Here is a 54,326-nt window from a genome sequence, read left to right on the forward strand (position 1 = left end):
AGTATCGCCTTAAGGCGATGCGAGTTTGGGTCCCGGCCGCTCTTTTCGCCGAAGCCCGAGGGGGTAGTCGCCCCATCCGGCGCGCCTTCTTTGCCTACTTTCTTGGCAAGACAAGAAAGTAGGTCGCCGCCCCGCAGGGGTGGTGAAACTGCCGTTGCTTTTGACGTTAAGTAGCCACAAGCAAAACCCACTCCCCTCAAACCGTCATATTCATCATTTCCTGATAAGCCGCCGTCAACCGGTTCCGAACCTGTACCCCGGTCTGAAACGAAACATTAGCCTTCTGCATATCGATCATCACATCGTTGAGCGACACACCCGGCTTGCCAAGCTCAAACGCCTCAGCCTGCCCATAAGCCTTCTCCTGCACGTTGCTGATGCGCGCCAGCGAACGCTGGAGCTCGCCGGCAAAACCGCCGGAGGAAACGGCGGAAGCCTGGCTTTCCTGCCCGGTGGCGCTCTGGGCCAGCCCGCGCAGTTGCTGCAACATGCCGTCGATAGAAGAGATGGTAGTCATGGCGATCCGCTTGGAACCCGCCCCGCCCTCGCCAGCCGAAGCCCGCCCCGGGGGAAACCGGTTCAAAAATGAGTCAATAAGGTTGCGCCGGGCAATCGCCCGCGCCGCTGCCGGCAAACCTGGCGCAATGCGCCGCCTATGCCACAAATACCGCATCCGCGCGCGCCGCCTGTGCCAGCCCCCGAAGCGTACTCGCGGCGTCACCTGGGCCATTGCGGGAATTCGGGTGGAAAACGAGGCCTATTCGCCGGATTGTCGGCACCCGCCTTGGATGATCATCGATACCGTGCCGAATCTGGGATGCCGCTTACCTTTGCGCGCCCGGTCCGGACCCGAATCTCATCAACTATCGCGGGGAGTACGCGTGTTTTGTCAGCAGCGTGATCTTAGCCATGCCGAAGCCAGGGTTAGCCAGGCCAGCCGGGGTGGACAGGGCAGCCAGAGCGTCGCCCGCCATCCGGCCCAGCCGATCCTGACCCATGCCGGCCCGGCCGTGACGGGGGCGCGCGCATGAACGCCGTGGCAGCCCTGTCGAACAAGTCCGAGCTGTTCGAGCGACTCAAGACCAATCCGCGCCTGCCCCTGATGCTGGGCGGCGCGGCCCTCGCCGCGGCTATCGCGGTGGGTGTGCTTTGGTCGCGTGCGCCGGACTACAAGGTGCTCTACAGCAATCTGTCCGAGCGCGACGGCGGTGCCGTCATCGCCTCCCTGCAGCAGATGAACGTGCCGTACAAGTTCGCCGAAGGCGGCGGTGCGGTGATGGTGCCCTCCGAGAAAGTCCACGAAACGCGGCTGCGCCTGGCTTCGCAGGGCTTGCCCAAGAGCGGCACCACGGGCATGGAACTGATGGACACGCAGAAATTCGGCATCAGCCAGTTTGCCGAACAGGTCAACTACCAGCGTGGCCTGGAAGGCGAGCTGGCCCGCTCGATCGAATCGATTGGGGCGGTGCAGTCGGCGCGCGTGCACCTGGCCATTCCCAAGCCGACGCTGTTCGTGCGCGAACGCCAGAAGCCGACCGCCTCGATCGTGCTGCAACTCTACCCGGGCCGCGCCATCGATGACGGCCAGGTCGCCGCGATCGGCCACCTGGTTTCGTCCAGCGTGCCGGAGCTCACGCCCAAGGCCATCTCCATCGTCGACCAGCATGGCAACCTGCTGTCCGGCAGCGGCACCAATGAGCGCATGCTCGACGCCGGCCAGATCAAGTACGTGCAGACGCTGGAGCGCAACTACGCGCAGCGCGTGGAGGCCATCCTGGCGCCGATCCTCGGCCAGGACAACGTGAAGGCGCAGGTGACCGCTGACGTGGACTTCTCCATCGTCGAGCACACGGACGAGTCCTACAAGCCGAACCAGGACCCAACCCGCGCCGCCATTCGCAGCCAGCAATCGAGCGAATCGAGCCAGCAAGGCGCAGCGCCGGTCGGCGGCGTGCCTGGCGCGCTGTCCAACCAGCCACCGGCACCGGCCACGGCCCCGATCGCCACGGCCCAGCCGCCGCGCCCGGGCCAGCCGAACCAGCCGGGGCAGCAGCCCGGCCAGCAAGGCCAGGCCGCGGGCCAGGCCCAGGGCGGCGCCACCGCCACGGCCCAGACCGGCCCGAGCAGCAACCGCCACGACTCCACCACCAACTACGAGCTCGACCGTACCGTGCGCCATGTGCAGCAGGCACCGGGCGGCGTAAAGCGCCTGTCGGTGGCCGTGGTGGTCAACTACCGTCAAAAGGCGGGCGCCAACGGCAAGATGGTGTCTGAAGCCCTGCCCGCCGCGCAGCTCGCCCAGATAGAGAACCTGACCAAGGAAGCCATGGGCTTCTCGGCCGACCGGGGCGACTCGCTCAATGTGGTCAACAGCCCGTTCACCTTGGACAACGACATCAAGCCGGAACTGCCGCTGTGGAAGCAGCCGGAAATGATCGCCCTGGCCAAGACCGCCGCCGGCTACCTGCTGCTGGCACTGCTGGCGCTGTTCGTGTGGTTCAAGGTAGCGCGTCCGGTGCTGCGCAAGTACACCGCGCCGCCCCTGCCGCCGCCACAGGAAAAGTCGGCCGACAACGAAGCCATTTTGTTGCCGCCTGAAGAGCCGGCAAATCCGGAAGTCCTCCGGCTTGCCGCTAAATATGAAAGCGATCTCGCCCTGGTGCGTGACGCCGCGCAGCGCGACCCGCGCCTGGTTGCTAGTGTGATCAAAAACTGGATGGCTAGCGATGACCGATGAAGGATTGCAGAAGAGCGCCATCCTGATGATGTCGCTCGGTGAAGACGCCGCAGCAGAAGTATTCAAGCACCTTGGCCCCCGCGAAGTGCAGAGCCTGGGCTCGGCCATGGCCACGCTCAACTCGGTGACGCGCGAGCAGATGTCCGCCGTGCTGGCCGAGTTCCGCCAGGAGACCGAGCAGTATCTCGCGCTGAATGTGGACTCGAGCGCCTTCATCCGCAGCGTGCTGAACAAGGCGCTGGGCGAGGAGCGCGCGGTATCGGTGATCGAGGACATCCTCGAGTCCCGCGACCCGGGCGCCGGCATCGACTCGCTGAACTGGATGGATTCCACTTCGGTGGCAGAACTGATCCGCGACGAACACCCGCAGATCATTGCCACCATCCTGATCCACCTGGACCGGCAGAAGTCGTCCGAGATCATCGCCATGTTCACCGATCGCCTGCGCCAGGACGTGATCCTGCGGATCGCCACCTTCGGCGGCGTGCAGCCTGGCGCCCTGCAGGAACTGACCGATGTGCTGACCAAGCTGCTGGCGGGCCAGAGCCTCAAGCGCAGCCGCATGGGCGGTGTGCGTACGGCGGCCGAGATCATCAACCTGATGAGCACGGCCCACGAAGAAGCGGTGATCGAAGGCGTGCGCCTGCACGACGGCGACCTCGCGCAGAAGATCATCGACGAGATGTTCCTGTTCGAGAACCTGATGGAAGTCGACGATCGCGGCATCCAGCGCGTGCTCAAGGAAGTGGCCACCGAATCGCTCATCGTCGCGCTCAAGGGCGCGCCGGTGGAGTTGCGCGACAAGTTCATCCGCAACATGTCGACCCGCGCCGGCGAAATGCTGCGCGAAGACCTCGAAGCGCTGGGCCCGGTACGGGTCTCGCAAGTCGAGGCCGAGCAGAAGAACATCCTCCAGGTGGTACGACGCCTGGCCGAAGCCGGCGAAGTTGTAATCGGTGGTGGCGACGATGCCTACGTCTGAACGTGCCCTGCGCCAGTTCCGGGGCCTTGCCTCGGACAGCGATTTTGTCGATGGTCGCAGCGAGCTTCGCGGCGATCATGCCAGCGATGCCGGCGATGGCCGCGCAGCGGGCAACCGCGGCGCGCCACGCCAGGCTGGCTTCGAAAGCTTTGCCGCGCCAGCGGGCCGCGCCCCGCAGAAAAACGGCTGGCAGCGCTGGCAGATGGTCTCGCTGGATCCGCGCAAGGCCGCGCCCGCTCCGGCGGAGTTCATGCCGCTGGAGCCCGCACCGCCCCCCATCGACTTTGCCGCGCTCGACGCCATGCGTGAAGGCGCGCGCAAGGAAGGCTACGCCCAGGGCTATACCCAGGGCCAGACCCAGGGCTACGGCGACGGCCACCGCGAAGGCTATGCGCGCGGCCTGGAAGGCGCACGCACCGAAGCCGCCCACCTGCAGCAACTGGCCGCCACCTTCAGCCACGCGCTTGGCCGCGTTGACGAAGAAGTGGCCCAGACCTTGATTTCACTGGCGCTGGATGTGGCGCGCCAGCTCGTGCAGCAGGCCGTGCAGGCCGATCCCGCCGTGCTGCTTCCAGCGGTGCGCGAACTGCTCGCTGCCGAGCCGGCGCTGTCCGGCTCGCCCTGCCTGCTGCTCAATCCCGAAGATGTCACGCTGGTGGAAACCCACCTGACGGGCGAGCTCCAGGCCGCCGGCTGGAGCGTGCGCGCCGACCCGGCCATCGCGCGCGGCGGCTGCGTGGCGAGTGCCGCCAGCGGCGAGCTCGATGCCACGCTGTCCACGCGCTGGAGTCGCGTGGTCAAGGCGCTCGGCCGTGACGACCCGTGGGAGCCGCCGCATGCCTGATACCTCGGCCAATACTTCGGCCAATACCTCGGTGAATACGGATTTCACCGCCGGCCTGCATGGCCAGCGCTGGCGCGATGCGCTCACCGCGGCCTCGGCCGGCATTGCCGAGATCGACAGCAAGCGCAGCTGCGGCCGCCTGACCCGCGCCGCCGGCCTGGTGCTGGAAGCCGTGGGCCTGCGCCTGCCGGTCGGCAGCGATTGCCTGATCGAGCTGCCGGGTGGCCAGTTGCACGGCAAGAACACCGGCCCGCGCCTGGCCGAGGCAGAAGTCGTTGGCTTCGGCGCCGACCGGCTCTACCTGATGCCGCAATCCGACGTGGTGGGCCTGGTGCCCGGCGCGCGCGTCTATCCGCTCGAGCCCACGCCGCTGCCCAGCGGCGACACCACCCCGCGTGAGCCGGGCTCGAAGCGCCTGCCGGTGGGCGAAGGCCTGCTCGGGCGCGTGCTCGATGCCGCCGGGCGTCCGCTGGACGGCCTGGGCCCCATCACCGCTGCCACGGAAGTCACGCTCGGCGGCACGCAGATCAACCCGCTGTCGCGCGCGCCCATCGAGACTGTGCTCGACGTGGGCGTGCGCGCCATCAACGGCATGCTCACCGTGGGCCGCGGCCAGCGCATGGGACTGTTCGCCGGCTCCGGCGTGGGCAAGAGCGTGTTGCTGGGCATGATGGCACGCTACACCAGCGCGGAAGTGATCGTGGTCGGCCTGATCGGCGAGCGCGGCCGCGAAGTGAAGGACTTCATCGAGAACATCCTGGGCCCGGAAGGGCGCGCGCGCTCCGTGGTGGTGGCGGCACCTGCCGACACCTCGCCGCTGCTGCGCATGCAGGGCGCCTCCTATGCCACGCGCCTGGCCGAGTACTTCCGCGACCAGGGCCGCCACGTGCTGCTGATCATGGACTCGCTCACGCGTTACGCCATGGCCCAGCGCGAGATCGCCCTGGCCATCGGCGAGCCGCCCGCCACCAAGGGCTATCCGCCCTCGGTGTTCGCCAAGCTCCCCACGCTGGTGGAGCGTACCGGCAACGGCGCCGAAGGCGGCGGCTCGATCACGGCCTTCTACACCGTGCTGACCGAAGGCGACGACCAGCAAGACCCGATCGCAGATTCCGCGCGCGCCATCCTGGACGGCCACATCGTGCTCTCGCGCAGCCTGGCGGAATCCGGCCACTACCCCGCCATCGACGTGGAAGCTTCGATCAGCCGGGCCATGACGGCGCTGATCGAGCCGCCGCAGTTCGCCTCGGTACGGCGCTTCAAGCAATTGATGTCGCGCTACCAGCGCAACCGTGACCTGATCAGCGTGGGCGCGTACGTGCCGGGCAACGATCCGGAGCTGGATCTGGCCATCCACCTGCATCCGCAGATGGAGGCCTTCCTGCAGCAAGACATCCATGAGCGCGCCGGCTACGACGCCTCGATCGGCCAGTTGCATAGTCTCTTCCAACGGAGTGAACATGGCTAAGCCATCTGCATTGAATACCTTGGCCGACCTGGCCCAGAACGATACGGATGCAGCCGCGCGCGAGCTGGGCCGGCTGCAAGGCCTGCGCAACCAGGCGGAGCAGCAACTGGCCGCGCTCACGCAGTACCGGCAGGAATACCGCGAGCGCATGCAAGCCATCGCGCAGGACGGCATGACTTCCACCCGCTGGCAGGACTTTGCGCAATTCCTGGCCTCGCTCGATACCGCCATCCGCCAGCAGACCGAAGCGCTGGCCCGGGCCGAAGCCCAGTTGCTCGCTGGCCGCGCCAACTGGCAGCAGCAAAAACGCCGCCAGAGTTCCTTCGACACGCTCATTACCCGCGCGGATACGCGCGAGCAGATTGCCAGCACGCGCCGCGAGCAACGCGACACCGACGAATACGCAGCCCGCGCCGCCCGCCTGCAAGTTGCAGGCCGCCACCGCTAAGCCGCCCAGACAGACCGAGCCCGAACATGATCGATATCAGCCAGATTGTCAGCAATGCCGCCACGGCCGCCACAGCCGCCTCTTCGCGCAGCAGCAGCAACACCAGCAGTGCCGACGCGCAGCAGCAAGGGTTCGGCGATGCGCTGGCGCGCGCCCGCAACGACGACCGCACCAGCAGCAATGGCAGCAATAACAGCAACGCCGGCAACAACAACACCAACAACGCGTCCACACGCAACGACGCCGGCGGCCAGAACGCCAACGCCGCCAAGCCAGGCACGCAGTCCGGCACGGTAGCCACCAAGCCGTCACGCCGCCAGGATAAGGACAACGAGACGCCCGAGGACCAGGCCGCGGATCCCGCCGCACAGTCCGCCGCCGCCGCGTTGGCCGCCCTGCTCGCGCCGCAACCGGCCCAGCCAGCGCAGCCTGCCGCGCTGGCAGCCAACGGCGCGCTGCCAGGCTCGGCCGGACTGCCCGGCACTGCCGCCCTGGGCGCGCAAGCCGGCTTGAAGGACATGAAGAACCCGGCGCTCGCCACCGCCGCGGCCGCTACACCCGACGCGGCCGCACCGGCAACCTCGGCCGCCGCCGATACGCTGGCCACCATCGCGTCCCAGCGCGCCGCGCTGCAGGCCGTGCCGCAAAGCGCGGCCAGCACTCAGGCGGCAACCACGGACAAGCCCGCCGCAACGCCCGGCGCCGACGCCACCAAGGCCGCCCCGGACCTGGCCGCCAGCCTCAAGGCCGCCATGGCCGGCCAGCAAGGCGGCAATGGCCAGGCCTCCTCCGGGCAGCAGGACGCCTCGCTCGGCCAGCCGTACAAGACCCCCCTGCAGCTTGGCGATGCCGGCAAGAATAACGCGCCCGCGGCAGCCACGGCAGCCACCGCCGCCGCGCCGGCCAACCCGATGCAACTGGCGGCAGCCATGCGCGCCGCCGAGCCGGCCAGCACCGAAGCCACGCCCGCCGCCGTCACGCCGCTGATGGCAGCCGGCAGCCTGGCCGCGAGCCAGGCGCCGACCTCCGGCGGCCTGTCGCCGACCACCTCGCTGCCGATCGCGCCGCCCGTGGGTGACGGCCAGTGGCCGCAAGCGCTGGGCCAGCAGATGGTGCGCCTGTCGACCCAAGGCAACCACACCGCCGAGCTGCAGCTCAATCCGCCCGACCTCGGCCCGCTCAAGGTCGTGCTCAACGTCGTCAACGACCAGGCCCAGGCCCAGTTCGTCTCGCCGCACGCCGCCGTGCGCGCCGCGGTCGAAGCCGCGCTGCCGCAATTGCGCACCGCGCTGGCCGACAACGGGATCCAGCTGGGCCAGACCTCGGTGGGCGCCGATGGCTTTGCCGGCCAGGCCGGCAACGGCCAACAGCAGCAACGCCAGCCGGGCAACGCGCAGAACGGCTTTGGCACGTTGGCCGGTATCCCGGCAGCCCCGGTCAATGCCGGCCCCGTGGCCCCGGTGGCACGCACCCTCGCACGCGGCGAGGTCGACACCTTCGCCTGACCGCCCGGGCGGGATGGAGGCTCGGGCGCACACGCCCGGGCATGTCACGCAGCCCAGCGCATTCGCGCTTACCATGTCGTTTTAGAGCAGGGCCGCAGCCACCAAGGCTGGCGCGCCCCGCCCGCCAGGACGCCATGACCTTCGACCTGTTCGATTCCCTCCCCCAGGACGCCCCCCGCGCCGAGCCCATCGTGCCCGGCGCAGTAGTGCTGCGCGGCTTCGCACGCGAGCATGAACTCACCCTGCTGGATAACGTGCGCGCCATTGCCACGCAAGCGCCGTGGCGGCACCTCATCACGCCGGGCGGCCTGCGCATGTCGGTGGCCATGACCAACTGCGGCCAGTTTGGCTGGGTTTCGGATGTCACCGGCTACCGCTACGAAGCGGCCGATCCCCTCAGCGGCCAGCCCTGGCCTGGCATGCCGGATGCCTTCCTGGCGCTGGCGCGCGATGCGGCCGCCACGGCCGGCTTTGCCGACTTCCGGCCGGACGCGTGCCTGCTCAACCGCTATGCGCCAGGCACCCGGCTCTCCCTGCACCAGGACCGCGATGAGCTCGACCTGCGCGCGCCCATCGTCTCGGTGTCGCTCGGCCTGCCGGCCGTGTTCCTGTTCGGCGGCCTTGCCCGCGCCGAGCGCCCGCTGCGCGTGCGGCTGGCGCATGGCGATGTGGTGGTATGGGGTGGCCCGGCCAGGCTGGCGTTCCACGGCATTGCGCCGCTGGCCGACGGCGATCACGCGCTGGTGGGCCGCGAGCGGATCAACCTGACTTTCCGCAAGACGCGCTAACGGCGTGCCGGGTGCATTGGCGGGCGAGCGTCAGCCGATCTCATCGAGCAACGCCAGCCGGCTATCGTCGGGAAACGCCTTGACGCGATACCTGGCGGGATATTGCGCCTCCAGCTCCATCAGGTCACCCAGCATGGCCAGCGCCTGCTGCCAGCCCACCACGCGCGTCTGCCCCATGCCATCGGCCGCGTCGGGCCGTACCAGGGCGATGCGATCCGCGTGTGGCAGCGAAGTCTCCACGCCGCACGTCCAGGTGGTAATCGAAAACGAGGTAAGCGGATCGTCCTGCCGCCCATAAAGCAGGTAATTGGCCAGGAAGACATCGGCGCCGKCGCGCTCGTTCAGGCGATCSAKGGCRGCCTTYTGCGTGTCGTATTCTTCCTTGCGGTACAGCCGCACCAGATGGGCGAGGTGCCGTGCGGCCTCCTCGCCGGCCGGAACGAAATGCGACACCTCGGTCCCCGTGGGCACAGCGTGCGCTACGCCTCCGGGCTGGTAGCGGAACATGGCCGGCGAGATCGTGCGGCCCTGGCGGGACGCCTGCAGGCTGAGCTCCACCATGCGCAACTGCCCGGCATCATCCTGGTCGCCCGTGACCAGCAGCACCTCGCGGGTTGGCATCATGAACACCGGGCGGCCGCGTACCGGTACCCGCTCCAGCACATCCGGAAGCAGCGCGCGGCTGGCCTCGTAGCCGTCGCTCCAGGCGCCCTGGTAGACGCCCTGCGCGACCGGGACGAAGGCTTCGCCCGTGTGGTCGCRCAGGTTGTCGCCCGCGATCTGCAGCGCCTGGCCAAGCGTCACCTGCCAGGAGGCGCAGGGGCCACTGAGCAGCGTCGACGTGGTTTCCGGATAGTCCACCGCCAGCAGGATCACGCAATCCTCGCCGAAGGGCAGGTAGGCGACATCAAAGGTCGATGGATCGCCTTGCGTGCGCAAGTGGTGCAGCCGGATCTCGTCGATCAGCGAGCGGCTGCGGATCAGCGGGCGCAGCATGGGCCGGGCCTCGGACAGCAAGGCCGGCGTGGCCTGCCCGCTGGAGCACAAGGTGGCCACGAAGCCATGCAGCGCCTTGTCGCGCTGCGCGCCAGGCGCCTCGCAGTACGCCCGGTAGGCGTTATGGAGGTTGAAAAAAGCGTTGCGCCCGTGCTCCAGCCGGAACTCGTCCGCGTTGAAATCGAGGCGCCCCTCAAAGCCCTGGCGCCGGGCGGCGGCAATGAACAGCGCCGCGAAACGATCCGGCGGCGGCTTGCGCAGGAAAAGCGAATCGAAAAAACCCATGGCGATGGCGTGGCCCGGATGCTGGCGGGGAGGTTGGCCCGGATACTGACCCGGATGTTGGCCTGGATGGCAGTGCTTACACCTTACCCCATGTGGTTGACTTGTACATGTCCCGGCGTTTCGGCATCCTCGCCGTGCTTCGCCATGCGCCCTGCCGCGCGGTGTTGCGCTGCCATGTTTTCCGCTATTCTTGGGCTCGCCGCGGCGTCGGGCCGACCATCCCGTCCGTGGCCCCACCCCACCCCCAGGATCACAGGAAACCCGAATTGACGCGCATCTGCCTGAACATGATCGTGAAGAACGAGGCCCCGGTGATCGCCCGGTGCCTCGCGTCCGTCAAGCCATGGATCGACCGCTGGACGATCGTCGACACCGGGTCCACCGACGGCACCCAGGCGCTGGTGCGCAAGATCATGGGGGGCCTGCCCGGCGCGCTCCATGAGCGGCCCTGGATCGATTTCGCGCACAACCGCAACGAAGCCCTGGCGCTGGCGCGCGCCGGCATGGAGGGCGCGGCCGGTGCCGAAGACTACGTGCTGTTCATCGATGCCGATGAAACCCTGCGCATGCCCGAAGGATTCCGCTGGCCCCGGCTGGCCGACGACGGCTACCGCTTCCAGTGCGAGCTGGGCGGCTGGCAATACCAGCGCAACGCCCTGGTCAAGGCGGCCCAGCCCTGGCGCTGGGAAGGCGTGCTGCACGAATACCTGACGCAGGACCCGGCGCACGCTTGGCAGCACCTGCCCGGCCCCGCCATCGTGGTCTCGCGCGATGGCGCCCGCGCCCGCGATCCGCAGACCTACCTGCGCGACATCGAAGTGCTGGAGCGCGCCCTGCGCAAGGATCCGGCCAACGCGCGCTACTGCTTCTACCTGGCGCAGAGCTACCGCGACGCCGGCAAGCTGGAAGCCAGCCTGAGGCAATACCAGGCGCGCGTGGCCATGGGCGGCTGGGAGGAGGAGCGCTGGTTCGCGCTGTTCCAGATCGCCGTGCTGACAGAGCGCCTTGCCGCCGACGCCGCGCATGCGGCAAACCCGGCCTACGCCCCCGGCACCGTGCGCGACGCCTACCTCGCCGCCTACCAGGCGCGCCCCGCGCGTGCCGAGCCGCTGTGCGAACTGGCCCGCTACCACCGGCTGCGCGGCGAGTTCGCGCAGGCGCATCTCTACGCCCAGCAGGCCGCAGCCATGCCCTGCCCGGCCGATACCCTGTTTGTCGATGCGTCGGTCTATGCCTGGCGCGCGCTCGACGAACTCACGGTCAGCGCGTACTACGTCGGCGCGCTGGCGCAAGGCAAGGCCGCCTTGCAAAAGCTGCTGATCGAGGAGCGTTTCCCGCCCACCGAAAGCACGCGCATCCAGTCGAACCGGCCTTATTTCGGACTGTAGCTTTTCAGCCCTGGCCTGCCTTGGCCACCCCACGGTCCACCCAGTTGACCTTGGGGAACTTGCGCGCGAACGCCTCCGGCATCGGCACGACCTGCTTGCGCTCGTAGCTGAAAAAGACAAAGCCGGACTTGGCCATGGCCACCAGCGCCTGGTCTGCCGGGCGCGTGATGCGGAAGGTGATATCGCCGCCATAGCGGTTGAAATCCATCACCCCCACCTCGAACAGCAACTGATCGCGGGCATGGGCCTCGGTGCGGTAGGTGGTGGCCAGGTCGGTCACGATGATGCCCACCTGGTCGGTCTGCGCATCCGGCTCGTCTGCCGTGCGCAGGTCGAACAGAAAGCGCGCCCGCGCCTCGGAAATCATCGAGATCATCGAGTCGTTGCCGAGGTGGTTGGCGGAGTTGATATCGGTCACGCGCACCGTCAGGTGGGTGGAGTAGCAGAATTGGTCTTCGGGGAATTCTAGATTTAGGCGGGCCATGATGCGAAGGGGAAAACTATGTGAGTGATTGTCGCTGTTTCTTTTTGCGGCGTTGGTTTTTGGACCTGCGGGCCGTACGACATCGGTCTTTGAGGTTGGTCGCTGTTTCTTTTAGCGGCGCTGGTTTTTGCACCCAACAGCCATACGACATCCCCCTGCGGGGGCTGCCGGTCACTCTTCTTTGCGTCGGCAAAGAAGACTAACGAGAAGAAAGCCGACCCTGCCGGGCGCAGAGCAATAAGGCTCTCGAATATCGATGATTTCGTCGTACGGCCCGGAGTGCCGGCGGGCTTCTGCCGGTACCGACTTGACTGACCACGACCCTGCCAGCTTCCGAGATGCGTGGTGAAGCCCCCGGTAGCAGACATCGCTTGCTTCAAGCCGTCTGTCGCTCGCGCAGTGGCTGGCCACGAAGTTGCAGGCGCACCGGTTCCGTCGTGGGCGCGGTGGCACTGGCTTGATATGCCCAAGGCCCTGACCACCGCGCCCGCCCCACCACGAGACCATTGGCTGGCGATGTGTCGTGGTGCTTCGCGTCGGTAACGGCAGATTGGCGAACGGGCAAGGATTCCTGTGGGGTAGCGCTTAGATTGGCATAACAGAGAAACAACAAAAAAACGCCGCAAAGCCAATAAACTCAAGGCTTCCAGCCGGTTTCCCCGTTCTGCGCCATTTGGCACAAAACAGTCAAAAAACGAGCACCTTCTGAACAGGTTTTGCACGAGCATTGGCACAGAACGGGCTCCCATGATCACTTCCTGCGCATCACGGCCAGGTACATCTTCTCCAGCTGGTCATCCGGGAGGTCAATAAGCGATTCCTTCCCCCAGGCCTTGCGCATGTAGTTAATCCGCCATTGATCGCACCCAAGCTCCTTGCAGCGAGCATGAATGGCCCTGACGCGCCTATCGCGCCAGCCTTGCGACCGATTTGCACCTGGCATACCGTCCAGTCGCCCACGCCAACGCACCAGGTAGCTCTCAGCCCTGTCGAACTTGTCGCCCGGAATCTCGGCATAGGAATTGACGTTCATGTGGGCGTTAAGCTTCCGCATGACGGTTGCGGGAGAGACCGATTGCCCCTCGATGGCCCTTGATACGCCTGCGATCTGGTCGCGCAGCTCGAGCAAGCGTGCCTTCTGGCTCGCGTCCAGCACGCCGACGCCGGTTTGAACAACCGTGACGCGTGGCCGGACATTAAAGACATTCCGGTTGACAACACTGTCCCCGAAAACGACGTTTCCCCCAGAGATATTGATGGAAGGTGCAGAAGGCTGGGCTTCTGCGCGCCCCTCGCCTGCTGTACCGACAATGTCCGCCCAGGCCTCGGCGAACCGCCTCTTCATTTCTTCAACTGCCACCTGCAAATCTCCACCGCAGCCGATACGCAGGATTGCCCCCCCCATCGGCCGCAATCTGGAAGGGCCAGCCTACGTTTTAACGTGTGGAGTGGCATGCCCCTGAACCCCCATCTTGTAGGGATTGCAAGTCACTTCGCACCATCAAGGTGCCAATGCCATATTGCGCTAGCCCTTGCAGGACAAGGGCTGGAAGGGATTCGGCCTCGTGGATGGACGCTTAGGCGACGAGACGAAGAATGCGATCGATGCTGGGGCCTTCCCTCTTTCCCGTCTCGATAATGTAGTCGTACAGCAACACGGCCAGCTCTGCCTTCTTCTTGGCGCTCACACGGACGCCCTCAGCCGCAATCTTGCCCTCTAGGCGCTCCAGGACTACTGCCAATAGCTCGGAATCTAGGGGGCTGGATGGCGCGCCGGCCTCAAGGTCCGCCAAGAGCATCGGGCCATGCCCAGTCAGAAGCCAATTCACGTTGAGGCCCAGTTCGGCTAAGCGCGCCAACATCTTCGCCTGGGGCGCGCTGCGTCCGCCTTCATTTTCCTGCACCCCGCGCTTCGTACCCCCCACCATTTCTCCGAGCTGGCCCTGTGACACATCTAGGTGTGTCCTGAAGGCCCTCAATCTTTCGCCAATCTCGTCCTGATAGCGGTTCGCACTTTCGGTCATTGCCAGTCCTCAAAGTGCGCCCATGGGTTCGCACTTTCGTATGTTTGTTCGCACTTCAAGGAAATCCTTTTCAAATCAAATAGATACAAGTTCTTGAGCGCAATGCCACAAGTTCGCGAAGTGCGAACACACAAAAGCAGCTTGTTAAGGCACAAATACTTGTGCTATGTTTATGGCCATGGACAAGTTAAACACTTCAAAAAAACCAGTCGATGAGGGCGTCAAGGACTGGCATCGGGTCGACATCAAAGCGGCCCTGGAGAAAGCCGGCTTCTCTCTGCGCCAGCTCAGCCTCCAGCACGGGTACGCGCCCGGTTCGCTCAAAGTCGCGCTCGACACACCTTGGCCGAGCGCGGAGCGAATCATCGCTACCGCCATCGGCGTCCGCCCGCTGGAAATCTGGCCGAGCCGCTACGACACGGACGGCAACCCCAAGAGTGGGCGGAACCAACGCGGCATTGGCCGTTGGACTACCCGTAAGTCTATCAGCGCACTTAACACCCGCAATGTTGAAAACGCGGTAGCAGCTTAACCCCGCCCCCTTCCAAGGATTTGACATATGAAACGGCGAGCAAATCAGGCGAAGGCGGCCAACCAGCTTGAGCTGTCCTTCTACGAAGTGCCCCCTCAGCCCAAGAACGAGGCGGGCAGCTTGGATATCGCGATGAACGTGCGCGAGGCATTGGTCGACACCCTGGCCGGTGCTGGCAGCGCGGGCATGGACCGTCACGACGTGGCGGCAAAGGTTTCCCGCCTCTCGAACCACGACCTGACCAAGAACATGCTGGACCGATACTGCGCGCCCAGCGCCGATGGCTGGCGATTCCCAGCCGAGGCGATCCCGGCGCTCGTTGTCGCCACCGGTGACTATCGACTGTTGGAAATCATCGCGGCGGCATGTGGCTGCAAGGTCTTCCGCGGCGAAGAGGCAATGCTGGCCGAGATTGGCATGTTGACGATGCAGCAGCGCCTAGCCAACGAACGGCTGGCCGCACTGCGGCGGGCCATGCCTAAGGAGGCAGTCGACCGGATTACCGAGTCAGAAGCCCGTCGCCATGGGGGTCGCCTGTGAAGGTAGGCCTCGACCAGATCGCCCAGGCCTTGTCCGTGACCAAGCGGGCAGTGGAGAAGCAGGCCCAGCGCAATGGCTGGCGCTATGAGCTCGCACCTGTCCGCGGTGGCCACAGGAAGATCTTTGCCTTGACCGACCTCCCGATAGAGATCGGTCGCAAGATCGAACGCCACAAAGAAATCTCGATACGCGCGGGCGACGCTGCCGCCGTCGACGCCGCCATCGCCCGCGTCCGCCRGACGGCCGCAGAGCGCGCCGCCGCACGTGCCCAGCAGGGTGAGGCCAACCTCAAAAGGCTTCTCGACGCGATGTCCGAGGGCGTTAAGGCGCGACTGGACGGTCGATTCGCCATCGTCCGCGGCTGGGAGCAATGGTTTGCCGCCAAGCAGCCCATGGCGAGGTCGGTCAGCTGGGAGGTCTATGCCTCGGCCTACAACGCCAACGAGCTGCAGATGGCATACGAGGTCACTGTCGTATTTCCGAAGGTGTCTGCGCGCTCTGTTCAGCGCTGGGTGCTCGACTTCGAGCGCGCCGGCATGGCAGGCCTCATTGATGAGAACGACGGGCATCTCCGCAAGGACATCAACGTGTTCACCACCCAGCCCATGCTGGAGAAGGTGACGATCGCGCTGCTAATCGAGCGGCCGCATCTGGGCGTGCAGAACCTGCTGGACCTGATCGAAGCCGCTGCGGCGGATGAGAAGACCGGCGCCACGCTGTTTAACGTCCCGACGTACCACCAGGCGTATCGCTTCCTGCGGAACTGGAAGGCCAAGAACGCTGAACTGCTTAGCGCGTCGACCAATCCGGACCAGTGGAAGAACAGCTACATGACGGCCTTCGGTGACGCCTCGGCCGGCGTGATCCGTCTTAACCAGCGCTGGGAAATGGATGCCACGCCGGCGGACTGGATGCTGACCGACGATGACGGCAAGCAGCGCCGCTACAGCGCATCTGTGGTGATCGACGTGTTCAGCCGCCGCATGATCGTGGTGCTGTCCCCGACGCCAAAGACCGAGACGCACAAGTTCGCCTTGCGCCTTGCCCTGCTGGCCTGGGGCGTGCCCGAGGAAATCGTCACCGACAACGGCAAGGACTACCAGAGCGGCGACTTCCAGGAGACGCTGCGCCAGCTCGACATCAAGCATCACACCACCGGCCCATTCTCCCCGTGGGAAAAGCCCCACGTCGAGCGCGGCATCCAGAGCATTCTGCATTCGAACCTCGAAGCGCTGTCTGCCTTTGTGGGTCACAACGTCGCGGACCGGTCCGCCATCGAGGCACGCCGCAGCTTTGCCGACCGCCTCTTCAAGAAGGACCAGGTCGTCGAACTCGCAATGCCGGCGGGCGAGCTGCAGAGCCGTATCAATGACTGGCTCAAGGGTACGTATGAGCAGCGCGAACATGGCGGTCTGGATGAAGAAACGCCGTTCGCTATGGCGGCGTCCTATCGGGGCGAGATCCGCCGCATCCAGGACGAGCGCGCACTTGACTTGCTGCTGGCGCAGCCGGCCGGCAAGGGCACCTATGTGGTGACGAAGAAGGGCTTGAACATCGCCAGCGGTAACTACATTGCGCCCGAGCTGGGCCTGTACGTCGGCCGTGACGTCAGCGTGCGTCAGACGGCGGACATGGGCGAGCTCGTGGTCTACCACGAGGGCGAGTTCGTGTGTGTCGCTGTCTGCCCGGAGCGCACCGGCGTGTCCCGCAAGGAAATCGCAGCCCATGCACGCGAAGCCCAGCGCGCCCACATCCAAGAACAACGTCGGAACGCAAAGGCCACCAAGACCAATCCCGACCAGCTAATCGAATCGCTCTTGCGCAAACGCGCGGAGGCCGCCGGCAAGCTGGCCACGCTGCCCCAGCCTACGGTCGCTCACGACACGCCGGCCCTTGCCGCTGCAGGTGCCGCCCATCGCGCGCTGACCGGCCGCCAGGCCGCTGCATCTGTGCCGGCTGACCTGCAGCGCATTCTCGACGCACGCAAGCAGGAAGAGAGCAATCCGACCCCGGCTGAGGCTACGCCCCCAGCCACCAACGTCCACCGCCTTCCTGAGACTGCGCAGCTGCGCTTCCGGAAGTGGCTGGAGATTGATCAAACCGTAACCAATGGAGGTTCCATCGACGATCCGTTCTTCGCGCGTTGGTATGGCAGCTACGCGCAGGGATCCGAGTTCAGAGCAATGAAAAAACGCCACCTGGAGGGCCAACTCCAGGCGGCGTCTAGTGGCGGTAGCAGCACGGTTGCACCCGTGCGGCATGCCTTCCGGTAATCACAACCAGATCCCATTATGACCAAAAACACAACCACGAGCAAACTGGCTACCCCCCGTCCGGCTGGCGGCGTCGCCCAGATCGGCACCCTTGACCTGGTGTCGGCCACTCTCGAGCGTCTCGACAGCCGCCGCTCCGGCCTGCCCGGTATCGCTGTGCTGTATGGCCCGGCTGGCTGGGGAAAGACCTTCGCGACGAACGTCCTGGCCGTCGAGAACCGCGCGTACTACGTCCAAATGCGCAGCGCTTGGCGCTCGAAGACGCTGCTGGAGAAGGTGTTGTTCGAGATGGGCGTTAAACACACTAGGTCGACTGTGCCCGTGCTGCTCGACCTGGTTTGTGAACAGCTGAGCGCGTCCCGCCGCACGCTGATCCTCGACGAGTTCGACTACGCGACCAAGTCCGACAGCCTGATCGAGCTGGCGCGCGATATCTACGAGGGCTCGCAAGGATCCCTGCTGCTGGTTGGCGAGGAACTGCTGCCCAAGAAGCTGGAGCGCTGGGAGCGGTTCCACTCCCGCGTGCTTACCTGGGCGCCGGCACAGCGCGTGACCGCAGACGACGCCGGCAAACTGGCCGAGATCTATGCCCCCGGCCTGCCGATCGAGCGGGACGTGCTCCAGCGCCTGGTTGAGCTGTCCAACGGCTCGGTGCGTCGTGTCTCGGTCAACCTGACCCAGCTCCACGAGCACAGCATGACCTATGGCCTCGACAGCATCGGCCTGGCCGAGCTCGACGGCGTCGAAATCTATACCGGCCGCTCGCCGGAACGGAGGCTGTGATGAATGCCGGCACGCTGACTTTCTCCAGCTTCGATAACTGCCACTACCAGATCGGCCGCACTGATGCGCCCGAGATCAAGGCCAGGGGCGTGATCCAGACCACGCTGTCCGCCGATCAATGCGGTGCACAACTCGACATCGCCCTGACCGGTGCGCGCCGCCATCAGCGCGTCATGGCGTCGATCCCGCTCAATCCGTCCGACCTGGACGGCCTGATTCATCAACTGCAGGCGATGCGAGACATGCTCCGCTCGCAAAAGGGGCATCGCGATGGCGCGTAAGCCGATTCATCTGGAAATGAAGGGCGGAAAGGCGCCCCGCCAACGGATCTGGGAGGCCGTACGAGCGAACCGTAAGCGGTTCACACAGGCGGAGATCGCGGAAGTCGTCGGCGGGCTGGAAGAAAACATCCAGAAGTACTTCCGCGGCCTGGTTGCGGCCCAATTCATCGAAGTTATCGCAGAAGAGAGGGTTGGGCGGTTCAGCGTGCGCAAGACCTACCGTCTCGTCCGCGATAACGGCGTTGAAGCCCCGCGCGTGACGCGCGCAGGGGCGCAGGTCGTCCACGGTGCCGTTACAGAAGCCATGTGGGGAACGATGCACCGCATGTTCGAGCGCACGGACTTCAACTGTCGAGAACTCGCTGCCTTTGCAAGTACGGCGAACCGTGCCGTCACTGTAAGCATGGCTGAGAGGTACGTCGCCGCTCTTCACGCTGCCGGGTATCTCAACCGCACACGAGAGGCAATTTTCGGAATGCGGGGGCAGCCCGCACGGTTCGTGTTGAAGGCCTCGAAGTTCACCGGACCGCGCGCACCAATCCTGCAGCAGGCACGCACGATCTACGACCCGAATCAAGGCCGCATCGTCTGGGTCGACCAAAAGGGGATTGAGGATGCCAGCTAAAGATCGTCCGGCATACATGAGCGAGCCGTGGTTTGAGGGACTGCAACGCGAGATCAAGGCCAGTACGCAACGCGTCGTCGCTGAACGTATGGGCGTGTCCAGACCGACCTTGAGCGTGCTGGTCAATGGACTCGGCGAGTACGGCGCAGGGAAAGCCAAAACAGACCGCATCGAAACGCGCTACCGCCAGGCCTTCGAGCAGATTTCGTGTCCCCACACAGGCGAGACCGTGGGAGCGCAGCACTGCCGCGAGAAAGCCCTCCGCCAGGCGCCGACCCACAACCCTCTCCAGCTTAACCATTGGAAGGCATGCCAGGACTGCCGATACAAGCCAGCGGCGATTGCGCCCAAGTTGACAAAGGCCGCCTTGGCAAACCTTCCGCAGGCTGCGCTGGACACCAAGACCCTGCCCCTACCCGAAGTCGGGGCCCCGCAAATCCAACTCAACAACGAGGAGACGACGTGAGCCATCCCAATCGTTCTGTCCTGCTGAAGCGCCAACGCGGCGCCGTGGCATTCCTCGCGCGCCCGCGCTTCGATGGCCCGGTTGCGCGCGAGCTGCGCGGCGGCCTGACGCGGATCGGTGCCGAGATTCGTCGTACCGCGGCTTTGGTCAACATCCGTCGGAAGCTGCGCAGCATTGACCGCGAGGAGCGTCGTGCGATCCGCGAGGTCGACTACCTGCGCAACGAGCTGCTCCAGCACGAGCGCAATCTGGAGTGGCTCTTGATTGAGTACACCTCGGCCCGCAAGCAGCTCAGCAAGGAATACGAGATGCACTTGGAGAGGGGCACGCGATGAAAGCCCGCTTCAGCTTCCGCGCCTTCCTGCACACCCGCCTGGGCATCCTTCTGTGGACGCTCACGGTCGCCGTGCTCGCCTTCCACCTGGGCCATTCCTCCAACCCGTTGCAGGGTGTACAGAACGCCCGTCCGCGCATTTCCACCTGATAGGAGCCGTCATGACGAACAAGCAGCTCATCATCGCCAAAATTAAGGCAAGGCCGGGCATCCGGACCCCGGAGATCACCGAAGAGACTGGTGTCGACAATCCGGCCAGCTACATCGTCGCGGAGATCGACCGCGGCGAGATCCTGGTCGAGAAGATCACCATCGAGGGCGTGGGCCGGCCGGTCAACGCCTATCGCATCAACCCGGAAAGCCCGCCTGACGAAACGCTCAATCCGCGCCAGCGTGTGGTTAAGGTTCGCGGCAACGCGTCGGCCGATACCGACGGGTTCAGCGCCGCGCTGTCTTCTCGCGGCGATCTGACCATTAGCGACGGCGCCAAGACGGTCCGTCTGACCCCGGCACAGACGAGCAGCCTGATCACGTACCTCGATCGGATCAACGTCGACCAGGTCATGGCTGCAGCCGGAGGGGCTGCCTGATGCCGCTGCCAGCCTTCCGCTGCCCGGTGTGCAGGAACGCCTTGACGCTCGACGTCGTGTTCGCCAACGACGGCGTGCGCGAGTCGATCCTGCACCTGCTGAACGCCCATCCCGCGGCGGGGAAACTCCTGCGCCCGTTGCTCGGCTACATCGGCCTGTTCGCGCCCGTTAAAACCGAGATGCGCTACGAGCGTGTCGCGGCACTCCTGGCCGAACTGGTGCCGATGATCCATGCGGGCACGGTACAGGACGGTCATGGCCGTGTCTGGCCGGCACCCCTGGAGTATTGGAGCCAAGCCTTCGAGCAAATGCTGGCGAACCGCGACACGGGTGCGTTGAGGCTGCCGTTGAAGTCCCACGGCTACCTCAACGCCATCGTGACGGGGTTCTCCAACAAGTCGAGCGCTGCCTCGGAGCAGCAGGCCGAGGCACAGCGAGCGGGCCACGCGGGTTTCGGAACCTCTGCTGCCCGCCAGCAGCCTGTGACGATCGCCGAGCCGGCCCCGCGCAGCGTGCTGTCCGAAGAAGCTCGTCTAGAACTGCTCCGCGCCGCCGGCAGCCGGCGCGCGGAAACCATCGGAGAGAACCAATGAGTACCCAAAGCAAGGCCATCTTTCAGCGTGCCTGTATGGACGACAAGCTCACCTGGTCAATCGAGCTGGAGAAGCTCGCCATCGGCTACTTGAAGATGCTCGACATCATCCTGTCGACCCCTGACCCGTTGACGGCCTACGAGTGCGCAGCGATCGCCTCCGGCCTCGCCCACTTCGCGGTCAATGTGGGCTGGATCTCGCACCACTCCTATCAGGCCATCGTGGCGAACGCCAAGCACGTACGGGCGCAGGCCATGGGCAAGTGGGCCGGCCAAACGGTCTTCGTTAAGGCCGGTGCCGTAGCCGCGCCAGCCACGACCCACTAACACCCCTGAACAACGAACCGGAAATCCAAATGACGCACGCAGCAATCGACACTCCCGCCGGCTATATGAAGGACGCCCACGGCCGGCTGGTCCCAGAGGCAATGGTTAAGCCGATCGATCGCACCCGCGACCAGGTGGTGGGTGAGCTGATCGCACTTGCGATGGCACAGAGCCAATCGCTGACCGATCTCAAGAAGCGAGTCTTCGGCGATATCGAGGCCTTCATCTCAATGTCGGCCGAGGAGTACCAGGCGAAGGTCGGCGGCGCCAAGGGCAATGTCACGCTCTACAGCTTCGACGGTCAATACAAGGTCCAGATCGCCCGGGCGGACAACATCACCTTCGACGAGCGTCTGCAGGCAGCGAAGGCCATGATCGACGAGCTGCTCGCAGAGTGGACCAAGGAATCGCGCCCCGAGATCCAGGCCATCATCCAGGGCGCCTTCGACACCGACAAGGAAGGCAATCTGAACACAGGCCGGATTCTCTCTCTGCGTCGCCTCGACATCCAGGATCCGCGCTGGAAGCAGGCCATGTTTGCGATCAGCGATAGCGTCCAGGTCATTGGCACCAAGACATACGTCCGCTTCTACCAGCGTATCGGGGACTCCGACAAGTACCGTCCGATCCTGCTCGATATCGCATCCATTTAACCCGCCCCACACCCTCACATAGGAGCCGTCATGAACAAAGCAGAACTCGTTGAATACGTTGCCTTCGAGGCCAATCTGTCGAAGACCGAGGCAGCGCGTGCTCTCGACGCAATGATCCAGGGCGTTACGAACACCCTCGGCGCCGGTGGCACGGTCGCCCTGACGGGCTTCGGCGCCTTTAGCGTGGCAAAGCGCAGCGCGCGCGTGGCCCGCAATCCGCAGACCGGCGAATCGCTGCCAGTGGCGGCCACGGTCGCTCCAAAGTTCAAGCCCGGTAGCGGCCTCAAGGCTGCGGTCCGAGCCCTCTGAGTGCGAAACGCCCGCTCCGGCGGGTGTCTGCCTGGCATGGTGGCCTGGCACCGATGAGCAGCCAAAGGACAAAGCCATGGGCGTTGTAACGGTATCGATCCTGACCCTTGTTGCCGCGGCGTTTTTCATCGCCAGCCTTGCGGCTTGCATCGGCTTTCTCGTCGCCGCCATCTGCCGGGGCTGGGCGGAAGAGACCAAACATATCAACGAGTCGCAAGGAGAGTAGCTGTGACAAAGCTGAGCAAGGAAGATTTCGAACGCATCCAGCGAGAGCTGTCCACGCCGTACGGCATGGTGGATCTGGACTGCGATGGCTACAAGGTTGCAGTGCGCATTCAGCAGGTGAAGCGGCTGTCGTATGCGCCCGTCGTGTACGTCAACGGAATCATCAAGGGTGAGTGGTTCCGCGGTGACTGCGAGGAGGCGAAGCGCTTTCTCTGCCCGAGAACGCGGTCGATCCTCACGCCAAAGAAGAAGGCCGCCATCCTGAAAGATTTCGGCAAGCGATCGGCCAAGAAGTACTTCCCCGAGCTGGAAGCGAAGTTGACCTTCTACGACGCGACATGGAGCTCTGTTGGCTCGATGCTGCGCCACTTCTGCCGCGCCAACGAATCTGTCTCGATCGTCAGCGTGGGCTACCCGCTGCGTATGGAGGCAGCGGCAGCATGAATGCGAAACCGCCGCAAGGCGGTCTGCCTGGCGTGGTGGCCAGGTACTGATGAGCAGCCTTTAGGAGAACAGATGAAGACGTATGCATACTGCTGGGCGTCCGGCTTGATTCAATTCGGAACGAAGGTTCCAGAGGGCGCGATCGCCATCGCGAGCGGCGAGCGACAAAAGCTTGTTGACCTCATTGAGGTTACGGCTCGTCACGCGTACGACGGCAAGTCCCTGCTGGTGCCTGGCGTGCCGGAAGCGTCCGATCAAGCCGCAGCTGGCGACGCGTTGGATACCTGGCTTCGGTGGCTCGACAGTATGAACACCGATGGCGTCAATGTGAACCGCAGCGGCAGCTCGAAACGCTGACATACGATGGTAGCGAACACCGTTCTCGCCAAGATCCACGTCGCCAAGAAACAGTTGGCGATGGACGATGACGCCTATCGCGCCATGCTGCAAAGCATCGGTGGTGTTACGTCGTCCAAAGACCTCACGCCCCTGGGCGCGGCAAAGGTGCTACGGCATCTCGAGAAGTGTGGCTTCACGCCAGTCCGCAAGTTCGGCCAGCGTCCGGCGCCGACCGGAGACCGGAAGGCCCTGGTTGGCAAGATCGAGGCGCTTCTGGCCGAGGCAAAGCGGCCATGGTCGTACGTTGATGCGATGGCGCGTCACATGTTCCAGGTCGACAAGATCGACTGGTGCACACCGGACCAGCTATGGCGTATTGCGGCTGCCCTGCAGAAGGACGCGAACCGTCACGGGAGATAAAGATGGATCTGTCCGAAGTAAAGAACCTGTTACCGGCCCTTGTCCAGGCGATCGTGCGTGCCATCGGCGTATCTGCAGCGCTGAAGCTTGTCGAGCAGCTCGGTGGATCAACCTTCCCGGTTCCGCTCCGCAAGAACGCCGCGGGCGAGGTCAGGTACCAGATCCTGGTGGAGGCCGTGGGCGAGGACGCGGCGACGCAGTTGGTTAAGGTGCTTGGTGGGCAGGAGATCTACGTCCCGCTTTGCTCGACCGCACTGCGCGAGTTACGCGACCGCCAGATCCGAGCCGACTTCGACGCCATCACTCGTGAGCACAGCGCATTGCATGCGGTGGCAACCCTCGCGATCCGGTATAAGATATCGGACCGCCAAGTCTGGCGTATTCTCAATCAAACGGACCGCCTTGGACAGGAAGGCAAGGAGCAACAGTCCTTGTTCTGAGGCTCCGAAAGGGCCGCATCGTGGATCGACCGAAGTTCGCTGCATCCCGGGTTCAAGTTGAAGAGGCATTCTACGATGTCATCCGGGACGTCGACTGTACGCCGATCGAGCGCATTGAATTGCTGAAGGCATTCGATGACGCGCAGCAGAAAGGGGAAATAGGACGCTCTTTCGAGAGGCGTATTTCTTCTATCTTCCACCAGCGCGAATGGTCGTGGGCATGGGCCGCAGAATGGGCTGCCCGTTTTGATACCCTAGGCCAGTGGCCTTACATGTGGGACCGGCGCGGAAACCCAAATGATGAGGATGATCCGACGCCTATCCTGTGGCATGGCTTCCTCTGTATGCTCCTGGCGCACACTCTCTTCATGCGCATGTACACGGTGCAGAATCGAGATTCCTTTGTCGAGTCCGGACAGCAAGACATACGCCTTGTGAATGCCGGCTGCCCCGTGGAGCGTCAGATCGTTGAGAGCCTATCGCCGGAGAAGCTCGCGATGCTCCCACCGTACTTCCCAGGGGATCGGACACGCTTCCGCTCCCAGAAATAGCAGAGGCCCGGCAAGAACTGCCGGGCCTTTTAAATTGCCCCGCTGACACTCATCGGTATTCGAAGCACGCGCAATAGCACGCAGACTGAGGCCCTGTCTACATCGGCACAGGTCAGGGGGAAATTGTGCAGCCGCGCGGCATCCGAAACAACAATCCAGGGAACATCCGTTGGCGCGATGATTGGCAAGGTTTGATCGCGCCGAACATGCGGACCGACAAAGACTTCTGCCAATTCACCGAGCCTGCCTTTGGCATCCGTGCAATCTGCCGGATCTTGCTCAACTACGGCAGCAAGGCAGGGACGCCAGGTGTTGGTCAGCCCAACATCGACACTGTGCGCGAGATCATCGGCCGTTGGGCACCGCCGTCGGAGAACGACACCGAGGCCTACATCGCCAGCGTTGCTTGCAGCGTGGACGTTCTCCCGAACCAGCACATCGACGTGACCGAACCGCGCATCATGCGCGGCCTGGTGGTCGCCATCATCCGTCACGAGAACGGCCAGCAACCATACAGCCCGACGATCATCAACGAAGGGCTGCGGCTGGCAGGGATCGCATGAAGCTGCTCGAGCTCATCACCGACGAACGCACCGGCCGGCTCTCACACACCAAGCTCTGGCCCAATGTGGCCAACCTGGTGGCCACCGTTCTCTTTGCGCGCGCCGGCTGGCTCGATCAGCTCACTGTCGATATCTGGTGGGCATACCTCGGCTGCGTCGGTGGGTACACCGCCATCATGCGCCTCGCCCAGGCCGCTCGCGAAAGGAAGGCCAATGATCCAGCTTAATCGCCTCGAAGCGATCGCGCTTGCTGTGCTCGCGCTGCTCGCCGGTATCACCCTGGGCACCCCGGTTGGCTTGTGGTATGGCTCAAGCCATGCCACGGCAGTTGGGGCGGCCAAGATGGCCGACCTTCGCCGGGAAACCGCCGAGGCCAGCGCTGCAGCGGTGTCGGCAGCCGCCGAGAAGCTGGCGCTTGAGACTGCCCGCGGAGACCGTCTCAGTGCCGCATTGAGCGGCGCCGAAAGCCGCATTGATGCCATTTCCCGCCAACTCATTAACAGGGTCGATCATGTTACGACGGTCTATCGCGAGGCGCCTGGCGCTGCGCTCAAGCCTATTCCTCAGTGCATCTTCACTCGCGGCTGGCTGCGCGGTTACAACGCCGCCATCGGCGCTGCAGTGCCCCCCGCCGTCGAAGCCACCGGCACACTTGCTCAAGCGCCCGGAGCCGGTATCGCCCCTGCTGGAGAAGACGAGCTTGCCCCCGCCGATATCGACGCCAAGTCGATCCTGACGCACCAGGTCGAATACGGTGCGCGCAACCAGAAATTGGAAGAGCAGCTCAATCGCCTGATCGACTTTAACGAGGGCAAGGATGCTCAGTAACCGCGCCCTCGACGAGGCCAGCAAGTGGGAACAACGGGAGCGAGCTGCTGGGATTGAGCTGGTGCGTTCCCGGATGGGCTCAGGGGTATCGGCAGAGGCGTGTCAGGACGACGCGTGCGGCGAACCGATCCCGGAGGCTCGCCGTCTTGCAGTTCCTGGTTGCCAATACTGCGTCGAGTGCCAAGCGCGTCGGGAGAAAGGTCGATGACTATCTCCCTGGTGCAGTTTTGGGACGTGCTGAAGGTCTTGGTCTCGATCGCCATGGCCATCGGCGGACCGTTCCTAACTTGGTGGCTTGCCCGCGAGCGCGCAGAGCGGAAGGAGGTCAAGGTTGGATTGTCTGCCCTGCAGGGGGAGTTGACCGCCATGAAGCTGGATCTCGCTCAGCACTATGCACGCAAGGACGAAGTGAAGGACAGCCGCCAGGAAGTGCTGGCGGCAGTTAAGAGTATCGAAAACAAGGTGGACCGACTGTTCGACAAACTGGACCGTAAGGCAGACAAGACCCCATGAACAAACCTCAAGAAAGCGAAGAACTGCGCCTGCTGCGAATGATCGATGGCAAGGTCGACAGCCTCGATAAGAAGATCGATCACATCGAGGGGCGTGCGATTCGCCTCGGCGCGACAGCCGGTGCCGCCGCTGGGGGTGTCACGGGTGGCATCGTGGCAATCGGCGTCTTCCTGGCCAAGTTCAAGCTGGGAGTCTGAGCCGCTATGGCGCATCCCAAGGAAATCCGAGATATCGTCCGCCGGGCATATGTATTTGACCGGTTGACGCTGGAGATTGCCGCCATGAAGGCGGGCGTCTCCTACGGTACGGCGCGGCGTTGGAAGGCCGATGCCGGGGAAACCGGGGATGACTGGGACAAGGCTCAGAGCGCGCAGCTGATCGCTGGTGGCACGCTGGAAGACATCGCGCGCGGCGTCCTGGCCGGGCTGGTGACGCAGTATCAGGCCACGATGGAAGAGCTGGCCAGGACGGAAGACTTTAAGCCGATGGAGAAGACCAAACTGCTGGCCAGCCTTGCAGACAGCTTCCAGAAGACCGTGTCCGCCAGCAAGAAGATATTGCCCGAGACCAACGAGCTGGCTGTGGCCATGGACGTGCTCCAGCGCTTGGCCACATTCGTGAAGAACAACAAGCCTGAGCACATCCAAGTCTTCGCGGAGCTCCTGGAGCCCTTTGGCAGCGAGCTGAGTAAGGCCTATGGCTGACACTTTCACCGACCGGGATTTCAAGAAGGAGCTGGCGATTCTCTCGGGCCAGCTCCTTCGTGATATCGAAGCCCACCAGTCAGGCCTGGACGCCAGTCCGGCCGCGATCGCGGAGCGTCGTCGGCGTGTCCTGAAGGACGGGGACTTCCAGTTCTTCGCTTATACCTATTTTCCGCACCACATCCGCGGCACGCCCTCCAGCTTCCAGGGTCATTTCTGCCAGCGCTTCCCGCAACTCCTGGAGCAACCCCGCGGCGCGCTCGAATGGTGGGTCGCACCGCGGGGCGAAGCCAAGTCCTCCCTGGCCACCAAGATCGGTCCCGCCTACTGCGTTGTGCGCGGCCTGCTGCAGCGCCCCGAGGTGCAGAAAGAGATCGGCTGGGAAGGCACGCTGCCGCCTTTCATCGACTACGTCATTTTGCTGGGCGCGGAGACCAAACTACCCGCCAAGCTGATCGAGGTGGTTAAGACCGAACTCACGGCCAATGCAATGCTGCAGCTCGACTTTCCCGACGCCTGCGGAAGCACTAGCATGTGGCGCATCGGCGAAGCGGTATTTCGCACCAACGTTAAGCTGGAATCCTTCGGCGCCGACCAGGCCATCCGGGGCACCTTCCACGGCGCGAGCCGGCCCAAGCTGCTGATGGGGGACGATCTGATCACCGACGCCGAGGCGAAAAGTCCCACCGAGCGGCTGAACCGTTGGAACTGGTTGACCAAGGCGATTGACTATCTCGGCCCGCCGGACGGCAGTGTTAAGTATGCCGGCGTCGGTACCGTCCTGGACAAGGACGATCCGATCAGCCGGGCCAAGAAGACCATCGGCCATGTCGTGCATCACTTCCGGGCAGTGGAGACGATGCCTACCAACATGGATCTGTGGGCGCAGTGCGAGGAGCTCATGCGCAACCAGGACCGGACGATCATCGATGAGACGGCCAAGGCCGGCCGGGTGATCCCGGAAGACCAGCTCCCATCGTATCGATTCTATATAGAGCACCGCGCCGAGATGGATGCAGGCGCAAAGATCTCGTGGCCGTCGGTGCGATCCCTCTTCTGGCTGATGCGCCAGCGCGCGAAGGCGCCGAAGGCGTTTAACACCGAGCTCCAGGGCGATCCCCGCACCGACGAGGACAAGATCTTCGGCAACATCACCTTCTGGGTGCAGCGCCTGCAGCATTGGATCATGTTCGGCGCCTGCGACCCATCCATGGGAGCCAATGAGAAGTCCGACCCATCCTCGCTCCTGGTCGGCGGTTTTGACACATGGAACAGCAAGCTGCATGTGGTGCATGCCGAGATCAAGCGCCGCGTGCCATCCAAGCTCGAAGCCGACCTGGTTGCCATGCAACGGGAGTTCAAGTGTCGGGCAATCGGCTTCGAGAACAACAATGCCTACGAGCATTCGCGCCAGACGTTTATCAAGGCTGGCATGGCTGCCGGTGTACCGCTGCCGCTGGTCGGCGTGACCGCGACGGTGCCAGCAGAAGTACGCATCGACTCCCTTGAGCCGTTCATCACCGACCGGCTGGCCGCAAGCATCCTTCTGCATCCCGAGCTGCGCCAGCTGCTCGACGAACTAGACACCTGGCCGGAGAAGCAGTCCCACCACCACTATGACGGCCTGACCGGGCTGCAGATCCTGTGGATGATCGCGTCGACGCGCGCCCACGGGCTATACGAATACACCTCTGTGCCAAAGCATGCGCAAGACGACGGGCGCGCGGATGACGATGGCATGATTTCGGGCGCCAGCGGCGCCTGGTAGGAACCACCATGGCAAAAATCGTTGACCAGTTCGGACGTCCCATCGAGCGGACCGTCCTGTCCGAATCCCAGTCCGCGCGCCTGCAGGCCCTGCATCATGACTACGCCGGCCACCCCTCGCGCGGCCTGACGCCGGCCCGTCTGGCCCGCATCTTGGAGCTGGCGGAGATCGGCGACCTGATCGCCCAGTCCGACCTGTTCCAGGACATGGAGGAGAAGGACGGGCACATCTTCGCTGAGATGAGCAAGCGCAAGCGCGCGTTGCTGACGCTCGACTGGTCCATCAATCCGCCGGCCGGCGCGTCGGCACAGGAAAAACGCCAGGCGCAACTGATTGACCAGTGGTTCCGGGATCTGCCGGACTTCGAAGACGTCCTGCTCGATCTTCTGGATGCAGTCGGCCATGGGTTCTCCGCTCTTGAGATCAGCTGGGATCGCGTGGACGGTGTCTGGCTGCCCGCTAAACTGGAACACCGCCCCCAACGCTGGTTCATGACGCCCTTCGGGGAGCCAGACGAGCTGCGCTTGCGCGGCTATCAGGCCCGCGGCGAGGAGCTCTGGCCGTTCGGCTGGGCAGTGCACCGCCATAAGGCCAAATCCGGCTACGTGGCGCGCGGCGGGCTGCACCGTGTGCTGGCCTGGCCGTACCTCTTCAAGAACTTCTCTGTGCGAGATCTGGCCGAGTTCCTTGAGATCTACGGCCTTCCGCTGCGGGTGGGCACCTATGGCACCGGGGCCAGCAAGGACGAAAAGCTGGCTCTGCTGCGTGCGGTCTCGGAGATCGGTCACAATGCCGCGGGCATCATCCCAGAAGGCATGGAGATCGACTTTAAGGAAGCCGCAAAGGGGACGGAAGAGCCATTCGAGGCAATGATCAGCTGGTGCGAGCGCACCCAGTCCAAAGTGATCCTCGGCGGCACCCTGACCAGCCAGGCCGACGGGAAGTCCTCGACCAACGCCCTGGGCAACGTGCACAACGAGGTCCGGCACGACCTGATGGTCTCGGATGCGCGCCAGCTCGCGGGCACCATCAAGCGCGACATCATCTATGCCATCTGTGCGCTGAACTTCGACCAGGTCGACCGCCGGCGCATGCCTGATTTCGTCTTCGACACGCGGGCGCCGGAAGACATGAAGCTCTACGCTGACTCGCTGCCCAAGCTGGTTGGCCTGGGCCTTAAGGTGCCGCGCACCTGGGCGCATGAGAAGCTTGCCATCCCGGAGCCCAAGGAAGGCGAGGACGTGCTGCAGATCGCCCGGCCGGAGATGATCGTGCCGCCTGAGATGCGGGCGAAGGAAGCGCCGGTCAGGACAGCCGCCATGACTTACCGTGCTGTGCTGACCAACGACCAGGGCGAGATCGTCTACCCGGACCAGCACACCCTCGATGTCGCCGCCGGCAACCTGCCCGCCGAAGCGTTAAGTGCCGAGATGGCTAAACTGCTTGCGCCCGCTATTCAAGCTATCCAGGCGGGCGAGCATCCAGACCAGGCGATCGAGGCGCTGGTCGCCGCGTACCCAAATCTCGACGAGACGGTGGTCGCCGAGCTGCTTGCGCGTGCGATCTTCGTGGCCGACGTGTGGGGGCGGCTGAATGGCAACGCCTGACCTGGCGTACGCCATAGGCCTCCAGCCCGAGGAGGCTATCCGGTACTTCCAGAGCAAGGGCTACGCTATCGGCTTCAAATGGGAGGACGTCTGGCAGGAGGCCCATGCGCGCGCATTCACCGCCGCCGGCGTGATGAAGGTCGACGTGCTCCAGGACATCCGCGGCGCCCTGGACAAAGCGTTAAGTGCCGGCAAGACCTTCGCCGAGTTCAAGAAGGACCTGATGCCCACCCTAGAACGCAAGGGCTGGCTGGGCAAGGGCTACCTGGTCGACGAGCAAACGGGCGAGATTCAGGGCAAGCGCCTGACGCCGCGGCGGCTGGACACCATCTTCCGCACCAACATGCAGTCTGCCTATATGGCCGGCCGCTTCGCAACCCAGCTTGAGAGCGTCGACGACCGCCCGTATTGGGAATACGTGGCTGTGATGGACAATCGAACGCGCCCCGCGCACCGCGTGCTTAACGGACGCGTCTTCCGTTACGACGATCCGTTCTGGAAGACCTTCTACCCGCCTAACGGCTACCGGTGTCGTTGCCGAGTCCGCACGCGCAGCCGCGGCGATGTGGATCGCCTCGACCTGGCGCCATCCTCCAGCGAGGGCCAGCTCACCGAAGTTGACCAGGTCATCAATCGGGACGGAGAGACCCGGCCCACGGTCGCTTACAGGGATCCCCTCACCGGCAAGAACTTCATGGCTGACCCGGGATTCGGCTTCAATGCCGGTCAGGCCTGGGCTGCACCGTTCACGCCGCCACCGCGTGCTGACTTGATCCGAAGTGTCCCGCACGGGGCACCCCTGCCGGCCGCGCCGGCGGCCACGCCGCTTGCAGCGGATCGGCTTCTGCCTCCGGGACAAGGCCCAGAGCGATACAGCGCGGCGTTCATGGAGCGCTTTGGCTTGACGCCAGGCGCTGCGACTGCCTTCGAAGACGTCACAGGCGCCCGGCTGGCCATCTCCGATGCGCTTTTTGCCTCGCCCCCACCGGAGTGGGTCTGGGGTCAGCGTTACGCCAGCCTCCTGGCCGACGCTGTACGCATGCCTGACGAAGTCTGGCTGTCCTGGGAGCGGTTCGACGATGCATGGAGGCTCACTCGCCGCTACGTTAAGACCTACCAGGTCGACACCGGAGAATGGCTGGCGGCTGGCTTCGAATACAGCCAGGACGGCTGGAGCTACCGCGTCGCCACCGCGCGCTTGCCGGCGGAGGACGACCAGCTCCGGGCTGTCGATGCCATGCGCGGAACGTTCCTCCAATATAGGAAGCAACAGCCATGATCGAGATCTCCCTAGATTTCAAGAACGTTGACCAGGCGCTAGGGCGACTGGCGGGCTTCTCCCGCAGCAAGCGTCCGCTCATGCGGTCAATCGCCGGCATCATGGCCGACGCCGTCGAGGAGAACTTTGCCCAGGAGGGGCGCCCCAAGTGGCTTGGCCTGGCGCCCGCCACGCGCAAGCGCCGCGGAGACGGCAAGATCCTGCAGGACAAGGGCCGCTTGGCTGCCTCCATCGTTTCGCGCGCCGACGGCGAGTCGGCGGCCGTTGGCACGAACGTTCGCTATGCAGCTATCCACCAGTTCGGCGGGGAGATCACCCGTGCCGCGCATTCCGGCTGGGTGCGACTGCGTACCGATGCGCGTGGCAATCTGATCCGCCAGGGTACAAAAGGCCGTGCTGCGCGCCTGGCGGTGTTCGCCAAGGACTCGCACAAGCGCGTCCGGACGGTCCGCTACACCTCCAGCGAGGGCAAGACCAAGATCCCCGCGCGCCCCTTCCTTGCGCTCACGCAGGTCGATGCCGACAATATCGAGCGTACGGTCTCCGAATACCTCGCCAACCTCCTCGGATAGCCCATCCGGAAAACGCGCCCGTGGCGCGTCGGAGGGCCATCGGACCACCGTCGGTACACCCTAGGGGGTGTCACTAGCGTTAAGGGCATGTTAAAACCGCTCCCAGCGGTATCCGCGCCCGTCACGCTCCCGCGAAACACCCAACCCCTCCGGGTGACACGCTTCCACCTCACCCCATGACCGTCCCGTCGCCATCATGGCGACATGACGACCCGTGCCCTCATCGCCCGCCTCTCTGTCGAGATCTCGACCGGCTCCAGTGCTATCCAACTGATGCCGGCCGGGGCCTTCCGCGCCCGCGACGGACGTCCGAAGGAATGCGACGCTTGGCACATCGATGCCGCCACGGCTGCTGCCATTGTTGCCCAGGTCAACGCACGGGAGACGCCGTATGTAATCGACTACGAACACCAGACTCTGACAGCCGCAACCAGCGGTCACCCCGCACCGGCGGCCGGCTGGTTCCATAAGGTCGAGTGGCGCGAAGGCGAAGGCCTCTTCGCCGTCGACGTGGAGTGGACCGACAAGGCGGGCACCATGATCGCCGCCAAGGAATACCGCTTCATCAGCCCGGTCTTCAGCTACGACCCCAAGACCGGCGAGGTTGGCCAGCTGCTGCATGCAGCCCTCACAAACAATCCCGCGCTCGATGGCATGGACGAAGTGACCGTCGCGGCCGCCTCGCGCCTGCTCGCCGATTTAACCGCCCAGACGGGGGCACTGCCCGTCGAATCTTCCCCGGAGTCCAACATGGATGAACTGCTCGAGCAGCTGCGATGGCTGCTGAATATGCCCGTCGGTGCGACCGCCGATGACATCAAGGTGCAGCTGAAGAAGCTGATCGACCAGCTCTCGCCCAACGAGGGCACCGCTGCCGCAGCCATCAACCTGGTCGAGCTGCTCGCGCAGCGCGATCAACAGATCGCCGCCCTGACCGTCAACCAGGTCGACCCGGCGCTGTTCGTGCCGATCGTCGTGGTCGAAGGCCTGCGTACCGATCTCGCCGCACTGACCGAACAGCTGGCGACTCACAACATCCAGGCCGAGGTGGTCACCATCGACGGCCTGGTCACCGCCGCGCTGTCGGATGGCCGCCTGCATCCGACCATGGAAGGCTGGGCCCGAGATCTGGGCAAGTCGAACCTCGCCGCCCTCAAGTCCTACGTCGACAAGGCCAAGCCGATCGCTGCGCTGCGTGGAACGCAAACCGGCGGCGTCGTACCGCCGGCGGCGAAGGCGGCGGGCCAGGAAGCCGAGTCGGCCAGCGAGATGGAGCTCGCCATCTGTGCCTCGCTGGGCGTTGACCCCGCCGCCTACGCCAAGGTGAACAACCCCAAGGCCTAAGCCTCAGGGCCGCCTCAACTGTCTGGAGACCTGCATGACCGCGCTCACCGCCGATCGCAACACCACCTTCCGCGCCGGGATCGATTTCGAATTCCCCGTCGCGGCCAACACCAAGATCTTCGCCGGATCGATCGTGGCGATCGACACGGCGACCGGCACCGCCACCAAGGGGGCGACAGCCACCACGCTGAAGTCCGTTGGCATCGCCCAAGCTATCGCCGACAACACGGGCGGAGCCGCAGGCGACATCCGTGTCCGGGTCCGCCGCGGCCTCTGGCATGTGGCCAACTCGGCCGCGACCGACCAGATCACCCTGGCCGACGTCGGCGCGGACTGCTACCTGGTCGACGACCAAACCGTGGCCAAGACCAGCGGCACCAACACGCGCTCGCTGGCCGGCAAGATCCGCGACGTCGACGCCACCGGCGTCTGGGTCGAGTTTTAACCCGAGCGCTTAACTATCCACTCCCGGAGATATCAATGAAATCGACCCGACACCAATGGGTATTCGCCGTCGCTGCGACGGTGATGATCGGCCTGGCGCTCTGCCTGGCCAACGCGGTAGGCGCCTCCAGCCATGCTGCGGCGATCGTACCGCTGGCACAGCTGCCCGCGCTGCAGATCGACGATCGCATGCTGGGCTTCGCTGCGGCGGGCATCGTCATCAACCGAGCTAGCCTGAATGCGCTGTTCCAGGGCTACAAGGTGCTTTTCCAGCAGGCCTTCGACGGCGTGCCGGCGGACTGGGACAAGATCGCCATGCGCGTCCCGTCGCAGACCTCCAAGGAAGTCTATCCGTGGCTCGGCCAGACCACGCGATTCCGCGAATGGATCGGCGATCGCGTCCTGCAGAACTTGATGCTTCACGACTTCGCCATCAAGAACAAGCCGTGGGAAAACACCGTCACCATTGACCGCGACGAAATCGAAGACGATTCGTACAACGTATATGGCCCGATGATCTCCCAGCTCGGCCTGGACGCGAAGCAGCACCCCGACGAGCTCGTGTTTGCGCTGCTGGCGGCTGGCTTTGGCCAATCCTGCTACGACGGCCAGTACTTCTTCGACACCGATCACCCGGTGCTCCAGGCGGACGGCACCATCGGCTCGACGTCGAACTTCCAGGGTGGCACCGGTACCGCCTGGTATCTGCTGGACGTCTCGAAGATGGTCAAGCCGATCATCTACCAGGTGCGCAAGGACTACAAGTTCGTCGCGATGGACCAGGAGACCGACGAACAGGTCTTCACCAGCAAGAAGTTCCGCTACGGCGTCGATGCTCGCTCCAACGTCGGCTTCGGCCTCTGGCAGCTCGCCTACGCCTCGAAGCAGGAGCTGACCGCCGACAGCTACGGCGCCGCCCGGGCTGCGCTGATGTCGATCAAGGGTGACAACGGTAAGCCGCTCGGTGTTCGCCCCTCGCTCCTGGTGGTCCCGCCCTCGCTGGAAGGCAAAGGCATGCAAGTGCTGCAGGCGGAGAAGAATGGCGCCGGCGCGACCAACGTCTACTACAACACGGCCAAGCTGCTCACCACGCCCTGGCTGAGCTAACGGGATACCTCCCGCCCTGGTACAGCCGCGCGACGCCGTAAGCGCGGAGGAAGAAGGTCCGGAACCCTCGGCAGCAGTGCGGGGTTCCGGCGGGTTAAACCGATCTGATGGAGAGCCATAATGGCCACCAAGAAAGTGAAAGTGCTTCGCGTCGTCAGCCGGAAGGATTCGTTTCGCCGCGCTGGACACGAATTCGGCGCCGAGCCGAAAAATCTCCCGCTGGACACGCTTCATCAAGACCATGTGTCCGCGATCAAAGGCGACCCGAATCTGGTCGCGGTTGAAGTCGAAGTGACGATCGACGAGGACGGCAACGTCGTGGAAGTGTCCCAGGAGACCGATCGCGACGAGGCCAAGTCGGCGCTACTGAATTGGGCCAGTGAGCTCGGCGAGCGAGACAACGCGCTCACCGTGCGCGAAAACGCGGTCAAGTCCCGCGAGGACGCGGTGTCTGCTGCAGAAGCTGCCCTGGTCGAACGCGAAGCCGGTCTGGCCGCGCGTGAAGCCGCGGCTGGCCAGGCGGCAGCGAAGGCCAACACCGCCAAGAAGTAAGCCATGGCCTACGCAACGCAGAGCGACATGGCGGCCCGCTTCGGCGAGGATGAGCTCGTCGAGTTGACCGATCGCGATCGCACCGGTGCCGTCGACGCAGGCGTCCTGGCGGGCGCACTGGACGATGCCAGCGGCGAGATCGACAGCTACCTGGCTGGCCGCTATGCCGTTCCGCTTGCGCAGGCGCCGCGCTTTTTGTCGGGTCTGTGCTGCGATATCGCCCGCTACCGGCTGTGCGGCGCCGGCACCCGGCTGACCGAGGTTATCAACGAGCGGTATCGCAATGCGACCCGCTTTCTGGAGAAGGTCAGTTCCGGTGCCGTCTCCATCGGCCCAGTCGGCGACACCGGCACGGTGCCGGCTGCCGACAACCCGGTGATCTTCAACAGCGGCGGCAAGGCCTTCGCCCGTGGCCGGGGGGCACTGTGAGCACGCCGATCATCACAGCAGTCGAGCTGGCCATGGTGGCGAGGCTCCGCCTTGGCCTTGGGAAGATGGTTAGGTCCGTCGAAACGTACGGCGGCGAGCTCGACGACGACTCCGACGAAGTGATTCGCCGCTTTCCCGCGGCCTGGGTCACATTCGGCGGCGTGCGTGACACACAGCCCACGGCAACCAGTCGCGAGAAGTGGAAGGCCGAAGCCCTATTCGCGGTGATGGTGGGTGCGCGCAGCGTGCGCAACGAGCAAACCGCGCGGCATGGCGGCCCGGCCCTGCACGAGGTCGGCACCAACACGTTGATCTACGCCGTGCGCCGGCTGCTGTCCCAGCAGGATCTTGGCCTGCCAGTGCGCCACCTGGCGCCCGGTCGGATCCGTACCCTGCGACACGTGCTGCTCGATCGGGAAGCGTTTTCCTGCTACGCCTTGGAATTCCATACAGCTTGGGTCGAGGAAGTCCTGCAGAACGGACGATTTCCCGATCAGGTGGGCGATGGGCAGCCTGACGACGTCTTTGGTCGCTACGACGGACAGCTCGGTGTGCCAGATCCGGATTGGTTGCACACAGGCCTCAACTATTACCTGCAGCCTGACGACGGCAAGCCCGACGCCCAGGATCTCATTACGCACGGGAGCAACCCATGAAGGTTAAGGCCGCGCCCGGTCTGTCCGTTCCGAAGGAAGACAGCCCGCGGGAATACATCACCGAGGACCAGGACGTCGAGGTCGAGCGCACCGCCTATTACATGCGGCGCCTGGCGGAAGGCGACCTGGTCGAAGTCAACGATACCCCCGCCCGCAAGCGGGCCAGCAACGGAGGCGCCTGATGGCCAGCCCAAATATCAGTTTCGACGCGATCCCGTCTTCCATCCGCAAGCCGGGGAAGTACTTCGAGTTCAACACCCGGCTGGCCGTACGCACATTGCCCGGCAATCTGCAGAAGGTGCTGTTCGTCGCCCAGCGACAGCCGGCGGCCGGCCAGGCCGCTCCCACGCCGTCTGACGTGTTCTCGGATGAGCAGGCCGCATCGCTGTTCGGCCGAGGCTCAATCGCGCACTTGATGGCGCGCGCCGCGATCAAGGCCAACCCGTACCTGCAGCTCACCATCATGGGTATCGACGACGCGGTCGCTGGCGTGGCCGCGGCGGGCACGGTTACGCTGACGGGGCCAGCGGCTGCAGCTGGAGCCTTCTCGCTGTCGATCGCTGGCACCTCAGTCGATATTCCCGTCAGCACGGCCGACACCGCAACGGCACTGGCAACCAAGCTGGTGAACCAAATCGCCAACCAGCCGGACCTACCGGTCACGGCAACGGCCGCAGCGGGGGTAGTAACGCTAACCGCGAAGAACAAGGGTGAGCACGGCAACGCCATCAAGCTTGGGGCTACCAGCCAAGCCGCCGGTGTCACGGGCACCGTGACGGCGATGACAGGTGGATTGAACGATCCGGATCTGGCGCCTGCGCTGGCATCCTTGTTCGCAGCGGGCCACAACATCATCGGCTGCCCGTTCTCTACCCAGACCGCTCTGACGACGCTGCGTACGCACCTGGACGCCGTGTCCGGCCCCATGGAGCAGCGTGGAGCGCGCGGCGTGGCCGGCTTCCCTGGAACCCTAGCGGCAGGCAGCACGCTGGCGGCGGCCATCAATGCGGGGCGTATCTCGATCGGTTGGCACCGGGGCTCCGTGAAGCTGCCTGCGGAGATCTCCGCGGCCTATGCTGCAGTTATGGCGAGCGAAGAAGATCCTGCGCGCCCGCTTAACACCCTGCCGCTCACAGGCCTGGATGTCACCAGCTTGGTCGACCGCCCGTCTCGCACCGAGCAGGAAAACGCGCTTTACAACGGTCTGACGCCGTTCGAGATCGGCCCGGGAGACAAGGTGCAGATCGTTCGCGCGATCTCCACATACACCAAAGACCCGCAAGGTGTCGACGATGTATCGCTGCTCGACGTGACCACCATTGCCACCCTCGACTACGTTCGCAAGGCCTGTCGGGAGCGGATCGCCTTGCGCTTCCCGCGGGAGAAGCTATCGGAGAAGACGCCAGAGAAGGTCCGCTCCGAGCTGCTCGACGTCCTAATCAAGCTCGAAGAACTGGAAATCGTCGAGAACGTCGAGGCGAACAAAGACGGTCTGATCGTCGAGCGCGACAGCCAGGACAACAATCGCCTCAACGCCAAGATCCCGACCGATGTGGTGAATGGCTTGCATGTGTTCGCCGGCCGCATCGACCTGCTCCTGTAACTTAACATCCGGAGGCCAATATGGCATTGGAAGAATACGCTGGCGCCATCGTGCTGGAGTGGGACGGCCAGGAAATCGACGTGGTGGACTTCAGTGTCACCTCGCGGACTGGCACCAAGCCTGTCAAGACGATGAACCGCAATCGCCGCGTAAAGGGCTTTGCGCGCGGCATCGAGGAACACGAACTGTCGGTGACGGTGGTCGTTCCGTTGACGGGCGACAAGGACTGGCTGACCCTGGAGGGCGCAAAGCTCACCAGTTACCCTGCGAGCGCCGGTGGCAAGCGAGAGAGTTACCTGGACTGCTACGCCACCGAGGTCAGCGATAAGTACTCCGTCGAGAACGAGGCGCGTCGTGACATCCGCATCTTCGCCGCGCGCAAGGTGAACGAATGAAGATCACTGGCTCCCTCCTGTACGGCGTCGAGTTCGGTGGCGAGGTTCACTACGACTTCGCGCTGCGCCTGCCGACGGTGGCGGACAACATCGCTGCCGTCGAGGAAACGGAAGGGCCAGCCTCCGGGCTGCGCATTGAGGTCTATATGTACTCGCGCGCACTGGAGTCCCTGGGCACCATTCCGCGTGAGGCTATCACGTATGAGTTGCTCTCGGAGCAGCTTATGCCGGAGGACCTGGACATCCTTGGCGCCCACGTGGCAGAGGTTAAAAAAAAGCGGCTGCGGCGGAGGAACGACTCCGCCCCTTCCGGCTCGCCATCGTCGCCCTCGGCCGAATCGGAATCCCCGAGTCCACCGTCCGAAACATGACGGAAGCCGAGTTCGAGGGGTATATGGCCGCGCTGCTGCGGCCATCCTCGTCTCGGGGCGGTCGCACTACTCAGGAGACCAGCAAGCGCGTTGTCAGCCAGCGTAAGCGCAAACCAAGGAACGCGTGATGTCAGACCTTAACGTTGCTCTTCGCCTCACCACCCGCGATCAGATGTCGCGGCCGGCCACGCAGGCGCTGCAAGGTGTCCRCAGCGAGGGCCAGCGGCTATTTCAGGCGAGAGAGACGCTGGGCATTCGTTCCGAGCAGCGCATCCAGCGCGAGATCCGCCAGACCGAGCTGGCCTACCAGCGCCTGGCGGCCTCCGGGACTGCCTCGGCTCGCGAGCAAGCGCGCGCGTTCGATGCGATGCGCGCCAAGGTCGCTGAGCTTCGCCGCGAGATGGGCCAGGTATCGGCCCTGCAACGCGGTATGGGCATGGCGGGCGGCGCGGTTCGGCGTATGCAAACTGCTGCTGGAATCGGCATGGGCGTCGCCGCAGGTGCTTACGTGCTAAGCCGTCCCGCCGGTGCGCAGATGAGCTATGACCGTCGTCTGGCAATGATGTCGAACACCGCCTATGCAGACCGCGGCGTTGAGGGGCGCATCGCCGGCATGCGTACCCTGGAGGAGGCTGTTAAGTCTGCCGTCCGCTTCGGAGGAGGTTCGAAGGACCAGGCGGCTGAAACGCTCGACCAACTGATCGCTTCGGGTGCCTTCAGCGTCGACTCCTCCGTGCGCATGCTGCCGACGCTGCAAAAGTTCGCTACCGGTTCGGGCGCCGATCCCACCCAGCTCAGCCAGATCGCCCTGCGCGCCATGCAGACGTTCAAGATCAAAGAGACCGAACTGCCCAAGATCCTGGACATGGCGCTCGTCGCTGGCCAGGAAGGTGGCTTCGAGCTCAAGGACATGGCGAAGTGGTTGCCTCAGCAGATGGCGGCCGCCCGCAACTCCGGGCTCTCAGGTGTGGGTGGCTTCGCCAAGCTGCTTGCCGCCAATCAGGCATCCGTCATCACTGCCGGCACCAAGGACGAGGCCGGAAACAACCTGGTCAACCTCCTGGCGAAGATCAATAGCGCCGACACGGCCAAGGACGCGCAGAAGGTGGGTATCAACCTGTCGGGTAACCTGGCACGCGCCCGCTCGCTCGGCGTGGATTCCCTGGACGCCTTCGTCAACATGGTCGACAGCGTTGTCGGCAAAGACAAGCAGTATGCGGCCCTGAAGGCGAAGATCGGCACCGAGAAGGGTGAGCAGAAGAAGGCCACCATGGAAAGCATGGGCGATATCCTGCAGGGCTCGGCAATCGGCAAGCTGATCCAGGATCGGCAGGCGCTGATGGCGCTGGTTGCGCTGATGAATAACCGTGCCTACGTTAAGGATGTCCAGGCCAAGGCGATGGGCGCAGAGGGTGCCAATGAGAAGAACTTCTCCGTCATCGCGCAGACTCCATCCTTCAAGGTCGAGCAGGCCAAGAACGAGGCAGACTTCGCGCAGAACAGTGCCTTCTCGGGTTTCAATCGCGTCATCGGCGACACCGCTGAGAAACTCACGGCATACGCTCGGGAGTACCCCGGTCTGACCGCGGCACTCGCCGGCGCCACGACCGGCCTTGTTGCTCTAACCGCGGCCACCGCAGGGGCGGGATTGGGCTCGGTGCTGACCGGCGGTGCCGGCGGCGCGGCTGGTGGCGCTGCGCGGGGCGCCGCTGGTACGGCATTGCGCGCGGTGGGCCGCTACGCGCTATTGCCCGCAGCGGCCGGTGCGGGCGGCTACGCCTTCGGCACCTGGCTGAATGGTGGCATCAACAACCTGGTCGAGCGCTCCACCGGCGAGAAGGGAGCGACCCTTGGCAGCAAGATCTACGACTGGACGCACCCCTCTGACCCCTCACCGGCCGGAGCGACGCCCTTGCTCAACAAGCTCGACAAGCAGACCGCCGCCATCGAGGCGCTGTCCAAGGCGCCGCAGCCCATCTCGGTGCCTGTCAAGGTTGTGCTTGATGGTGTGGTCATCGCCGAGTACATGAACAACTTCAACTCCCGTGAGACCAGGAGGAACTGATGGCCTGGAAAGACGACCTTCTGGAAGCCTCGTTTCGGGGCGTTAAGTTCGATTGCGTGCGGACCCGAGACCGGCTTCCAAAGGAGCTGGCCAGGGACGCTTACCCGTACGTCGACGGTGAAGACATAGAGGATCTAGGCTTCGGCGCCCGGGAGATCCAGATCACCGCGACCTTCTTCGGGGATGACTACAAGGTGCGCCTGGACGCCTTCCTCGGTGCCCTCGCCACGCGCGGCGTCGGCGAGCTTATCCACCCGGTGTTCGGCAGCATTCCAAACGCCCAACTGGTCGACCTGGACGTTGGACATGACGCGGAGAATCCCGATGCTTGCACGGTGGAACTGCAGTTCCTGCGGGCGACGCCGGGCAATCCATTCTTCGTACAGTCGCTGCCGAACCAACGGGCGGACGGCGCGATCCAGGCCGCAGAGGCAGCACGCGGCAAAGGATCGGAGGTGTTTGCGCAGGCCTTGGATAAGCTCCGGGCGCTCAAGGGCGCATACGGCCGATTGAATGCCCTGAGAGGCATCTTGAGCGGTACCCTCGGACCAATCTACAACCTGGTCACGGGATTTACTCGGACCACGCTGGATTTCCTGAACTTCCCGCGTGCTTTCAACAGTGACCTGGTAGGCCTCATCAAGGGTATGGGAGACCTGCGCTCTTTCGACACCGGCGTATTGTTCTCGGATTGGAAAGGCATGCTCGGCCAATACCAGGACGTGGTCAAGTTGCCCGCGCAAGCGAGCGCCTCACAGTCCGTCATCGGTGCATCGGGGATCGCTCAGAGTACCGATGTGGCTAAGGTCACGGCGATGGTTCAACTGGCGACCGCAACTGAGCTGGCGTCGATTGCCGCCGATGTCCTGGCAGCAGAGACGCAAACGCCAACGCTTGCGCACACCGAGATCGAGCAGATCGCAAATGATACCCGCGGCGCGATCGAAGTCGCGGTGGCCAGTTATCGGGAAGCCTATGGCGTGGAGGATGCCCGGCCCGTGATCGAGTCTCTCAAGGATGTGGCGTTGGCGGTTCAGACGATCGCCATAGAGGCCATCGATGCCAGACCCCCCATCGTAACCAGAACGGTGGAGGCACCAGGCAATCTGTCGTTGATCGCCCACCATTGGTATGCAGACCATACCCGGGCGACCGAGCTTCTGCGCCTCAATCCCAGTATCCACAATCCGAATTTCATTGGCCGTGGGGAGGTGCTGCGTGCCTACGCGAGCTGAGAACATGGTTAGTCTGTTGATCGGCGGCCGGGTCCATAGCGATTGGACCACCTACCGGATCGACTCGGACCTGCTCATTCCTGCAGACGCCTGGCAGGTCAGCCTGGCCGCGCCTCGCATCGACGTACCGACCAGCGTTAGGGAAGGCGAGCTGGTGGAGGTGCGCGTCGGCAACGATACGGTGCTTTCGGGGCGAATTGACGAGATCGACCACGAGGTCGGGAAGAACCAGCATACCCTCATGCTTTGTGGTCGCGACGGTGCGGCTGTCCTGGTCGACTGTTCCGCGCCCATCTTCGTGTCGAAGCAGATCACGCTCGCCGAGGTGATCGCTAACGTTGTCAAGCCGCTCGGTATATCCCGCATTCGCGTCGAGGCGGGAGGCACCGCGACCTACGACAAGGTCAATGTCGACCCGTGCGACACGGCCTGGGATGTCCTGACCAACGCCGCGGAAGGAAGCGGGCTGTGGCCCTGGTTCGATCCAGACGGCACGCTCGTGATTGGTGGTCCTGACTACTCAAAGCCGCCGGTGGCCAGCTTGGTCATGCGCCGCGATGGCAAGGGAAACAACCTGGTGAGCCTGGGCCGGCAGGCATCGATCGCGGACCGCTACTCGGAGATCACCGCATTGGCGCAGTCGCACGGCACGTCACTGGAAGCTGGCAAGCACGCCCTGAAGGCCACGGCGCGTGACACCGGCGTCTCCTACTATCGCCCTAAGATCGTGGTGGACCACGATGCACCAACACTGGCATCCGTGGAGGCACGTGCGCGGAAACTGCTCGCCGATTCTCGTCTGCGCGGCATGACGCTCTCGGCGGTCGTCCGCGGCCATCGCGCGTCGGACGGGATCCTCTGGACCCCAGGCCAGCGCATTCATGTGCTATCCGAGCCGCATGGCATTGATGGCATCTACTTTCTGATGGGGCGGCGTTTCGAGGGCGGCCGCGGCCAGGTCAAGGGAGCGAGAACGACGCTGGCGCTAAAGGAAGATGGCGTGTGGGTGCTGGACGCCCATCCGCATACCAAGCGCAAGCGCCATCGCAAACAGATCGGCCCGGGCGAGATCCTCTCGGACGCAGTACTCATGGGGCAATGATGGTCGGGGACATCGACAAACGGATCCGGCGCGCAATGGCCGGTATCCRCCAGGGCTTTCGCGCCGTGCTCACGCTAGCCAACAGCGACTCTGCAGTGATGCTCGCGCAGGGAAATGGGCTGGCAGGGGAGCAACTCCAGGACGCGGAGTTGTTCCAGCACTACGGGCTGACATCCAATCCTCCGGAAGGAACAATGGTGGTGGTGCTGCCGATCGGAGGAAAGACGAGCCACGGCATCATCATTGCAACCGAACATGGCAGCTATCGGCTGAAAGGGCTGAAGAGCGGCGAGGTCGCGCTTTACACGGACGAAGGCGATTCGGTGCACCTACAGCGAGGCCGTGTCATTGAGGTCACCACGAAGGTGTTTCGGGTGATCGCGGAAGAGAAAGTCGAGCTTGTCACGCCTCTTGTGGAAGCCAGCGAGAAGGTAATTGCACAAGGCCTCCTCAGGGGGAATGGTGGACTGGCCGTCAAGGGCGGCGACGGGGATGCCACTGCTGTTATCGAAGGCAAGGTGGTCGCCGACGACGTGATCGCGGGCGGCAAGAGCGGTGCCCACCACCGCCATCCAGAGACCGGCGGGATCACCGACGAGCCCCTATTGATGTAGCATTGCCGTTCGGGCCACCGTCCTGGCGGCCCAGTACTCCCCTGACATCCGTCCACCTGATCTAGCACGTGCCATGCCTCGAAAATCGAAGCATGGACGCTCTTCTCGACCCCCAGACCGGTGGCTACACCGGAACCCGAACCAGCACCCTGGCGAATGCGGTCTATCTTCGCCTGGCGACGCCGCTTGGTTCCTACTGGGCTGATCCCACACTTGGCTCTCGGCTCCATGAACTGGCGCGCGAGAAGGACGTTGCTCGGGTTGCAATCCTAGCCAAACAGTACGCCGAGGAGGCGCTGGCGCCGCTCGTTAAGGACGGCCGGGCACGCTCCATTGTCGTGGAAACGGAACGTGTCGAAAGCGGCTGGCTGCGATTGAGAATTGCCGTGGAAGACGCCAGCGGCAGCATCCAACACTTTGCGCACCCTGTGAAGGTAGTCTGATGGCATTCACTGTTAAGACACTCGCACAGATCCGGGACGCGCAGTTGCGCGACATTTCAAATCAGCAACCGGAAGCGGACACCGGATCGGACTCGGACCATTTCGTCCGCTCCAGCGCCACGGCCAGTTCGATCGAAGGCTTGTACGAGCATCAGGCATGGATCTCCCGGCAGATATTCCCGGACAGCGCTGACGAAGAGAACCTGAAGCGGCATGCCGCGCTGCGCCGCATCTTCCAGAAGCCGGCCGTCGCCGCTTCCGGGAGCATCCGCGCTAAGGGTGCTCCAGGTGCTGCCCTGCAGTCGGGCCTTGCTGGCGTGGCAGGCGGCCAAGTCATAGTCACCACCGCGAGTGCCATCGTGGGTGCGGACGGCACTGTAGTCGTCAATGCGGCCGTCGGCGCCACGGGTACGGCAGGAAACCTTGCCGCTGACACGCCAGGCCAGTTCGGCGCGGCGCCTAGCGGCGTGGCTAGCGAGTTCCAGATTGTCACGATGCGCGGTGGGCTGGAGATCGAGACGCCGGACCAGTTGCTATCTCGCTTGCTAGCGCGCTTGCAAGATCCGCCCGCCGGCGGGAAGACTTCCGACTATCGCGGGTGGGCGCTTGAGGTCCCTGGCATCACAGGTGCCTACGTGTTCCCGCACCGGACTGCCGTGGGCAAAGTCGACGTCGCGGTGATCAGCGGCAATGGCCTCGCCAGCGAAGAGCAAATCATTCAGGCCCAGCTCAATATCGACCGCAATCGGCCTGCGGGCGCACGTGGTGCCACGGTGTTCGTGCCGACCCTGAAGGTGGTTGATTTCGCGCTTGCCCTGCAAGGGGATATCGATCCCGATATCGCGTTGCCCCAGCTCTACACGTCGATCGGAGCGTATTTCGATACCTTGCAGCCGGGTGCTCCGATGGTTAAGTCCCGGATCGAGGCCATCGTCTCCGATACGCAAGCTGTGATTGATCGTCGGATCGACGCGCCACCCGCAAACGTTGTTCCGGTTGTTAGTCCTGTCGTCGTTGAGTGGCTTCGGCTAGGAACAATCTCCCTGTCGGAGCTGGTATGACGCACGCCGAGCTCCTCGCACTACTGCTGCCACCAGGAAGCTATGACGCTAGCGAGCCTCGCCTGTCAGCTGAGCTCGCTGCGGAGGGCGGTGCTCTCGACCAGGCACAAAGCGATGCGTCGAAGGTCCTGGCCGGCATCACGCCATACGATTCAGCCGAGATGCTCGCCGATTGGGAGCGTGTCTACGGCTTGCCCGATCCATTGCTTGGGCCGAATCAAACACTGCAGCAGCGCATGGCAGCGCTGATTCAACGCATTAACGAAGTCGGCGGCCTCTCGCGGGAGTACTTCATCTTCGTTGCTCTGAACCTCGGCTTCAGCATCAACATCACAGAGTTTCAGCCCTTTCGCGCAGGGCGCTCCCAAGCTGGGCAGCCTGCATATGGAGAGGCCTGGGTATTTACATGGCGGGTTAATGCGGCTGAGACCACAATCTTCCGATTCCGAGCGGGGCGAAGCGCCGCGGGCGAGCCGCTCGCGAAGTGGGGCAACGAGCTGCTCGAATCGGTGCTTCGCCGACTAGCTCCCGCTCACACTGTGCTCCAGTTCGCATATGGTGGCGATCCGTCGCTTCTGATAGACGAGGAGGGAGATGGCTTCCTCCTGGACGAAGACAACGACCCTTTGGACCTTTCCTGACATGGCATCAAAACCGCTCTCCAAGAGAAATCGCGTCACGGCATTCCGTGGCGAGGAGCTATTTCCGGTCACCCGCGATGGCGAGACGATGGCTGGCTCGATTGACGTGCTGGCGCAATTCACGGCGCCGCTAGTGCCGATCGCGCAAGAGGTACTGGGCCTGGCTGACGAAGCCGCTGCCAGTGCCAGCGCTGCTCAGGAAATCGCCCAGCAGTTTGGCGATGTGGCGGGCGCGGTGACTCAAGCGACCATCCAGGCGGGCATCGCGGGAAGTTCGGCGCTTGCGGCCGGCGTGCAAGCGGCCCTTTCCACGGCGAAGGCGGCCGAAGCGTCTGCACGCGCCTCCGCAGCAGATGCGGCGAGGGCTGCCGCCGAGGCCGCGCGAGACGCCCTTAACACCACGGGAAAGGTCTTCACGGCGGCCGAGGGTACTGCGGCTGGCATCGTTGCCACGGCCAACGGGCAGCAGTTTGCTGTGCTGAGCACGGACTCCCTGACCTGGTTGGTATATCGCAACAACGCTGGGGCTGCCCTTCCGCTTAGCGGGTCGTACACGAAGGCGTATGTTGATCAGTTGGCCGATCTGACTGATGACCGTTACTACCGCGGCAAGCGGATCATGTTCGGCAGAGTCGGTGCCAGCAACCGCATCGGCGACGTCATCACAGAGGATGGCCAGCACTATGCGAAGTACGCGATCCGGGGAGGCAACTCCAGCATATCGATCTCGCGGGCTGCGGACGGATTTTTTGAGGTCATCCTCGGCCTCTTCGATTCCCTGACGTTCAATAGCGGGGCGGTGGTTGGGGGCACCACCGACTTCTACTATGGCGGCAAGAGGGTCGTCTCTGGGCATGTTGATGCCAGCAACCGTATTGGGAACATCATCACCGAGGACGGGCAACACTACGCGAACTATGCGCTGAGGGGGAAGAGCGGCGTCACCGTCACGCGAGCAAAGGACGGGTTCTTTGAAATCGCAGTTGGCGGGAGCTTTGATGCGCTGAACTTCAATGGAGGGGCAGCGATTGGCGGGGTCACGGACTTCTACTATGCCGGCAAGAAGGTTGTCGGCGCATCGGCAGATGCGAGCAATCGCGGTGGGTGGGTGTTGACAGAGGATGGTACGGTCTATATCCCAAAGCTCGTTTCTCCAGCGTTGGACGGTGCTGGCTCAACGGCGCCGCTTGAGACCGCAGACTTCGTATTTGAAGTGGCAACGGTTGGGGGCAAGCAGCAGATTCGCCGCACGAAGAAGATCAGTGGTGTACGCAGCGCTGCCGCGAGTCTGGGAAACAACAGTGCGCCACGCCTCTCGGCGGATGGAGCCAAGATCATCTATTCCACGGACCGCAACGGCGCGCGCGAGGGCTACTATCAGTTGCTGGCTGGCACCAAGCTGGGCGGTGCCATCGAGCACCCTGTCGTACCGCGCCCAAGCCTCATGCCATTGGGCGACAGCCTGACGGCCGGCGACTACGCGGCATTGGTGGCGGCGGCCTTTGGTATGCCACTGCTAGTGCCATCGAGCGATGCAAGCGCTGGTATTGGAAGTCAGAACAGCACCCAGATCGCGGCTCGTTACGGAGCGCTAGCGCTGACCTGCAGTCTCTCCGGCAACACAATGGGCGCAGTAGCCAACTACCTGACTGCCATCAGCGTGCACCTGATAGCACGCGTGGGCGATCAGGTTGGCACTGTTCGGAGTTTGCGCGCTTCGATACTCGGTATCACTGGCACGCTCACCTCCACGCAGAGCGCAACGTCAGTGCCAAACTCGATCACCTTCGGCGGGCAATGGTACACCTACACGTTCACGCCAGACGCCGGGCAGACGTTGCCAGGCACCGTGCCAGCTGGCACTGCACTGGTGATCGATCCGGAGGCGCGGCAGGACAGCGTTCTGCTGGTTTGGATGGGTCGAAACGACGTGGGCGCCGCTGGCTGGCAGGACACCGTTAAGGCAAATATCGCCGCAGTGGTGGCTGCATACAAGCCCTTGGTTCGTCGCATCTGCATTCTCAGCATCACGAACGCTGTAGCCGAACCCATTGGCACAGCGAACTACGACCAGATCGTGGCTTTCAACGCTGATATTGCAGCGCTTTATCCCGATAGCTACGTCGACGTGCGAGCAGCTTACAACGCAGGCACCGCCACCGATATTCCCGCTGCAGCCAATACCTCAGACGGCGTCCATTACACCACCGCCGGAAAGACTGCCATCGCGGGAGCTGTTATTTCCTTCATCACCTCGAAAGGCTGGTACGCATAATGAGCTACTCCTTCATTCAACGCAGCGGCACCGATTTCACTGATCCCTCGATCGAGAGGCTGCAGCTCGACCCGCTGGTGATCGCCGGCTCTCTGTTTCGTCTGGACTTTCTTAGTGCTTATAGCAACCCGAACCCCGATGGCGCGCTAGGCAGTGGCGCGATCTTTAAGAATCTGGTCCAGAACGGACTGGACGCTACGTATAGTCCAATAGGCGGCAACGTCTTCACTGTGCAGCCTGGGCGCAAGGGACTTTTTTGTGCCTCGACAAGCACCACTTCGGATAGCGCCATCGTCTTTCCCGCTGGTGAAATGGATATGCATACCGAAGGCGGAGACCACAACTGGATCATCCATGCTTGGGTGAAGATGGTTGCGGGCTACCAGGTCAATGGCTCACAGATTTTAGGGGACCGTGTCTCGGAGACGAGTGCTTATTGGGGCGTGACGCCGGCCGGCATGTCTATTCAATGCGGATCAGGGACACCGCTTGGGGCAGCCCCTTACGGGCTGGTGCGGGCTAATGGCGGGGCGACCAGTGCTGGTCAGGGTGCCGCTGACGCTCTTCTGAACGCTGCACACCTACTATCCCTGTCATACGTCAATGGAATCTTGCAGTTCTATGTTGATGGCGCACCTCAAGGAGTAGCTGTTGTTTACGGGTCCGCAGGAACCCTTGGGCTTCCCAGCCGTCGGTCGCACGGCACGTTTGTTTTCGGTGCACTCCCCGCCGCTGGCGATACGGTGACGATCAATGGCAACGTCATCACGTTCGTGGCGGGCGGCGCAGTTGGCGCACAGGTCAACATCGGCGCGGATGCCACGGCGATGGCACTGGCCCTGAAGACGTACATCAACGCCAACAAGACCACCCTGGGTGCGACTGCGGAAGGAACTGGTACGACCCTCGCTGTGATTCAACGGGCAACCGCTACCACGCTGACCCTGGCCAAGTCCTCGGCCAATGTCACGGTGGGCGCGGTCGTCGCTCCGAAGGGTATGCGGATCAATCCGTACATGAAGGGCGACTACTACTGCGTCTCTGGCGAGGACTTGACGGTTTCGGGCCGCACCGCAGCGGCTGCAGCTGCTGCCGAGTTTGCGGGCTATCGACCGAAGCTGGTCGCGGCCGGATTGGCAGTCTGAGCGCGAAGTAGGAAGCCGCTGAGCTAACGCAATCACAGAGGAACAGATCTTATGCATCGCATCGACCATCCAACAGCAGTTGCGGTTCGACCGGCTCCCGCGGCTGCCGGTACGCCGGGCTACTTTACCGGGGGAGATCCCTTGGCCGGCCAAGAGGCCACGTGGGTGACAGAGGATTGGCTTAACGACGTTCAGGAGAACATCGCCCAGGTGATCGAGGCCTTCGGTGCCCTGGCCAAAGGCGATGGTACTCAGCTGCTGCTGGCGATCCGCGGCTTGATCTCGACCGAGGGCGGATTGCCGATCGGCGTGCCGGTACCGTGGATGGGCAGCGTCGCATCGATCCCAGCCAACTGCGTGCCGCTCATGGGCCAGACGCTGCCGCGATCGCTCTATCCGCTGGCGACAAACCACGCGCTGACTTGCGGCATCGTCGTTACCGATGCTGACTGGTTGGCCCAGGCCGTCCATCGCACGAAGTTTTCGCTCGGTGATGGCTTGAACACCATTAGGCTGCCCGAACTGCGTGCCGAGCTAATCTACGGTGCCGACATCGGGCGGGGCGTCCGTGGCGGCAACATCGGTGACTGGCTGGCCGATGATCTGAAGCCCCACAACCACCCGGCGACAAGCAACAACGATGCTGGTCATGATCACGGCGGACTTACGAGCACGAACGGCGACCACAATCACGGGTTCGAAGGTTCGCCTGCCGCAGGAAACCCGGACGCACAGGGCGCCGATGCCGGCGCCTCGATGCTGGACTTGACGCAGTTCGTCACGAAGTACACAAGTGTCAATGGAGCGCACCAGCACGGCATTCCGTGGGGCGGAGTTCACAACCACATTATCAATGTCCTGAATGCAGGCGGCTCCGAAACGCGCCAGCGCGGCGTGGGCTATCCGTACATCATGCGAGTCAAGTAATGGAACACGCCGAAACCATCATTTACCACTGCGACCCGGCCACCGGGGAGTTCCTCGGATCCGGTCCCGCCTATGTCGGGCCGGCGGGCGACGTACAGGTGCCAGCGTTTGCCTCAGTCACGCCGCCTCCCGGAGGCCCTGAAGGGCAAGTCGCAGTGATGCTCGGTGTCCCGGATCCGGTCGACCACTCCTGCCAGTGGGCCGTGGTCACGGATTGGCGTGGCACCGCCCTCTATCGGACAGCGGATGGCACCGCGTTCGAGTTCGGGCAGGGAGACCTGGCTTGGCACGGCCTCGGTGACCTCCCCGAGCAGCTCACGTCAGAACCACGTCCTTCTGCGTTTCATGTTTGGGCGGCAGACGCCTGGACGTTTGACCTGGTGCTCGCCAGGGCAGCAAAAGTCGCGGAGATCAACGCCGAACGGGCCAGGCGGGAGGTGGCCACATTCCCATACGCGGGGAAACGGTTCGATGCCAGCGATCAGTCAGAGAAGCGCATTGTGAGCGCCACACAGCTCGCCAGCCTGGCTAAGACTGCCGGTCGGGCCTTCACTATGGCCTGGACGGCCGCCGACAACACGGAAGTCGAGTTGGATGCGGATGCCCTGGTCGACCTGGCACTGGCACTGGCGGCGTACCGGGATGGTTGCCACCGGGCTGCCAAGCTGCTGAAGGATGCTGCGGCTACCGCTGGTGACGAAGCCGCCCTGGCAGCGATTGTCTGGCCAGCAGACGTGTAGCGTAAGGAAGCGACGTTCTTTTAACGCTTTTTCGCGGGTGAGCTCCACTGCCCTTATCATGTTCGCTCCGAGGGACTTCGAAGCGCATATGCAAAAACAACTTTTTGGGCACATTGAGACTCGACAAGGCTTGGCGCAGGCAATGCTTTGCCGAGACGATGACCTGCCGGAGCAGGCATCGCTCCACTATTGGTATCCGCCAAATAAGCCGGGCGAGCATACGGTAACTACTGTTGTGCGCGCCAAATGGTCAGCGCTGCCTGACGGCCAATTCGAGCTTGCCCCTACCCTCATCCTCACCAACACCCCGGACGGCGCAACCGTCGCTGCGCAGCTTTCGCCAGAGGATTTTGAGCGAGCTATGGCGACCCGCGCCAGACTTCGCCAGGAAGGGGAAGCACTTACCGGGCTATGGACGGATGCAGCTGGATCGGGAGCGATCAAGCTTGAGCCGCTTACGTCCAAGGGGGGGATTGCCCACGTGAAGAAATGTCGCACTTGGGGAGACTTTAAGCGGTGGGTCGAGACGGCCCGGGATGAGCATGGAGTGGCAGCATTTCGCGGCCATGGGAGCAATGCCTTTCGGTTGGAAACCACCTTATCCCGGCATGGCAGATCAGACTTACTGAGGTACTGGGAAACCACTATCCCCGCATTTCGCATGCACGCAGAAGCCGTGCTCGGCACCGAGATTGATATGCGGAACGGCAACGATATTTCGCGGCTTCTGGCGCTAGCACAGCATCACGGCTTGCCGACGCCGCTCCTGGATTGGACGAGTTCTCCCTACATCGCTGCCTACTTCGCGGTTACGGATGCTCTGGAATCGCGTAGGCCTAATGTTAAGAGCGTCCGGATCTATGGGTTATCTGACGCATTTTTCCAGGACCACTCGCCTAACTTGGTCACCGTACCCGCCTTGTTTCCATATGTATCAGGCTTAGGTGTCTCACCACGAGGGAATCCAAGACTTTATGCCCAGCAGGGCCGCTTCATGGTGACCAACGTAGGGAACGTTGAAGGGTTCATCTGCAACCTGGAGCGAGCGCTTGGCAAGAAGTATCTCGTCGCTGTTGACTTTCCGGTGTCACAAGCCGTTGCCGCCCTTGAGGACTTGGCTTTCATGGGCCTTACCGCCGCCACCTTGTTCCCGGGGCTGGACGGCGTCTGTCGTATGCTGAAGCATGGAATGTCATTCAAGCGGCCGTCCTCCCCGCCGCCTGGGCGCCCGGCCCCAAGTGGCGGCCCCACGGAGTTGTGCCCGCCCGAAGAGCCTTCTCCCATGGGGCCTGCTCAAGGGAGGGGGCTTGACGCCCCAGAGTGACTGGTAAGGCCTTGCGTGAGAATGCCGAACCTCGCGCAAAATCGTGCCAAACTAGGCGCGACGTTACAATTCCGCTACCGGGGGCCGCACCACGCATCCGGGGCAATAGCAGATTCGTGGCCAGTCAAACCGGTACCGGCAGAAGCCCGCCAGCACTCCGGGCCATACGACGAAATCATCGATATTCGAGAGCCTTATTGCTCTGCTCCCGGCAGGGTCGGCTTTCTTCTCGTTAGTCTTCTTTGCCGACGTGTATAGACCGGGGACATGGGTGACACATGTACGAGGACATGGTTGACACGGGCCGTATTCGATTGGCGGCAACTGCTCCGGATATGGCCTCGGGCTGGGCCGATACCGCGTGACGGGCGTCGCCAGGCCAAGGGCTTCGTGAGGTCGCTGCTGGTTGTAGACATCGCGCCAGCGATCGAATGCGCGCTGCGCATAACGGCAGGAAGCAAAGTCGTTGCCGGTGAGCACCTCGGCCTTAAAGGTGCGGTGGAACCGCTCATCCTTGCCATTGGTTTGTGGGTGCGCGGGGCGGCTATGGCTCAGGCGTACGCCCAGGCGAATCAGCCAGATCGCCAGAGCCGTGAGCTGGCCGGGTTGGGAAGGGCTGCCCCAGGGCGCACCGTTGTCGGCGTTGATGCGCAGCGGCAGCCCATAACGACGGAAGGCCTCGCGCAGATGGCGCTGCACCACTGCAGTCTGGGTCCTGGTGCAGGCCGTGAGCAGGATATTGAAGCGGGAATGGTCGTCCAGTACCGTCAGCGGGTAACACGGCACGCCGTCTCGGGTGGCAAACCAGCCCTTGTAGTCCATCTGCCAGAGATGGTTGGGCTCGGGATGCTCGAAACGCTGCCATGCCACCGATTTGGCCGAGGCCTCCGGGGTAATTAGCCCGTGGCGATGCAGGATCGAGGTGACAGTGCTGGGAGCCGGCGCCTCGGTATGCCCCAGGTCCTGCAAGCGGCGGCTGATCTTGCGCCCGCCCCAGGCAGGATGCTGCTGGCGAAGCGCGATCACGGCCTGTTCAAGGTCGGCGTGGGTCTGTTCCGGGCTGCGACTGGGCCGCCGAGAGCGGTCGACCAGACCGACCTCGCCTTGCTCGGCATAGCGCGCGAGCCATTTGTAGGCAGTCTGGGGACTGATGCTGAAGCGCCGGCATAACTCGCGGCGATTGCTGCCCTCTTGCTGGGCCAGAAGGATGAATTCTTGACGAAGGCTCATGGTGTCGCGCGTGCTCCAAGGCATGGTCGGATTCCGGGCAGATTCATTGCCCGAAAGTGTCAACCATGTCCTCGCACACCCGTCACCTATGTCCCCGGTCTATACACCGACGCAAA

Annotated in this window: 67 protein-coding genes, 2 other RNA genes and 1 pseudogene (1 of these 70 running past the window's edge); 63 read left to right on the top strand and 7 right to left on the bottom strand. The window is 63.8% G+C overall.

What is annotated here, in order from left to right; translation table 11 throughout:
- Positions 1 to 196: 196 nt before the first annotated feature.
- Positions 197 to 517, bottom strand: coding sequence for a flagellar hook-basal body complex protein FliE (gene fliE, locus AC1DQR_RS33920; protein ID WP_043353483.1), 321 nt, complete (start codon positions 515 to 517; stop codon positions 197 to 199).
- A 510-nt stretch (positions 518 to 1,027) separates the two neighbouring features.
- Here fliE and fliF point away from each other — a divergent pair.
- From fliF to alkB, 7 genes are all read left to right on the top strand, one after another.
- On the top strand, positions 1,028 to 2,737 hold the full coding sequence (gene fliF / locus AC1DQR_RS33925) for a flagellar basal-body MS-ring/collar protein FliF (protein WP_416051746.1): 1,710 nt from the start codon (positions 1,028 to 1,030) through the stop codon (positions 2,735 to 2,737).
- Positions 2,727 to 3,719 (top strand): flagellar motor switch protein FliG, encoded by a 993-nt coding sequence (gene fliG, locus AC1DQR_RS33930; RefSeq protein WP_253928364.1) that lies wholly within the window; start codon positions 2,727 to 2,729, stop codon positions 3,717 to 3,719. The genes fliF and fliG overlap by 11 nt, the downstream gene beginning before the upstream one ends.
- Positions 3,706 to 4,563 carry a flagellar assembly protein FliH gene (gene fliH / locus AC1DQR_RS33935; RefSeq protein WP_253928365.1) on the top strand — a complete coding sequence of 286 codons (858 nt, stop codon included), beginning with the start codon at positions 3,706 to 3,708 and terminating at the stop codon, positions 4,561 to 4,563. Before fliG ends, fliH begins: the two co-directional genes overlap by 14 nt.
- Entirely contained in the window at positions 4,556 to 6,031 is a 1,476-nt protein-coding gene (gene fliI, locus AC1DQR_RS33940) for a flagellar protein export ATPase FliI (protein WP_416051744.1), read from the top strand. The genes fliH and fliI overlap by 8 nt, the downstream gene beginning before the upstream one ends.
- Positions 6,024 to 6,479, top strand: a complete 456-nt coding sequence (gene fliJ / locus AC1DQR_RS33945; protein WP_174425237.1) for a flagellar export protein FliJ — start codon at positions 6,024 to 6,026, stop codon at positions 6,477 to 6,479. The genes fliI and fliJ overlap by 8 nt, the downstream gene beginning before the upstream one ends.
- A gap of 26 nt (positions 6,480 to 6,505) precedes the next feature.
- Positions 6,506 to 7,984: a flagellar hook-length control protein FliK gene (locus AC1DQR_RS33950; protein WP_416051743.1), complete on the top strand. Its 1,479-nt coding sequence runs from the start codon at positions 6,506 to 6,508 to the stop codon at positions 7,982 to 7,984.
- A gap of 134 nt (positions 7,985 to 8,118) precedes the next feature.
- Entirely contained in the window at positions 8,119 to 8,772 is a 654-nt protein-coding gene (gene alkB / locus AC1DQR_RS33955; protein ID WP_253928368.1) for a DNA oxidative demethylase AlkB, read from the top strand.
- A 30-nt stretch (positions 8,773 to 8,802) separates the two neighbouring features.
- Here the strand turns inward: alkB and AC1DQR_RS33960 are convergent, their stop codons facing one another.
- Entirely contained in the window at positions 8,803 to 10,053 is a 1,251-nt protein-coding gene (locus tag AC1DQR_RS33960; RefSeq protein ID WP_477134597.1) for a DUF1444 domain-containing protein, read from the bottom strand.
- 266 nt (positions 10,054 to 10,319) lie between these two features.
- Between AC1DQR_RS33960 and AC1DQR_RS33965 the strand changes: the two genes are divergently transcribed.
- Positions 10,320 to 11,441 carry a tetratricopeptide repeat-containing glycosyltransferase gene (locus AC1DQR_RS33965; RefSeq protein WP_477134598.1) on the top strand — a complete coding sequence of 374 codons (1,122 nt, stop codon included), beginning with the start codon at positions 10,320 to 10,322 and terminating at the stop codon, positions 11,439 to 11,441.
- 4 nt (positions 11,442 to 11,445) lie between these two features.
- Here AC1DQR_RS33965 and AC1DQR_RS33970 read toward each other — a convergent pair whose 3' ends face one another.
- From AC1DQR_RS33970 to AC1DQR_RS33980, 3 genes are all read right to left on the bottom strand, one after another.
- Positions 11,446 to 11,925 (bottom strand): thioesterase family protein, encoded by a 480-nt coding sequence (locus tag AC1DQR_RS33970; protein WP_416051740.1) that lies wholly within the window; start codon positions 11,923 to 11,925, stop codon positions 11,446 to 11,448.
- A 751-nt stretch (positions 11,926 to 12,676) separates the two neighbouring features.
- The gene (locus tag AC1DQR_RS33975; protein ID WP_477134599.1) at positions 12,677 to 13,285 is read right to left on the bottom strand and encodes a hypothetical protein; all 609 of its coding nucleotides are present in this window, start codon (positions 13,283 to 13,285) and stop codon (positions 12,677 to 12,679) included.
- A 217-nt stretch (positions 13,286 to 13,502) separates the two neighbouring features.
- Complete coding sequence (locus AC1DQR_RS33980; protein ID WP_477134600.1) at positions 13,503 to 13,949, bottom strand: helix-turn-helix domain-containing protein; 447 nt, start codon at positions 13,947 to 13,949, stop codon at positions 13,503 to 13,505.
- A 178-nt stretch (positions 13,950 to 14,127) separates the two neighbouring features.
- Here AC1DQR_RS33980 and AC1DQR_RS33985 point away from each other — a divergent pair, with 178 nt between their 5' ends.
- The 55 genes from AC1DQR_RS33985 (at position 14,128) to AC1DQR_RS34255 (ending at position 52,980) form a co-directional block, all read left to right on the top strand.
- Positions 14,128 to 14,481, top strand: coding sequence for a helix-turn-helix domain-containing protein (locus tag AC1DQR_RS33985; protein ID WP_477134601.1), 354 nt, complete (start codon positions 14,128 to 14,130; stop codon positions 14,479 to 14,481).
- Positions 14,482 to 14,508: 27 nt separating this feature from the next.
- A complete protein-coding gene (locus tag AC1DQR_RS33990) occupies positions 14,509 to 15,021 on the top strand; it encodes a hypothetical protein (protein WP_477134602.1) in 513 nt (170 codons plus the stop codon).
- Positions 15,018 to 17,294 (top strand): DDE-type integrase/transposase/recombinase, encoded by a 2,277-nt coding sequence (locus tag AC1DQR_RS33995; RefSeq protein ID WP_477134603.1) that lies wholly within the window; start codon positions 15,018 to 15,020, stop codon positions 17,292 to 17,294. The genes AC1DQR_RS33990 and AC1DQR_RS33995 overlap by 4 nt, the downstream gene beginning before the upstream one ends.
- A gap of 18 nt (positions 17,295 to 17,312) precedes the next feature.
- Entirely contained in the window at positions 17,313 to 18,077 is a 765-nt protein-coding gene (locus tag AC1DQR_RS34000; RefSeq protein ID WP_477134604.1) for an AAA family ATPase, read from the top strand.
- The gene (locus AC1DQR_RS34005) at positions 18,077 to 18,358 is read left to right on the top strand and encodes a hypothetical protein (protein ID WP_477134605.1); all 282 of its coding nucleotides are present in this window, start codon (positions 18,077 to 18,079) and stop codon (positions 18,356 to 18,358) included. The genes AC1DQR_RS34000 and AC1DQR_RS34005 overlap by 1 nt, the downstream gene beginning before the upstream one ends.
- Positions 18,348 to 18,983 (top strand): hypothetical protein, encoded by a 636-nt coding sequence (locus AC1DQR_RS34010; RefSeq protein ID WP_477134606.1) that lies wholly within the window; start codon positions 18,348 to 18,350, stop codon positions 18,981 to 18,983. Before AC1DQR_RS34005 ends, AC1DQR_RS34010 begins: the two co-directional genes overlap by 11 nt.
- Entirely contained in the window at positions 18,973 to 19,449 is a 477-nt protein-coding gene (locus AC1DQR_RS34015) for a MarR family transcriptional regulator (RefSeq protein ID WP_477134607.1), read from the top strand. Before AC1DQR_RS34010 ends, AC1DQR_RS34015 begins: the two co-directional genes overlap by 11 nt.
- Positions 19,446 to 19,784, top strand: a complete 339-nt coding sequence (locus AC1DQR_RS34020) for a hypothetical protein (protein WP_477134608.1) — start codon at positions 19,446 to 19,448, stop codon at positions 19,782 to 19,784. The genes AC1DQR_RS34015 and AC1DQR_RS34020 overlap by 4 nt, the downstream gene beginning before the upstream one ends.
- Positions 19,781 to 19,933, top strand: coding sequence for a hypothetical protein (locus tag AC1DQR_RS34025; protein WP_477134609.1), 153 nt, complete (start codon positions 19,781 to 19,783; stop codon positions 19,931 to 19,933). The genes AC1DQR_RS34020 and AC1DQR_RS34025 overlap by 4 nt, the downstream gene beginning before the upstream one ends.
- Positions 19,934 to 19,944: 11 nt before the next feature.
- Positions 19,945 to 20,373, top strand: coding sequence for a hypothetical protein (locus AC1DQR_RS34030; protein WP_477134610.1), 429 nt, complete (start codon positions 19,945 to 19,947; stop codon positions 20,371 to 20,373).
- Positions 20,374 to 20,414: 41 nt separating this feature from the next.
- Entirely contained in the window at positions 20,415 to 20,966 is a 552-nt protein-coding gene (locus AC1DQR_RS34035) for a hypothetical protein (RefSeq protein WP_477134611.1), read from the top strand.
- A complete protein-coding gene (locus AC1DQR_RS34040) occupies positions 20,963 to 21,292 on the top strand; it encodes a hypothetical protein (protein ID WP_477134612.1) in 330 nt (109 codons plus the stop codon). The genes AC1DQR_RS34035 and AC1DQR_RS34040 overlap by 4 nt, the downstream gene beginning before the upstream one ends.
- Before the next feature lie 29 nt (positions 21,293 to 21,321).
- A complete protein-coding gene (locus AC1DQR_RS34045; RefSeq protein ID WP_477134613.1) occupies positions 21,322 to 21,945 on the top strand; it encodes a DUF3164 family protein in 624 nt (207 codons plus the stop codon).
- Between the two features lie 30 nt (positions 21,946 to 21,975).
- Positions 21,976 to 22,254 (top strand): HU family DNA-binding protein, encoded by a 279-nt coding sequence (locus AC1DQR_RS34050; RefSeq protein ID WP_477134614.1) that lies wholly within the window; start codon positions 21,976 to 21,978, stop codon positions 22,252 to 22,254.
- An RNA gene (locus AC1DQR_RS34055) (hammerhead ribozyme type II) lies at positions 22,255 to 22,321 on the top strand.
- Between the two features lie 9 nt (positions 22,322 to 22,330).
- On the top strand, positions 22,331 to 22,480 hold the full coding sequence (locus AC1DQR_RS34060) for a hypothetical protein (RefSeq protein WP_477134615.1): 150 nt from the start codon (positions 22,331 to 22,333) through the stop codon (positions 22,478 to 22,480).
- A gap of 2 nt (positions 22,481 to 22,482) precedes the next feature.
- The gene (locus AC1DQR_RS34065) at positions 22,483 to 22,923 is read left to right on the top strand and encodes a hypothetical protein (RefSeq protein ID WP_477134616.1); all 441 of its coding nucleotides are present in this window, start codon (positions 22,483 to 22,485) and stop codon (positions 22,921 to 22,923) included.
- An RNA gene (locus tag AC1DQR_RS34070) (hammerhead ribozyme type II) lies at positions 22,924 to 22,986 on the top strand. It abuts the gene before it with no gap.
- Between the two features lie 9 nt (positions 22,987 to 22,995).
- The gene (locus AC1DQR_RS34075; protein ID WP_477134617.1) at positions 22,996 to 23,280 is read left to right on the top strand and encodes a hypothetical protein; all 285 of its coding nucleotides are present in this window, start codon (positions 22,996 to 22,998) and stop codon (positions 23,278 to 23,280) included.
- 6 nt (positions 23,281 to 23,286) lie between these two features.
- Positions 23,287 to 23,682, top strand: coding sequence for a gp16 family protein (locus AC1DQR_RS34080; RefSeq protein ID WP_477134618.1), 396 nt, complete (start codon positions 23,287 to 23,289; stop codon positions 23,680 to 23,682).
- 2 nt (positions 23,683 to 23,684) lie between these two features.
- Positions 23,685 to 24,122 carry a Mor transcription activator family protein gene (locus AC1DQR_RS34085; RefSeq protein ID WP_477134619.1) on the top strand — a complete coding sequence of 146 codons (438 nt, stop codon included), beginning with the start codon at positions 23,685 to 23,687 and terminating at the stop codon, positions 24,120 to 24,122.
- Between the two features lie 20 nt (positions 24,123 to 24,142).
- Positions 24,143 to 24,673, top strand: a complete 531-nt coding sequence (locus AC1DQR_RS34090; protein ID WP_477134620.1) for a hypothetical protein — start codon at positions 24,143 to 24,145, stop codon at positions 24,671 to 24,673.
- 206 nt (positions 24,674 to 24,879) lie between these two features.
- On the top strand, positions 24,880 to 25,236 hold the full coding sequence (locus tag AC1DQR_RS34095; protein ID WP_477134621.1) for a structural protein P5: 357 nt from the start codon (positions 24,880 to 24,882) through the stop codon (positions 25,234 to 25,236).
- Complete coding sequence (locus tag AC1DQR_RS34100) at positions 25,233 to 25,463, top strand: hypothetical protein (RefSeq protein WP_416053114.1); 231 nt, start codon at positions 25,233 to 25,235, stop codon at positions 25,461 to 25,463. The genes AC1DQR_RS34095 and AC1DQR_RS34100 overlap by 4 nt, the downstream gene beginning before the upstream one ends.
- Positions 25,450 to 26,064, top strand: a complete 615-nt coding sequence (locus AC1DQR_RS34105; RefSeq protein ID WP_477134622.1) for a hypothetical protein — start codon at positions 25,450 to 25,452, stop codon at positions 26,062 to 26,064. The genes AC1DQR_RS34100 and AC1DQR_RS34105 overlap by 14 nt, the downstream gene beginning before the upstream one ends.
- Positions 26,065 to 26,137: 73 nt before the next feature.
- Positions 26,138 to 26,272: a TraR/DksA C4-type zinc finger protein gene (locus AC1DQR_RS34110; RefSeq protein ID WP_477134650.1), complete on the top strand. Its 135-nt coding sequence runs from the start codon at positions 26,138 to 26,140 to the stop codon at positions 26,270 to 26,272.
- Positions 26,269 to 26,577 (top strand): hypothetical protein, encoded by a 309-nt coding sequence (locus AC1DQR_RS34115; protein WP_416053116.1) that lies wholly within the window; start codon positions 26,269 to 26,271, stop codon positions 26,575 to 26,577. Before AC1DQR_RS34110 ends, AC1DQR_RS34115 begins: the two co-directional genes overlap by 4 nt.
- Positions 26,574 to 26,774 (top strand): hypothetical protein, encoded by a 201-nt coding sequence (locus AC1DQR_RS34120; protein ID WP_416053117.1) that lies wholly within the window; start codon positions 26,574 to 26,576, stop codon positions 26,772 to 26,774. The genes AC1DQR_RS34115 and AC1DQR_RS34120 overlap by 4 nt, the downstream gene beginning before the upstream one ends.
- Before the next feature lie 6 nt (positions 26,775 to 26,780).
- The gene (locus AC1DQR_RS34125) at positions 26,781 to 27,281 is read left to right on the top strand and encodes a DUF1804 family protein (RefSeq protein ID WP_477134623.1); all 501 of its coding nucleotides are present in this window, start codon (positions 26,781 to 26,783) and stop codon (positions 27,279 to 27,281) included.
- Positions 27,274 to 29,049: a hypothetical protein gene (locus tag AC1DQR_RS34130; RefSeq protein WP_477134624.1), complete on the top strand. Its 1,776-nt coding sequence runs from the start codon at positions 27,274 to 27,276 to the stop codon at positions 29,047 to 29,049. Before AC1DQR_RS34125 ends, AC1DQR_RS34130 begins: the two co-directional genes overlap by 8 nt.
- Before the next feature lie 8 nt (positions 29,050 to 29,057).
- Positions 29,058 to 30,656, top strand: coding sequence for a DUF935 domain-containing protein (locus tag AC1DQR_RS34135; RefSeq protein WP_477134625.1), 1,599 nt, complete (start codon positions 29,058 to 29,060; stop codon positions 30,654 to 30,656).
- Positions 30,643 to 31,935, top strand: a complete 1,293-nt coding sequence (locus AC1DQR_RS34140; RefSeq protein WP_477134626.1) for a phage minor head protein — start codon at positions 30,643 to 30,645, stop codon at positions 31,933 to 31,935. Before AC1DQR_RS34135 ends, AC1DQR_RS34140 begins: the two co-directional genes overlap by 14 nt.
- Positions 31,932 to 32,507, top strand: a complete 576-nt coding sequence (locus AC1DQR_RS34145) for a phage virion morphogenesis protein (protein WP_416053122.1) — start codon at positions 31,932 to 31,934, stop codon at positions 32,505 to 32,507. The genes AC1DQR_RS34140 and AC1DQR_RS34145 overlap by 4 nt, the downstream gene beginning before the upstream one ends.
- A gap of 204 nt (positions 32,508 to 32,711) precedes the next feature.
- Positions 32,712 to 33,851: a phage protease gene (locus AC1DQR_RS34150; RefSeq protein ID WP_416053123.1), complete on the top strand. Its 1,140-nt coding sequence runs from the start codon at positions 32,712 to 32,714 to the stop codon at positions 33,849 to 33,851.
- Positions 33,852 to 33,885: 34 nt separating this feature from the next.
- Positions 33,886 to 34,296 carry a hypothetical protein gene (locus tag AC1DQR_RS34155; protein WP_416053124.1) on the top strand — a complete coding sequence of 137 codons (411 nt, stop codon included), beginning with the start codon at positions 33,886 to 33,888 and terminating at the stop codon, positions 34,294 to 34,296.
- Positions 34,297 to 34,331: 35 nt separating this feature from the next.
- Entirely contained in the window at positions 34,332 to 35,402 is a 1,071-nt protein-coding gene (locus AC1DQR_RS34160) for a Mu-like prophage major head subunit gpT family protein (protein ID WP_416053125.1), read from the top strand.
- A gap of 120 nt (positions 35,403 to 35,522) precedes the next feature.
- Complete coding sequence (locus AC1DQR_RS34165) at positions 35,523 to 35,954, top strand: hypothetical protein (RefSeq protein ID WP_477134627.1); 432 nt, start codon at positions 35,523 to 35,525, stop codon at positions 35,952 to 35,954.
- A gap of 3 nt (positions 35,955 to 35,957) precedes the next feature.
- The gene (locus AC1DQR_RS34170) at positions 35,958 to 36,383 is read left to right on the top strand and encodes a gp436 family protein (RefSeq protein ID WP_477134628.1); all 426 of its coding nucleotides are present in this window, start codon (positions 35,958 to 35,960) and stop codon (positions 36,381 to 36,383) included.
- Complete coding sequence (locus AC1DQR_RS34175; RefSeq protein WP_416053128.1) at positions 36,380 to 37,039, top strand: DUF1834 family protein; 660 nt, start codon at positions 36,380 to 36,382, stop codon at positions 37,037 to 37,039. The genes AC1DQR_RS34170 and AC1DQR_RS34175 overlap by 4 nt, the downstream gene beginning before the upstream one ends.
- Entirely contained in the window at positions 37,036 to 37,221 is a 186-nt protein-coding gene (locus AC1DQR_RS34180) for a DUF2635 domain-containing protein (protein WP_416053129.1), read from the top strand. Before AC1DQR_RS34175 ends, AC1DQR_RS34180 begins: the two co-directional genes overlap by 4 nt.
- The gene (locus tag AC1DQR_RS34185; protein ID WP_477134629.1) at positions 37,221 to 38,642 is read left to right on the top strand and encodes a phage tail sheath subtilisin-like domain-containing protein; all 1,422 of its coding nucleotides are present in this window, start codon (positions 37,221 to 37,223) and stop codon (positions 38,640 to 38,642) included. The genes AC1DQR_RS34180 and AC1DQR_RS34185 overlap by 1 nt, the downstream gene beginning before the upstream one ends.
- Positions 38,643 to 38,662: 20 nt before the next feature.
- Positions 38,663 to 39,037 carry a phage tail protein gene (locus tag AC1DQR_RS34190; protein WP_477134630.1) on the top strand — a complete coding sequence of 125 codons (375 nt, stop codon included), beginning with the start codon at positions 38,663 to 38,665 and terminating at the stop codon, positions 39,035 to 39,037.
- A complete protein-coding gene (locus AC1DQR_RS34195) occupies positions 39,034 to 39,408 on the top strand; it encodes a hypothetical protein (RefSeq protein WP_416053132.1) in 375 nt (124 codons plus the stop codon). The genes AC1DQR_RS34190 and AC1DQR_RS34195 overlap by 4 nt, the downstream gene beginning before the upstream one ends.
- A 127-nt stretch (positions 39,409 to 39,535) precedes the next feature.
- Positions 39,536 to 41,473 carry a phage tail tape measure protein gene (locus AC1DQR_RS34200; RefSeq protein WP_477134631.1) on the top strand — a complete coding sequence of 646 codons (1,938 nt, stop codon included), beginning with the start codon at positions 39,536 to 39,538 and terminating at the stop codon, positions 41,471 to 41,473.
- A complete protein-coding gene (locus tag AC1DQR_RS34205; RefSeq protein WP_416053134.1) occupies positions 41,473 to 42,708 on the top strand; it encodes a DNA circularization protein in 1,236 nt (411 codons plus the stop codon). Before AC1DQR_RS34200 ends, AC1DQR_RS34205 begins: the two co-directional genes overlap by 1 nt.
- Positions 42,709 to 42,712: 4 nt before the next feature.
- Positions 42,713 to 43,810, top strand: a complete 1,098-nt coding sequence (locus AC1DQR_RS34210; RefSeq protein ID WP_477134632.1) for a phage baseplate assembly protein — start codon at positions 42,713 to 42,715, stop codon at positions 43,808 to 43,810.
- Positions 43,807 to 44,424, top strand: coding sequence for a phage baseplate assembly protein V (locus AC1DQR_RS34215; RefSeq protein WP_477134633.1), 618 nt, complete (start codon positions 43,807 to 43,809; stop codon positions 44,422 to 44,424). The genes AC1DQR_RS34210 and AC1DQR_RS34215 overlap by 4 nt, the downstream gene beginning before the upstream one ends.
- A 92-nt stretch (positions 44,425 to 44,516) precedes the next feature.
- Positions 44,517 to 44,867 (top strand): phage GP46 family protein, encoded by a 351-nt coding sequence (locus AC1DQR_RS34220; RefSeq protein WP_416053137.1) that lies wholly within the window; start codon positions 44,517 to 44,519, stop codon positions 44,865 to 44,867.
- Positions 44,867 to 45,928, top strand: coding sequence for a baseplate J/gp47 family protein (locus AC1DQR_RS34225; protein WP_477134634.1), 1,062 nt, complete (start codon positions 44,867 to 44,869; stop codon positions 45,926 to 45,928). The genes AC1DQR_RS34220 and AC1DQR_RS34225 overlap by 1 nt, the downstream gene beginning before the upstream one ends.
- On the top strand, positions 45,925 to 46,569 hold the full coding sequence (locus AC1DQR_RS34230; RefSeq protein ID WP_477134635.1) for a YmfQ family protein: 645 nt from the start codon (positions 45,925 to 45,927) through the stop codon (positions 46,567 to 46,569). The genes AC1DQR_RS34225 and AC1DQR_RS34230 overlap by 4 nt, the downstream gene beginning before the upstream one ends.
- A gap of 1 nt (position 46,570) precedes the next feature.
- Positions 46,571 to 48,844, top strand: coding sequence for an SGNH/GDSL hydrolase family protein (locus AC1DQR_RS34235; RefSeq protein WP_477134636.1), 2,274 nt, complete (start codon positions 46,571 to 46,573; stop codon positions 48,842 to 48,844).
- Entirely contained in the window at positions 48,844 to 49,989 is a 1,146-nt protein-coding gene (locus AC1DQR_RS34240; RefSeq protein WP_477134637.1) for a hypothetical protein, read from the top strand. The genes AC1DQR_RS34235 and AC1DQR_RS34240 overlap by 1 nt, the downstream gene beginning before the upstream one ends.
- 51 nt (positions 49,990 to 50,040) lie before the next feature.
- Positions 50,041 to 50,916, top strand: coding sequence for a hypothetical protein (locus AC1DQR_RS34245; protein WP_477134638.1), 876 nt, complete (start codon positions 50,041 to 50,043; stop codon positions 50,914 to 50,916).
- Positions 50,916 to 51,656, top strand: coding sequence for a DUF4376 domain-containing protein (locus AC1DQR_RS34250; protein WP_477134639.1), 741 nt, complete (start codon positions 50,916 to 50,918; stop codon positions 51,654 to 51,656). Before AC1DQR_RS34245 ends, AC1DQR_RS34250 begins: the two co-directional genes overlap by 1 nt.
- 88 nt (positions 51,657 to 51,744) lie before the next feature.
- Positions 51,745 to 52,980 (top strand): FRG domain-containing protein, encoded by a 1,236-nt coding sequence (locus AC1DQR_RS34255; protein WP_477134640.1) that lies wholly within the window; start codon positions 51,745 to 51,747, stop codon positions 52,978 to 52,980.
- 303 nt (positions 52,981 to 53,283) lie between these two features.
- Here AC1DQR_RS34255 and AC1DQR_RS34260 read toward each other — a convergent pair.
- Positions 53,284 to 54,234: pseudogene (locus AC1DQR_RS34260) on the bottom strand (IS481 family transposase); the annotation flags it as partial.
- Positions 54,235 to 54,292: 58 nt separating this feature from the next.
- Positions 54,293 to 54,326 carry the 3' portion of a bifunctional aconitate hydratase 2/2-methylisocitrate dehydratase gene (gene acnB, locus AC1DQR_RS34265; protein ID WP_477134641.1) on the bottom strand. 2,585 nt of this gene lie beyond the right edge of the window, so only the last 34 of its 2,619 coding nucleotides appear in the window; the start codon falls outside the window, past its right edge; it ends in the stop codon at positions 54,293 to 54,295.

Source organism: Cupriavidus sp. 05L411, assembly GCF_056398045.1.

Coding starts and splice junctions, on each gene's coding strand:
- alkB (WP_253928368.1), top strand. CDS start 8,119: ATGACCTTCGACCTGTTCGATTCCCTCCCCCAGGACGCCCCCCGCGCC.
- AC1DQR_RS34135 (WP_477134625.1), top strand. CDS start 29,058: ATGGCAAAAATCGTTGACCAGTTCGGACGTCCCATCGAGCGGACCGTC.
- AC1DQR_RS34230 (WP_477134635.1), top strand. CDS start 45,925: ATGACGCACGCCGAGCTCCTCGCACTACTGCTGCCACCAGGAAGCTAT.
- AC1DQR_RS34045 (WP_477134613.1), top strand. CDS start 21,322: ATGACGCACGCAGCAATCGACACTCCCGCCGGCTATATGAAGGACGCC.
- AC1DQR_RS34185 (WP_477134629.1), top strand. CDS start 37,221: ATGGCCAGCCCAAATATCAGTTTCGACGCGATCCCGTCTTCCATCCGC.
- AC1DQR_RS34140 (WP_477134626.1), top strand. CDS start 30,643: ATGGCAACGCCTGACCTGGCGTACGCCATAGGCCTCCAGCCCGAGGAG.
- AC1DQR_RS34195 (WP_416053132.1), top strand. CDS start 39,034: ATGAAGATCACTGGCTCCCTCCTGTACGGCGTCGAGTTCGGTGGCGAG.
- AC1DQR_RS34040 (WP_477134612.1), top strand. CDS start 20,963: ATGAGTACCCAAAGCAAGGCCATCTTTCAGCGTGCCTGTATGGACGAC.
- AC1DQR_RS34095 (WP_477134621.1), top strand. CDS start 24,880: ATGCGGACCGACAAAGACTTCTGCCAATTCACCGAGCCTGCCTTTGGC.
- AC1DQR_RS33950 (WP_416051743.1), top strand. CDS start 6,506: ATGATCGATATCAGCCAGATTGTCAGCAATGCCGCCACGGCCGCCACA.
- AC1DQR_RS34025 (WP_477134609.1), top strand. CDS start 19,781: ATGAAAGCCCGCTTCAGCTTCCGCGCCTTCCTGCACACCCGCCTGGGC.
- fliJ (WP_174425237.1), top strand. CDS start 6,024: ATGGCTAAGCCATCTGCATTGAATACCTTGGCCGACCTGGCCCAGAAC.
- AC1DQR_RS34000 (WP_477134604.1), top strand. CDS start 17,313: ATGACCAAAAACACAACCACGAGCAAACTGGCTACCCCCCGTCCGGCT.
- AC1DQR_RS34210 (WP_477134632.1), top strand. CDS start 42,713: ATGGTTAGTCTGTTGATCGGCGGCCGGGTCCATAGCGATTGGACCACC.
- AC1DQR_RS34145 (WP_416053122.1), top strand. CDS start 31,932: ATGATCGAGATCTCCCTAGATTTCAAGAACGTTGACCAGGCGCTAGGG.
- AC1DQR_RS34125 (WP_477134623.1), top strand. CDS start 26,781: ATGGCGCATCCCAAGGAAATCCGAGATATCGTCCGCCGGGCATATGTA.
- AC1DQR_RS34165 (WP_477134627.1), top strand. CDS start 35,523: ATGGCCACCAAGAAAGTGAAAGTGCTTCGCGTCGTCAGCCGGAAGGAT.
- AC1DQR_RS34105 (WP_477134622.1), top strand. CDS start 25,450: ATGATCCAGCTTAATCGCCTCGAAGCGATCGCGCTTGCTGTGCTCGCG.
- AC1DQR_RS34250 (WP_477134639.1), top strand. CDS start 50,916: ATGGAACACGCCGAAACCATCATTTACCACTGCGACCCGGCCACCGGG.
- AC1DQR_RS34190 (WP_477134630.1), top strand. CDS start 38,663: ATGGCATTGGAAGAATACGCTGGCGCCATCGTGCTGGAGTGGGACGGC.
- AC1DQR_RS34150 (WP_416053123.1), top strand. CDS start 32,712: ATGACGACCCGTGCCCTCATCGCCCGCCTCTCTGTCGAGATCTCGACC.
- AC1DQR_RS34225 (WP_477134634.1), top strand. CDS start 44,867: ATGGCATTCACTGTTAAGACACTCGCACAGATCCGGGACGCGCAGTTG.
- AC1DQR_RS34180 (WP_416053129.1), top strand. CDS start 37,036: ATGAAGGTTAAGGCCGCGCCCGGTCTGTCCGTTCCGAAGGAAGACAGC.
- AC1DQR_RS33980 (WP_477134600.1), bottom strand. CDS start 13,949: ATGACCGAAAGTGCGAACCGCTATCAGGACGAGATTGGCGAAAGATTG.
- AC1DQR_RS34235 (WP_477134636.1), top strand. CDS start 46,571: ATGGCATCAAAACCGCTCTCCAAGAGAAATCGCGTCACGGCATTCCGT.
- AC1DQR_RS34155 (WP_416053124.1), top strand. CDS start 33,886: ATGACCGCGCTCACCGCCGATCGCAACACCACCTTCCGCGCCGGGATC.
- AC1DQR_RS34205 (WP_416053134.1), top strand. CDS start 41,473: ATGGCCTGGAAAGACGACCTTCTGGAAGCCTCGTTTCGGGGCGTTAAG.
- AC1DQR_RS34220 (WP_416053137.1), top strand. CDS start 44,517: ATGGACGCTCTTCTCGACCCCCAGACCGGTGGCTACACCGGAACCCGA.
- AC1DQR_RS34130 (WP_477134624.1), top strand. CDS start 27,274: ATGGCTGACACTTTCACCGACCGGGATTTCAAGAAGGAGCTGGCGATT.
- AC1DQR_RS34160 (WP_416053125.1), top strand. CDS start 34,332: ATGAAATCGACCCGACACCAATGGGTATTCGCCGTCGCTGCGACGGTG.
- fliE (WP_043353483.1), bottom strand. CDS start 517: ATGACTACCATCTCTTCTATCGACGGCATGTTGCAGCAACTGCGCGGG.
- AC1DQR_RS34010 (WP_477134606.1), top strand. CDS start 18,348: ATGGCGCGTAAGCCGATTCATCTGGAAATGAAGGGCGGAAAGGCGCCC.
- AC1DQR_RS34170 (WP_477134628.1), top strand. CDS start 35,958: ATGGCCTACGCAACGCAGAGCGACATGGCGGCCCGCTTCGGCGAGGAT.
- AC1DQR_RS33970 (WP_416051740.1), bottom strand. CDS start 11,925: ATGGCCCGCCTAAATCTAGAATTCCCCGAAGACCAATTCTGCTACTCC.
- AC1DQR_RS34255 (WP_477134640.1), top strand. CDS start 51,745: ATGCAAAAACAACTTTTTGGGCACATTGAGACTCGACAAGGCTTGGCG.
- AC1DQR_RS34005 (WP_477134605.1), top strand. CDS start 18,077: ATGAATGCCGGCACGCTGACTTTCTCCAGCTTCGATAACTGCCACTAC.
- AC1DQR_RS34075 (WP_477134617.1), top strand. CDS start 22,996: ATGAAGACGTATGCATACTGCTGGGCGTCCGGCTTGATTCAATTCGGA.
- AC1DQR_RS34015 (WP_477134607.1), top strand. CDS start 18,973: ATGCCAGCTAAAGATCGTCCGGCATACATGAGCGAGCCGTGGTTTGAG.
- AC1DQR_RS34030 (WP_477134610.1), top strand. CDS start 19,945: ATGACGAACAAGCAGCTCATCATCGCCAAAATTAAGGCAAGGCCGGGC.
- AC1DQR_RS34120 (WP_416053117.1), top strand. CDS start 26,574: ATGAACAAACCTCAAGAAAGCGAAGAACTGCGCCTGCTGCGAATGATC.
- fliI (WP_416051744.1), top strand. CDS start 4,556: ATGCCTGATACCTCGGCCAATACTTCGGCCAATACCTCGGTGAATACG.
- AC1DQR_RS34240 (WP_477134637.1), top strand. CDS start 48,844: ATGAGCTACTCCTTCATTCAACGCAGCGGCACCGATTTCACTGATCCC.
- fliH (WP_253928365.1), top strand. CDS start 3,706: ATGCCTACGTCTGAACGTGCCCTGCGCCAGTTCCGGGGCCTTGCCTCG.
- AC1DQR_RS34245 (WP_477134638.1), top strand. CDS start 50,041: ATGCATCGCATCGACCATCCAACAGCAGTTGCGGTTCGACCGGCTCCC.
- AC1DQR_RS34115 (WP_416053116.1), top strand. CDS start 26,269: ATGACTATCTCCCTGGTGCAGTTTTGGGACGTGCTGAAGGTCTTGGTC.
- fliG (WP_253928364.1), top strand. CDS start 2,727: ATGACCGATGAAGGATTGCAGAAGAGCGCCATCCTGATGATGTCGCTC.
- AC1DQR_RS34050 (WP_477134614.1), top strand. CDS start 21,976: ATGAACAAAGCAGAACTCGTTGAATACGTTGCCTTCGAGGCCAATCTG.
- AC1DQR_RS33990 (WP_477134602.1), top strand. CDS start 14,509: ATGAAACGGCGAGCAAATCAGGCGAAGGCGGCCAACCAGCTTGAGCTG.
- AC1DQR_RS34110 (WP_477134650.1), top strand. CDS start 26,138: ATGGGCTCAGGGGTATCGGCAGAGGCGTGTCAGGACGACGCGTGCGGC.
- AC1DQR_RS33985 (WP_477134601.1), top strand. CDS start 14,128: ATGGACAAGTTAAACACTTCAAAAAAACCAGTCGATGAGGGCGTCAAG.
- AC1DQR_RS34085 (WP_477134619.1), top strand. CDS start 23,685: ATGGATCTGTCCGAAGTAAAGAACCTGTTACCGGCCCTTGTCCAGGCG.
- fliF (WP_416051746.1), top strand. CDS start 1,028: ATGAACGCCGTGGCAGCCCTGTCGAACAAGTCCGAGCTGTTCGAGCGA.
- AC1DQR_RS34060 (WP_477134615.1), top strand. CDS start 22,331: ATGGGCGTTGTAACGGTATCGATCCTGACCCTTGTTGCCGCGGCGTTT.
- AC1DQR_RS34080 (WP_477134618.1), top strand. CDS start 23,287: ATGGTAGCGAACACCGTTCTCGCCAAGATCCACGTCGCCAAGAAACAG.
- AC1DQR_RS34100 (WP_416053114.1), top strand. CDS start 25,233: ATGAAGCTGCTCGAGCTCATCACCGACGAACGCACCGGCCGGCTCTCA.